This window comes from Arthrobacter sp. NPDC055585 (assembly GCF_053619115.1).
This window is the reverse complement of record NZ_JBSHIT010000010.1, coordinates 57672-113939: the sequence shown is the minus strand read 5'-3', so window position 1 is coordinate 113939 and position 56268 is coordinate 57672. Positions and strand designations below refer to the sequence as shown.

General features: G+C 65.8%; 54 protein-coding genes, 1 tRNA gene and 1 other RNA gene (1 of these 56 cut by a window edge). 18 read left to right on the top strand and 38 right to left on the bottom strand.

Features of this window, described 5'->3' with window-relative positions; all coding sequences use genetic code 11:
* Together ACWGQ2_RS16065 and ACWGQ2_RS16060 are read left to right on the top strand one after the other, a co-directional pair.
* Positions 1-1188, top strand: coding sequence for an acyl-CoA dehydrogenase family protein (locus ACWGQ2_RS16065; protein ID WP_452019034.1), 1188 nt, complete (start codon positions 1-3; stop codon positions 1186-1188).
* Positions 1185-1757, top strand: coding sequence for a peptide deformylase (locus ACWGQ2_RS16060; protein WP_452019032.1), 573 nt, complete (start codon positions 1185-1187; stop codon positions 1755-1757). Before ACWGQ2_RS16065 ends, ACWGQ2_RS16060 begins: the two co-directional genes overlap by 4 nt.
* 83 nt (positions 1758-1840) lie before the next feature.
* On the opposite strand, the gene ACWGQ2_RS16055 is transcribed toward ACWGQ2_RS16060, so the two are convergent.
* The 3 genes from ACWGQ2_RS16055 to rnpB form a co-directional block, all read right to left on the bottom strand.
* Positions 1841-3307: a glyceraldehyde-3-phosphate dehydrogenase gene (locus ACWGQ2_RS16055; RefSeq protein ID WP_452019030.1), complete on the bottom strand. Its 1467-nt coding sequence runs from the start codon at positions 3305-3307 to the stop codon at positions 1841-1843.
* 199 nt (positions 3308-3506) lie between these two features.
* The gene (locus ACWGQ2_RS16050; protein ID WP_452019028.1) at positions 3507-4868 is read right to left on the bottom strand and encodes an MFS transporter; all 1362 of its coding nucleotides are present in this window, start codon (positions 4866-4868) and stop codon (positions 3507-3509) included.
* A 149-nt stretch (positions 4869-5017) separates the two neighbouring features.
* Positions 5018-5402, bottom strand: an RNA gene (rnpB, locus tag ACWGQ2_RS16045) — RNase P RNA component class A.
* Between the two features lie 44 nt (positions 5403-5446).
* On the opposite strand from rnpB, the gene ACWGQ2_RS16040 reads away from it, so the two are divergent.
* Positions 5447-6217 carry a YaaA family protein gene (locus tag ACWGQ2_RS16040; protein ID WP_452019026.1) on the top strand — a complete coding sequence of 257 codons (771 nt, stop codon included), beginning with the start codon at positions 5447-5449 and terminating at the stop codon, positions 6215-6217.
* Between the two features lie 25 nt (positions 6218-6242).
* On the opposite strand, the gene ACWGQ2_RS16035 is transcribed toward ACWGQ2_RS16040, so the two are convergent.
* From ACWGQ2_RS16035 to ACWGQ2_RS16025, 3 genes are all read right to left on the bottom strand, one after another.
* Positions 6243-7175 (bottom strand): reverse transcriptase-like protein, encoded by a 933-nt coding sequence (locus ACWGQ2_RS16035; protein ID WP_452019024.1) that lies wholly within the window; start codon positions 7173-7175, stop codon positions 6243-6245.
* A 3-nt stretch (positions 7176-7178) separates the two neighbouring features.
* Positions 7179-7919 (bottom strand): zinc ribbon domain-containing protein, encoded by a 741-nt coding sequence (locus ACWGQ2_RS16030; RefSeq protein WP_452019022.1) that lies wholly within the window; start codon positions 7917-7919, stop codon positions 7179-7181.
* A 74-nt stretch (positions 7920-7993) separates the two neighbouring features.
* Positions 7994-8914, bottom strand: coding sequence for a Nif3-like dinuclear metal center hexameric protein (locus ACWGQ2_RS16025; RefSeq protein WP_452019020.1), 921 nt, complete (start codon positions 8912-8914; stop codon positions 7994-7996).
* A 126-nt stretch (positions 8915-9040) separates the two neighbouring features.
* On the opposite strand from ACWGQ2_RS16025, the gene msrA reads away from it, so the two are divergent.
* The 3 genes from msrA to epsC all read left to right on the top strand — a co-directional run bounded on the left by msrA (position 9041) and on the right by epsC (position 11216).
* Positions 9041-9565 carry a peptide-methionine (S)-S-oxide reductase MsrA gene (msrA, locus tag ACWGQ2_RS16020; RefSeq protein WP_452019018.1) on the top strand — a complete coding sequence of 175 codons (525 nt, stop codon included), beginning with the start codon at positions 9041-9043 and terminating at the stop codon, positions 9563-9565.
* Between the two features lie 84 nt (positions 9566-9649).
* Entirely contained in the window at positions 9650-10585 is a 936-nt protein-coding gene (gene cysK, locus ACWGQ2_RS16015) for a cysteine synthase A (protein ID WP_325790886.1), read from the top strand.
* Between the two features lie 46 nt (positions 10586-10631).
* On the top strand, positions 10632-11216 hold the full coding sequence (gene epsC / locus ACWGQ2_RS16010; RefSeq protein WP_452019016.1) for a serine O-acetyltransferase EpsC: 585 nt from the start codon (positions 10632-10634) through the stop codon (positions 11214-11216).
* 76 nt (positions 11217-11292) lie between these two features.
* On the opposite strand, the gene gndA is transcribed toward epsC, so the two are convergent.
* A complete protein-coding gene (gndA, locus tag ACWGQ2_RS16005) occupies positions 11293-12729 on the bottom strand; it encodes an NADP-dependent phosphogluconate dehydrogenase (protein ID WP_452019014.1) in 1437 nt (478 codons plus the stop codon).
* A 149-nt stretch (positions 12730-12878) separates the two neighbouring features.
* Positions 12879-14315 (bottom strand): DUF2252 domain-containing protein, encoded by a 1437-nt coding sequence (locus ACWGQ2_RS16000; RefSeq protein ID WP_452019012.1) that lies wholly within the window; start codon positions 14313-14315, stop codon positions 12879-12881.
* 197 nt (positions 14316-14512) lie between these two features.
* On the opposite strand from ACWGQ2_RS16000, the gene ACWGQ2_RS15995 reads away from it, so the two are divergent.
* Positions 14513-15718 carry a cation:proton antiporter domain-containing protein gene (locus tag ACWGQ2_RS15995; RefSeq protein ID WP_452019010.1) on the top strand — a complete coding sequence of 402 codons (1206 nt, stop codon included), beginning with the start codon at positions 14513-14515 and terminating at the stop codon, positions 15716-15718.
* A gap of 22 nt (positions 15719-15740) precedes the next feature.
* Here ACWGQ2_RS15995 and ACWGQ2_RS15990 read toward each other — a convergent pair whose 3' ends face one another.
* From ACWGQ2_RS15990 to ACWGQ2_RS15970, 5 genes are all read right to left on the bottom strand, one after another.
* Positions 15741-16607: a serine hydrolase gene (locus tag ACWGQ2_RS15990; protein ID WP_452019008.1), complete on the bottom strand. Its 867-nt coding sequence runs from the start codon at positions 16605-16607 to the stop codon at positions 15741-15743.
* Between the two features lie 217 nt (positions 16608-16824).
* Positions 16825-16897 (bottom strand) — tRNA-Val (locus ACWGQ2_RS15985).
* 85 nt (positions 16898-16982) lie between these two features.
* Positions 16983-17933: an NAD-dependent protein deacetylase gene (locus tag ACWGQ2_RS15980; protein WP_452019006.1), complete on the bottom strand. Its 951-nt coding sequence runs from the start codon at positions 17931-17933 to the stop codon at positions 16983-16985.
* A 12-nt stretch (positions 17934-17945) separates the two neighbouring features.
* Positions 17946-18416, bottom strand: coding sequence for a peroxiredoxin (locus ACWGQ2_RS15975; protein WP_452019004.1), 471 nt, complete (start codon positions 18414-18416; stop codon positions 17946-17948).
* Between the two features lie 9 nt (positions 18417-18425).
* The gene (locus ACWGQ2_RS15970) at positions 18426-18845 is read right to left on the bottom strand and encodes a DUF3052 domain-containing protein (RefSeq protein ID WP_452019002.1); all 420 of its coding nucleotides are present in this window, start codon (positions 18843-18845) and stop codon (positions 18426-18428) included.
* A 305-nt stretch (positions 18846-19150) separates the two neighbouring features.
* On the opposite strand from ACWGQ2_RS15970, the gene aceE reads away from it, so the two are divergent.
* The 6 genes from aceE to fabF all read left to right on the top strand — a co-directional run bounded on the left by aceE (position 19151) and on the right by fabF (position 27011).
* On the top strand, positions 19151-21889 hold the full coding sequence (aceE, locus tag ACWGQ2_RS15965; RefSeq protein ID WP_452019000.1) for a pyruvate dehydrogenase (acetyl-transferring), homodimeric type: 2739 nt from the start codon (positions 19151-19153) through the stop codon (positions 21887-21889).
* Between the two features lie 85 nt (positions 21890-21974).
* Positions 21975-23204 (top strand): PucR family transcriptional regulator, encoded by a 1230-nt coding sequence (locus ACWGQ2_RS15960; protein ID WP_452018998.1) that lies wholly within the window; start codon positions 21975-21977, stop codon positions 23202-23204.
* 131 nt (positions 23205-23335) lie between these two features.
* Positions 23336-24292 (top strand): ACP S-malonyltransferase, encoded by a 957-nt coding sequence (locus ACWGQ2_RS15955; protein WP_452018996.1) that lies wholly within the window; start codon positions 23336-23338, stop codon positions 24290-24292.
* Entirely contained in the window at positions 24289-25350 is a 1062-nt protein-coding gene (locus ACWGQ2_RS15950; protein WP_452018994.1) for a beta-ketoacyl-ACP synthase III, read from the top strand. The genes ACWGQ2_RS15955 and ACWGQ2_RS15950 overlap by 4 nt, the downstream gene beginning before the upstream one ends.
* Before the next feature lie 78 nt (positions 25351-25428).
* Positions 25429-25674: an acyl carrier protein gene (locus tag ACWGQ2_RS15945; RefSeq protein WP_055240832.1), complete on the top strand. Its 246-nt coding sequence runs from the start codon at positions 25429-25431 to the stop codon at positions 25672-25674.
* Between the two features lie 95 nt (positions 25675-25769).
* Positions 25770-27011, top strand: a complete 1242-nt coding sequence (gene fabF, locus ACWGQ2_RS15940; RefSeq protein ID WP_452018991.1) for a beta-ketoacyl-ACP synthase II — start codon at positions 25770-25772, stop codon at positions 27009-27011.
* A 104-nt stretch (positions 27012-27115) separates the two neighbouring features.
* Here fabF and ACWGQ2_RS15935 read toward each other — a convergent pair whose 3' ends face one another.
* The 7 genes from ACWGQ2_RS15935 to ACWGQ2_RS15905 form a co-directional block, all read right to left on the bottom strand.
* Positions 27116-27619, bottom strand: coding sequence for a DUF3145 domain-containing protein (locus ACWGQ2_RS15935; protein ID WP_152227461.1), 504 nt, complete (start codon positions 27617-27619; stop codon positions 27116-27118).
* Between the two features lie 211 nt (positions 27620-27830).
* Positions 27831-28736, bottom strand: a complete 906-nt coding sequence (locus ACWGQ2_RS15930) for a tyrosine recombinase XerC (RefSeq protein ID WP_452019114.1) — start codon at positions 28734-28736, stop codon at positions 27831-27833.
* 103 nt (positions 28737-28839) lie between these two features.
* Entirely contained in the window at positions 28840-29364 is a 525-nt protein-coding gene (locus ACWGQ2_RS15925) for a methylated-DNA--[protein]-cysteine S-methyltransferase (RefSeq protein ID WP_452018989.1), read from the bottom strand.
* Position 29365: 1 nt separating this feature from the next.
* Positions 29366-30667, bottom strand: coding sequence for a DNA-processing protein DprA (locus tag ACWGQ2_RS15920; RefSeq protein WP_452018987.1), 1302 nt, complete (start codon positions 30665-30667; stop codon positions 29366-29368).
* Positions 30664-32208, bottom strand: a complete 1545-nt coding sequence (locus ACWGQ2_RS15915) for a YifB family Mg chelatase-like AAA ATPase (protein ID WP_452018985.1) — start codon at positions 32206-32208, stop codon at positions 30664-30666. The genes ACWGQ2_RS15920 and ACWGQ2_RS15915 overlap by 4 nt, the downstream gene beginning before the upstream one ends.
* Positions 32208-32567, bottom strand: a complete 360-nt coding sequence (locus tag ACWGQ2_RS15910; protein WP_452018983.1) for a YraN family protein — start codon at positions 32565-32567, stop codon at positions 32208-32210. The genes ACWGQ2_RS15915 and ACWGQ2_RS15910 overlap by 1 nt, the downstream gene beginning before the upstream one ends.
* Positions 32568-32689: 122 nt before the next feature.
* Positions 32690-33331 (bottom strand): hypothetical protein, encoded by a 642-nt coding sequence (locus ACWGQ2_RS15905; protein WP_452018981.1) that lies wholly within the window; start codon positions 33329-33331, stop codon positions 32690-32692.
* 51 nt (positions 33332-33382) lie between these two features.
* Between ACWGQ2_RS15905 and ACWGQ2_RS15900 the strand changes: the two genes are divergently transcribed.
* The gene (locus ACWGQ2_RS15900) at positions 33383-34000 is read left to right on the top strand and encodes a GNAT family N-acetyltransferase (protein WP_452018979.1); all 618 of its coding nucleotides are present in this window, start codon (positions 33383-33385) and stop codon (positions 33998-34000) included.
* Here the strand turns inward: ACWGQ2_RS15900 and ACWGQ2_RS15895 are convergent.
* From ACWGQ2_RS15895 to ffh, 13 genes are all read right to left on the bottom strand, one after another.
* On the bottom strand, positions 33997-34320 hold the full coding sequence (locus ACWGQ2_RS15895; protein ID WP_091604041.1) for a DUF2469 domain-containing protein: 324 nt from the start codon (positions 34318-34320) through the stop codon (positions 33997-33999). The two genes, ACWGQ2_RS15900 and ACWGQ2_RS15895, sit on opposite strands and share 4 nt — an antisense overlap.
* Before the next feature lie 7 nt (positions 34321-34327).
* Positions 34328-35128, bottom strand: a complete 801-nt coding sequence (locus ACWGQ2_RS15890) for a ribonuclease HII (RefSeq protein WP_452018977.1) — start codon at positions 35126-35128, stop codon at positions 34328-34330.
* On the bottom strand, positions 35125-35907 hold the full coding sequence (gene lepB, locus ACWGQ2_RS15885) for a signal peptidase I (RefSeq protein WP_452018975.1): 783 nt from the start codon (positions 35905-35907) through the stop codon (positions 35125-35127). Before lepB (ACWGQ2_RS15885) ends, ACWGQ2_RS15890 begins: the two co-directional genes overlap by 4 nt.
* Before the next feature lie 11 nt (positions 35908-35918).
* Positions 35919-36623 (bottom strand): signal peptidase I, encoded by a 705-nt coding sequence (gene lepB, locus ACWGQ2_RS15880; protein ID WP_452018973.1) that lies wholly within the window; start codon positions 36621-36623, stop codon positions 35919-35921.
* A gap of 5 nt (positions 36624-36628) precedes the next feature.
* The gene (gene rplS / locus ACWGQ2_RS15875; protein WP_325790861.1) at positions 36629-36988 is read right to left on the bottom strand and encodes a 50S ribosomal protein L19; all 360 of its coding nucleotides are present in this window, start codon (positions 36986-36988) and stop codon (positions 36629-36631) included.
* A 229-nt stretch (positions 36989-37217) separates the two neighbouring features.
* The gene (trmD, locus tag ACWGQ2_RS15870; RefSeq protein ID WP_452018970.1) at positions 37218-38006 is read right to left on the bottom strand and encodes a tRNA (guanosine(37)-N1)-methyltransferase TrmD; all 789 of its coding nucleotides are present in this window, start codon (positions 38004-38006) and stop codon (positions 37218-37220) included.
* Entirely contained in the window at positions 38007-38543 is a 537-nt protein-coding gene (rimM, locus tag ACWGQ2_RS15865; RefSeq protein WP_452018968.1) for a ribosome maturation factor RimM, read from the bottom strand. It lies immediately after the preceding gene.
* A gap of 132 nt (positions 38544-38675) precedes the next feature.
* Complete coding sequence (locus tag ACWGQ2_RS15860) at positions 38676-38918, bottom strand: RNA-binding protein (protein ID WP_091604027.1); 243 nt, start codon at positions 38916-38918, stop codon at positions 38676-38678.
* A gap of 1 nt (position 38919) precedes the next feature.
* Positions 38920-39327, bottom strand: a complete 408-nt coding sequence (rpsP, locus tag ACWGQ2_RS15855) for a 30S ribosomal protein S16 (RefSeq protein ID WP_055240818.1) — start codon at positions 39325-39327, stop codon at positions 38920-38922.
* Between the two features lie 220 nt (positions 39328-39547).
* Entirely contained in the window at positions 39548-40435 is an 888-nt protein-coding gene (locus tag ACWGQ2_RS15850; RefSeq protein WP_452018965.1) for a VOC family protein, read from the bottom strand.
* 22 nt (positions 40436-40457) lie between these two features.
* Positions 40458-40985 carry a GNAT family N-acetyltransferase gene (locus tag ACWGQ2_RS15845; protein ID WP_452018963.1) on the bottom strand — a complete coding sequence of 176 codons (528 nt, stop codon included), beginning with the start codon at positions 40983-40985 and terminating at the stop codon, positions 40458-40460.
* The gene (locus tag ACWGQ2_RS15840; RefSeq protein WP_452018961.1) at positions 40985-41689 is read right to left on the bottom strand and encodes an alpha/beta fold hydrolase; all 705 of its coding nucleotides are present in this window, start codon (positions 41687-41689) and stop codon (positions 40985-40987) included. Before ACWGQ2_RS15840 ends, ACWGQ2_RS15845 begins: the two co-directional genes overlap by 1 nt.
* 109 nt (positions 41690-41798) lie before the next feature.
* Entirely contained in the window at positions 41799-43382 is a 1584-nt protein-coding gene (gene ffh / locus ACWGQ2_RS15835; protein WP_452018959.1) for a signal recognition particle protein, read from the bottom strand.
* Positions 43383-43511: 129 nt separating this feature from the next.
* On the opposite strand from ffh, the gene ACWGQ2_RS15830 reads away from it, so the two are divergent.
* Positions 43512-44930, top strand: a complete 1419-nt coding sequence (locus ACWGQ2_RS15830) for a glucose-6-phosphate dehydrogenase (RefSeq protein WP_452018957.1) — start codon at positions 43512-43514, stop codon at positions 44928-44930.
* Between the two features lie 80 nt (positions 44931-45010).
* Here ACWGQ2_RS15830 and ACWGQ2_RS15825 read toward each other — a convergent pair whose 3' ends face one another.
* From ACWGQ2_RS15825 to ACWGQ2_RS15815, 3 genes are all read right to left on the bottom strand, one after another.
* Complete coding sequence (locus tag ACWGQ2_RS15825) at positions 45011-46174, bottom strand: IS30 family transposase (RefSeq protein ID WP_452019112.1); 1164 nt, start codon at positions 46172-46174, stop codon at positions 45011-45013.
* A 407-nt stretch (positions 46175-46581) separates the two neighbouring features.
* Complete coding sequence (locus tag ACWGQ2_RS15820; protein ID WP_055240813.1) at positions 46582-46920, bottom strand: P-II family nitrogen regulator; 339 nt, start codon at positions 46918-46920, stop codon at positions 46582-46584.
* Positions 46917-48209: an ammonium transporter gene (locus ACWGQ2_RS15815; RefSeq protein WP_452018955.1), complete on the bottom strand. Its 1293-nt coding sequence runs from the start codon at positions 48207-48209 to the stop codon at positions 46917-46919. The genes ACWGQ2_RS15820 and ACWGQ2_RS15815 overlap by 4 nt, the downstream gene beginning before the upstream one ends.
* A 251-nt stretch (positions 48210-48460) precedes the next feature.
* Here ACWGQ2_RS15815 and ACWGQ2_RS15810 point away from each other — a divergent pair, with 251 nt between their 5' ends.
* Positions 48461-50167, top strand: coding sequence for a hypothetical protein (locus ACWGQ2_RS15810; protein ID WP_452018953.1), 1707 nt, complete (start codon positions 48461-48463; stop codon positions 50165-50167).
* A gap of 87 nt (positions 50168-50254) precedes the next feature.
* Here the strand turns inward: ACWGQ2_RS15810 and ftsY are convergent, their stop codons facing one another.
* Positions 50255-51457: a signal recognition particle-docking protein FtsY gene (gene ftsY, locus ACWGQ2_RS15805; protein ID WP_452018951.1), complete on the bottom strand. Its 1203-nt coding sequence runs from the start codon at positions 51455-51457 to the stop codon at positions 50255-50257.
* Between the two features lie 109 nt (positions 51458-51566).
* On the opposite strand from ftsY, the gene ACWGQ2_RS15800 reads away from it, so the two are divergent.
* Both ACWGQ2_RS15800 and ACWGQ2_RS15795 read left to right on the top strand, forming a co-directional pair.
* Entirely contained in the window at positions 51567-52805 is a 1239-nt protein-coding gene (locus ACWGQ2_RS15800) for an MFS transporter (protein ID WP_452018949.1), read from the top strand.
* Positions 52802-53533 carry a glutamine amidotransferase gene (locus tag ACWGQ2_RS15795; RefSeq protein ID WP_452018947.1) on the top strand — a complete coding sequence of 244 codons (732 nt, stop codon included), beginning with the start codon at positions 52802-52804 and terminating at the stop codon, positions 53531-53533. Before ACWGQ2_RS15800 ends, ACWGQ2_RS15795 begins: the two co-directional genes overlap by 4 nt.
* Here ACWGQ2_RS15795 and smc read toward each other — a convergent pair.
* Positions 53530-56268: the 3' portion of a chromosome segregation protein SMC gene (gene smc / locus ACWGQ2_RS15790; protein WP_452018945.1), read on the bottom strand. 870 nt of this gene lie beyond the right edge of the window; the window shows 2739 of its 3609 coding nt (coding positions 871-3609); its start codon lies beyond the right edge, outside the window; the stop codon is at positions 53530-53532. The genes ACWGQ2_RS15795 and smc overlap by 4 nt on opposite strands.

Here is a 56268-nt window from a genome sequence, read left to right as displayed (position 1 = left end):
TTGGAACGCACGCTTTTCGAGGAAGACCACGAGCTGTTCCGCGACTTGGCACGCGAGTTCAACACGCGGGAAGTTGCACCCGGGTATCCGGAGTGGGAAGCCGACCATATGATGCCGCGCCGCCTGTGGAAGGCTGCCGGCGAGCAAGGTCTGCTGGGCCTGGCCGTACCGGAGGAATTCGGCGGAGCAGGGATGCCCGACTACCGCTACCGCGTGGTCCTGGACGAGGAGTTCGCCCGGGCCAACCACCTCGCCGTGGGGCTGGCCTTCCACCTCCACGACGACATGGTCCTCCCCCACCTGCTCGCCTACGGCTCCGATGACCTGAAGGAACGCTGGCTGCCGCAGATGGTCAGCGGAGACAAGGTGACTTCCGTTGCCTGGACCGAACCGGGAGCAGGCAGTGACCTGCGCGGGATCCGCACCAAGGCAGTCCGCACCGCAGACGGCGACTGGCTGCTCAACGGCCAGAAGACCTTCATCGGCAACGGCATCAGCGGCGACGCGTCCCTGGTCCTTGCCCGGACCGACGGCGGCACCGGCCGCGGCGGCGCCCGCTCCTTCAGCATGTTCATGGTTGAGAAGACAGCTGGATACTCCACCGGCCGCCAGCTGGACAAAATGGGGCTCAAGGCCTCGGACACTGCCGAGCTGTTCTTCGATGACGTCCTCGTCCCGGCGGGGAACCTGGTGGGTGAAGAAGGCCGCGGCCTTGAGTACGCCGCCGGTCAGCTGCCGCAGGGCCGCCTGGGCATCGCCGTCGCGTCCTCGGCCGTGGCGCGGACCATCTACGAGGCCACTGCCGCCTACACCGCTGAGCGCGGCGCCTTCGGCGCCAGAATCAGCGACTTTCAGAACACCCGCTTTGAACTCGCGGACATCCTCACCGAAGTCGAAGTCACGGAGTCCTACGTGGATTCGGCAGTGCAGGCTTTCAACGCCGGATCCCTGGACGCGGTCTCGGCTGCGAAGGCCAAACTCTGGGCCAGTGAACGCGCGAAGTCCGTGACCGACCGGTGCCTGCAGCTGCACGGCGGCTACGGTTACATTCTTGAGTACCCGGTGGCCCAGGCCTTCCTGGCGGCGCGGCTGCTGACGATCTTCGGTGGAACCTCGGAGATCATGCGCGACCTCATTGGCCGCAGCATCACTTCACCCGCTCCCCAGCACGGAAAGCAGAACCCATGACCGTCCGCCCAATCGTCATCTACGGTGAACCGGTGCTGCACCGCCGGGCCGCTGAAGTTGCTGAATTCGACGACGATCTGCGCACCCTCGTCGCGGACATGTACGAAACCATGGACGTCGCGAACGGCGTGGGCCTTGCCGCGCCGCAGATTGGCGTAGGCCTGCGGATCTTCACCTTTGATTTTGCGAACGACGACGACGCACCGGACCGCGGCGTCGTCGTCAATCCGGTGCTGCTCACCTCAAAGGTGCCCGGCTCCGCGCCCGACCCGGATGAGGAAGTCGAAGGCTGCCTGTCCGTGCCCGGAGAGAACTTTCCACTCACCCGGGCGGAATGGGCAAGGATTACCGGTTTCGACGAGAACGGTGCCCCGGTCCAGTTTGAGGCGACGGGCTGGTTCGCCCGGGTGCTCCAGCACGAATACGACCACCTTGACGGCAAACTCTATGTGGACCGGCTCAATGAGCGCTGGGGACGCAAGGCGCGGAAGGTCCTCAAGGCCAACGGCTGGAACGTTCCGGGGCTGTCCTGGATGCCGGGAGTGGATCCGGATCCGTTCGGCCACTAGGGGCATACAGCTGCAGACATAACCAAAAACAAAGCGCCCCGCGCGGATTTCCGGGCGGGGCGCTTTGCTGTGCAAAGGCTGGCTTACGCGCTGGCGACCAGTTCCTCGGCCCGCGGGAAGGCAGGCGGGTTCACGTGGGCCATTTCTTCCAGCACACGGATGACCTGGCAGCTGTAGCCGTACTCGTTGTCATACCAGACGTAGAGGATGGCATTCTTGCCGTTGGAAATCGTTGCGAGGCCGTCAACAATGCCGGCGCGCTTGGAGCCGACGAAGTCCGTGGACACAACTTCCGGGGAATCGATGTAGTCGATCTGCTTGTGCAGCTCGGAGTTCAGGGAAGTCTCCCGGAGGAAGGTGTTCAGTTCTTCCTTGGTGGTCTCGGTCTCAAGGTTCACGTTCAGGATCGCCATTGAAACATCCGGGGTGGGAACGCGGATCGCGTTGCCGCTGAGCTTGCCCGCCAGCTCCGGCAGTGCCTTGGCAACAGCCTTGGCAGCACCGGTCTCGGTGATGACCATGTTCAGCGCAGCCGAGCGCCCGCGGCGGTCACCCTTGTGGAAGTTGTCGATCAGGTTCTGGTCATTGGTGAAGGAGTGGACCGTCTCCACGTGTCCGTTCACGATCCCGAACTTGTCATTGAGGACCTTCAGCACCGGCGTGATGGCGTTCGTGGTGCAGGACGCGGCAGAGAGGATCTTGTCCTCATCGGTGATCGCCTGGTGGTTGATGCCGTGCACGATGTTCTTCAGGTCACCCTTGCCCGGAGCCGTGAGCAGAACCCGGGAAACGCCCTTGGCGCTCAGGTGCTGGGACAGTCCGTCTTCATCGCGCCAGCGGCCGGTGTTGTCCACCACAACAGCGTTCTTGATGCCGTAGGCGGTGTAGTCCACGGTGGCCGGATCATTGGAGTAGATGACCTGGATCAGCGTGCCGTTGGCCAGGATGGTGTTGTTCTCTTCATCAACGGTGATGGTGCCGGGGAACGCTCCGTGGACCGAGTCGCGGCGCAGCAGGCTGGCGCGCTTCACCAGATCATTCTCGGCGCCCTTGCGCACGACGATGGCGCGCAGGCGCAGACCCTGTCCGCCGCCTTCGTGGTCGATGAGGATGCGTGCCAGCAGGCGGCCGATCCGGCCGAAGCCGTACAGCACCACATCGGTGCTGGTGCGCTCGTCAGCGCCGTGCTTGCCGGCGACGTCGGCAAGTTCAGATCGCAGGAACTCCACCAGGGGTGCCCCGTTGCCTTCGCGCTGGTACTTGGCGTTCATCCGGGCAAGGTCCACGGAAGCGGCGCCGAGCTCGAGTTCGGTGAGGGCCTTCAGGATCGGCAGGGTCTCGGACACCGGCAGCTCGACGTCGTCAATCTGGCGGGCGAAGCGGTGCGCCTTCAGAATGTCGATCACGGAGCGGTTAACCAGCGGGCGGCCGTGAACCGAGGTGACAACGCTGTTCTCCCGGTAGAGGCGGCCAATGAGCGGGATCATGGCTTCTGCCATCGCCTCCCGGTCCATCCACGCATCCAGGCAGGTTTCGGACTTCTGGCTCAAAGATCTTCACATCCTTTATCTCAGCCGGCACTGCTTTGTGACCGGTTGGTAAGTCCTCCGGCGCAGGGCCGGAGCAAGCCCGCATGGGCCGGGTCTTTGTACTCCGCGGCGAATGGCGCGGCCGCGGACCACTTCTAAGTGTATTAGGCCACAGTCAAAGCTCCGGACGGGGATACGAGATGTTCGTCACAGCCCGGCTTTAGCGGGCGGACTGCTCTTCCTGGGCCGCGGACTCCGGGTTGCCGCCGGCCTCCGGCGCGGGCGCGGCAGTGGCCGGGCCGGAGGCAGCCGGCACGGAAGCGGCAGGGGCCTGCTCCAGGTCCTCGAGATGCTGCACCCCGCGCAGCGGTCCGCGGGATGCAACAATCGGTGCCAGGACAGCGATGATGATGCCCACCACGATTCCGCCGCGGACTCCGATGGTGGTGGCAAGGACCCCTGCAACCAGGGAAGCAACCGCCAGCATGCCCCAGCTGACCATTCTGGTAGCTGAGCCCAGCCTGCCCATCATGTCCGGCGGGCAGACCCGCTGGCGGAAACTCGTGGAAACTACGATGTTCATGGAAATGGCGAGGCCGGTCAGGAACATCCCGAAGAACCCGGGCAGCATCCCCCAGCCCGGAGTCATCAGCAGCAGTGCCGCGTAGCCCGCCACTGCCGGAAACATTGAGAACCGCCACACCACACCGGAACCAAACCGGTCCGCCAGCCGCTTTACGCTGAGGCCGCCAAGGGTTCCGCCGACGGCCGTGGCAGCCATCAGGAATCCCAGCCAGGTGCCGTTCTCCCCCAGCGTCCGCACCACCAGCAGGACGATAAGTGACACTACGATGTTCCCGCCGAGGTTCCAGAGCGCACCGACCAGCAGCAGCACCCGCAGCGGCGTGGTGCTGAGCGAGTAGCGCAGCCCCGACTTCATCTCGCGCCAGATATGCCGTTTCTCAGAGCTGACCGGGACGGTTTCCTTCACCTTGAGTCCCAGGATGGCAATGAAGGAGGCTACCGAGGCGGCCAGCTGGACCAGCAGTGAGTTCGAGGCTCCCACAGCCTGGGTCATCCAGCCGCCCAGCCCCCTGCCAACGGCATCGGCGGAGGCACCGGAACCGGTCATGAGCCCATTGCCCTCAACCAGTTCGTCCTTGGTTACCGCGCGCGGAATCAGCGCAGCTTCCGCAAGCGTGAAATAGACCGCGGCCAGTCCGGCCAGGAAAGAGACGATGAACAGCTGGGCCGTGGTGAGCACACCGAGCCAGTACGCAACCGGGAGGGTGGCAAGCAGCAGGATCCGGGCCACCAGGGATACCAGGATCACCGGACGACGCCGGCGGCGGTCCACCATCACCCCCACAGGAAGTCCGAAGAGCAGCCAGGGCAGGAAAACCATCCCGGAGAGCGCTGCGACGGCAAAGTCGCTGGCCCCCAGCTCCACGGCCGCGATGACCGGCAGGACCACTGCAGTGACGGATCCGCCAAGGATACCCATGGTCGAGGAAACCCACAGTGCCCGGAAGTTGGCGTTGCGCACCACAAGGTGTCTCCCGGGCGCGGATTGCGTGATCATCGACACAGAATAGCCGAGCTGCATGCAGATGCATGGCGGGCCGTACCGGTGAAAATAAGTCAGCCAAAATTCCCGCTGATCACCGTTGTGTCCTTGTACGCAGGCCCTCGGGTATACATAATGCCCAGAGCTGGCCACGGTGCTTTAGCGGGACGGGCTGGCCGATAAGCCGGGTTTTGTACCTGCCGGCCGTTGCCGGCACTGCAGGCGGCAATCATCCATCTCCGGAAACCGTTGCCGGTTCCCTCCAGCGGCCTACCCGGATGCTCGGGCGGGCAGCCCTCAATCGCACCCTGTATGGCCTTGCTCCGAGTGGGGTTTACCTAGCTGCCCCGGTCACCCGGGGCACTGGTGGTCTCTTACACCACCGTTTCACCCTTACCCGCGAATAAACGCGGGCGGTCTCTTCTCTGTGGCACTGGCCTGCGGGTTTCCCCGAGTGGGCGTTACCCACCACCCTGCCCTGCGGAGCCCGGACTTTCCTCGGCAGGTCCGGTCCGAAAACCGTCCTGACGCGATTGCCTGGCCAACCCGTCCCGCGGTCAATGCTACCTTCCGCAGGACCTTACGATTAATTGGTGCTGATCCTCCTGCCGCCCTCCGAGGGCAAGACCCGCCCGGAAACGGGCCCCACGCTGAACCCCGATGCGCTGCATTTCCCCGAACTTGCCAGTGCGCGCAAGGAAGTGCTCGCCGCACTGATGGAAGTCAGCGCGGCTGACGATGCGCACGATGTACTGGGAGTCGGGGCGTCCCTGGCCGCCGAGGTACAGCGGAACACGGTTCTCGAAAACGAGCCCTGCGCCCCCGCCCACCGGATCTACTCCGGCGTGCTTTACGATGCCCTGGGCTACGCAGCGCTCACCCCAGCCCAGCAGGCTGCTGCGGATGAAGCTGTCATCGTGGTTTCCGCGCTCTGGGGTGCTATCGGCTTTGGAGACGTTATCCCGGCCTACCGGCTGTCAATGGGGACCAAGCTCCCGGGCTGCGGGCGGCTGGCAGCGTTCTGGAAGGCCGCCCTCAGCGAACCGCTGGGAAGGCACGCCGAAGGCCGCCTGGTAGTCGACTGCCGGTCCAGTACCTACGCCGCCGCCTGGCAGCCCGCACCGCAGGCCACGGCCGCTGTGAACGTGTTCCAGCTGCGGGGCGGAGAACGCAAGGTGGTCTCCCACTTCGCCAAGCACACCCGCGGCGAGCTGGCACGGCACCTGCTCACCCGAGAGGGTCCGGCCCCGGCCACAGTGGAGGACCTGCGCAGCGCCGCTGCTGAAAAGTGGGAGGCGGAGCTGGTGCCCCCGGCCGGGCGCAAGCCATACCAGCTCAACCTGATCCTGCCCGAGGACCAGTAGGAAGAACCGGCAGGCTAAGCGCGGCCTAGCTGCGGTCCGCTACCAGTTCCACTTCGAATCCGTCTTCATTTTCAAGGTACGCGGCGTAGTGTTCCGCTCCCCCGGCGTGCGGATGCCTGTCCGGGAACATCAGCTTCCAGCCGTGGCTGGAAGCACGCCGTACCAGCAGGTCCACCTCAGCAGGCGTCCCGGCACCGAAGGCCAGGTGGTTGAGCCCCGGGCGCAGCCGTTCGTGGTCTGTGGAAACAACGTCGGATCCGGCCTCAATCACAATGTAACCGGCCGTGCCCATCCAGCTGCCGCCGGTGGGCCAGGTGTCCCTGCGGACAAAACCGAGGCGCTCCAGCAGCCAGCCAAGGCTGGCTTCGGCACGCGGGAAGTCCCGCACCCAGAGTTCAAGGTGGTGCAGCCGTCCCGTGGGCGCGGCTTCCGCGGGAGCGGGTTCCGGTACCGCTTCTGCCGCGGCAGCCAGCTTCCGTCCCTTCCACGGCACTCCGGCGATGCCGGCGTCCATGGCTTCGTTGGAGAGCCGGTCTGCGTCCTTATTAATCTCCCGCGGGATCCACTGGTACTTCACCCGGTGCGGGTCAACGACGGAGCGGGCTTTGCGCGCCAGGCGCTGCATGTCCTCGTGCTTGATCTTCCAGCGGCCGCTCATCTGCTCAACGACCAGCTTTGAGTCCATCTTCGCCAGGATCCAGGCGTCGGGGTCGATCTCGTTGGCCAGCTCCAGGGCTGCGATGAGTCCGGAATACTCCGCGACGTTGTTGGACACGATGCCCAGGTACTCGGCCTTTTCAACCAGGATGGTGTTGGTCTCGGGGTCCCGCACCAGTGCGCCATAGCCGGCGTGGCCGGGGTTGCCGCGGGAGCCGCCGTCGGCTTCGACAATCAGGGTCCGCCGGGCACGGGACGGCGAGGCGGACACTTCAGTATCCGTTGGGTCGAACAGGGTCACCGCTTAGCTGCCCCATTCCGAGGAACGGACCAGGATGCAGCCGGAATCCGGGCAGAAAACAATGTCATCTGGGGCTGCCTTGCGGATGTCCGCAAGGTCGCCGGGGCTCAGCTGCATACCCGAGCCTTCAGAGGTGCCGTGGAAGAGCCGGGCCGCGCCGATTCCGTGGCGGGCCAGGGTGCGTTCGTAAACAGCGAGCAGATCGGGGGCAAAACGTCCGGCGAGCTCTGTGCGCTGACGCTGGGTTTCGGCGCGCTCGGCTTCAATGTCAGCCAGCTCGGCGTCGCGCTTGGACTCCAGGTCTGCCAGTTCAGCCTCGGCTGACGCGGCTTCTGCGCGGCGCTCGGCCTCAATTCCGCGGACAGATTCCAGGCGCTCCATCACTTCAAGCTCGGTGTCCTCCAGATCGGACCGGCGGCGGCTGAGTGATTCGATCTCACTCTGCAGGGCGGTCAGTTCCTTGGAACCGCCGGTTCCGCTGTCCAGGTGCTTCTGGTCCCGCTCCAGGCGGGCGGTAACCGAGGCGACGTCTGCTTCGGCGCGGGCAAGCTCACGCTCAATGTCGGCGCTCTGGGTGGCTGCGGCACCCAGTGCCGAGCGTGCAGCTGCAGCCTTGGCGGCGAGGGCCTGAAGGTCGGGGTTTTCCCGGACGCTGCGGGCCCGCGAATCCAGCTGCCTCATCTTCGAATCCAACGCCTGCAGGTCGAGCAGCCGGAGCTGCTCTGCCGATGATGCTTTTGCCACCAAATACCTCCACATAATCCGCTTGCCTGACTGGTGCGGCTCTCCTAGCCTATGCCACCGGCGGGCACCGGCCGCTAGCCCGGAGTGAGGACAAAGTCCCAGGGATCGGTGTTGCGGGTACTGACCCGGATCTCAACGCTGAATCCCTGGTCTGCAAGCACGTTCTCCAGCGCACCCGCGGCCGGGGTCAGCCATAGCCATTCGCTGCCGAAGTGGGACACATCTATCAGGTAGGGCCGGCCGTTCACAGCTGCCTCGCGTGCCTCCGACGCCGGGTGGTGGCGCAGGTCTGCGGTCACATAGACATCCGCGTGCTGCTCCCGCACGGCACCGAAGAGGCTGTCCCCCGCACCCCCGCACACGGCAACGCGCCGGACAAGTCCCTGCGGTTCCCCTGCCACCCGGACTCCGCCGGCCACAGCGGGCATGATGCTGAAGACCAGCTCCGCGAACTCAGCCAGCGTGGTGACCTCGGGAAGGTCCCCCACCCGGCCGATGCCTTCCTCGGGAAGCCCGTTGGCGGCAGGTGCCAGCGGAACCGTGTCCACCAGACCAAAGGCATCAGCCAGTACGTCGGATACTCCGCCCACGGCGCTGTCCCCGTTGGTGTGGGCAGTCAGCAGCGCGCAGCCGCCTTCGATCAGCCGGTGCACGGCGTCGCCCTTGAATCCGGTGCCGGCCACGGAGTGCACCGGCTTCAGCAGCAGGGGGTGGTGGGTGATGAGCAGATCCGCTCCCCATTCCAGTGCTTCGTCAATGACTTCGCGGGTGGGATCGACGGCGAAGAGAATCCGCTGCACGCTTCGCTCAGGCCGCCCGGCAACCAGGCCGACGGCGTCCCAGTCCTCTGCCAGGGACTCGGGCCAGAGCTCCTCAACAGCCAGAAGGACGTCTCCGAGCCGGGGCTGCGCTGCCTCCTGGCCGGTTTCAGTCCGGGCCTCCTCGGCCCGTTCCTCGCCGCTTCCCTCGGTGTCACCGTTGCGTGGGGTTTCCATAGCTAATAGTTCTACCCCACGCGCACGACTGCCGGGTAAGGGAACACGGCGCCGCTCCCCGGCAGGATTCGCAGATCAGAAGCCGGACGGGGAATCTTTGCGGCCGGCGCAGGCTTATACATTGGCATGAAGACCTATGTTCTTGGCGGAGGCTGCTTTTGGTGCCTTGACGCCATCTACCAGAAGACCCGCGGCGTGAAGAGCGTCGTGTCCGGCTATACAGGCGGATTCACCGCCCATCCGGATTATGAGAGCGTGTGTTCCGGCGTGACCGGACATGCCGAGGTCGTTGAAGTGACCTTTGACGAGGACGTTATCCCCGCAGAGGTCATCCTGGACATGTTCTTTATCTCCCACGATCCGACCACCCTGAACCGCCAGGGCTACGACGTCGGCACCCAGTACCGCTCTTCGATGTTCTACCGGACCGAGGAGGAGCGCGAGGAGATGGAGAAGGCCCGCGAACGTGCCCAGGCACTGTGGAGCGATCCCATTGTGACGGAAATTACCCGGCTGCCCGTTTTTCACCGGGCAGAGGAGTACCACCAGGATTTCTACGCCAAGCATCCCGAACAGGGCTACTGCCAGGTGATCATCAATCCGAAGCTGGCCAAGGCCCGGAAATATTACGCCGAATGGCTTGACAACTGATCCTATGAATGCCTGCAGATACGCTTGAAGCAACAAGCGTTCCGCATCCGGTTCACAGGCTTCGACGAACAGAGGACAAACAACATGGCACGAATTTACGACGACGTCACCCAGCTGGTCGGCGGTACACCGCTGGTTCGCCTGAACCGCCTCACCGAGGGCCTGCCCGGCGACGTGGCAGTCAAGCTTGAGTTCTACAACCCCGCCAACTCGGTCAAGGACCGCATTGGTGTGGCAATCGTCGACGCCGCAGAAAAGGCAGGCGCCCTGCGCCCCGGCGGCACGATCGTGGAAGGCACGTCCGGAAACACCGGAATCGCCCTGGCCATGGTGGGCGCAGCACGCGGCTACAAGGTGATCCTCACCATGCCCGAAACCATGTCCACTGAGCGCCGGGTCATGCTCCGCGCCTTTGGCGCCGAGATCGTGCTGACTCCCGGAGCCGACGGCATGCGCGGCGCCGTGGAGAAGGCCAAGGAAATCGTGGCTACCACGGACAACGCCATCTGGGCACAGCAGTTCGCAAACGCTGCCAACGCGCAGATCCACCGCACGACCACGGCTGAGGAAATCTGGGCCGACACCGACGGCCAGGTGGACATCTTCGTAGCAGGCGTGGGCACCGGCGGCACCGTGACCGGCGTCGGCCAGGTCCTGAAGGAACGCAAGCCCGGTGTACAGATTGTTGCCGTGGAGCCCAAGGATTCGGCCATCCTCAATGGCGGATCCCCGGGCCCGCACAAGATCCAGGGCATCGGCGCCAACTTCATCCCCGAAATCCTGGACACGGAGATTTACGACGAGGTCTTCGACGCCTCGATTGAGGACTCCGTTGCTACCGCCCGTGCACTGGGTACCCAGGAAGGCATTCTGGGCGGCATTTCCTCCGGTGCGATCGTCTGGGCGGCACTGGAACTCGCCAAGCGGCCGGAAAACGCCGGTAAGCTGATCGTGGCCGTTGTCTGTGACTTCGGAGAACGCTACATCTCCACCGTTCTCTACGACGACATCCGCGGCTAGCCAGCCCCGCCTGCGACGGCGGGTACCCCAAAGCAGAAAGTCACCCGTGAGTTTCCTGTCCCGCCTGCGCGAAGACCTCGCCGCCGCCGCGTCCCATGACCCGGCGGCGCGCGGCTCCTTCGAGAACCTCATTGTCTACTCCGGTCTGCATGCCATCTGGGTGCACCGCCTGACCCACAAGATGTGGGCCAACCCGGCACTGCGTTTCCCGGCACGGGTGCTCTCGCAGTTCGCGCGCTTCGCTACCGGCATCGAGATCCATCCCGGCGCCACCATTGGCCGCAGATTCTTCATCGACCACGGCATGGGTGTGGTCATCGGGGAAACAGCGGAAATCGGCGACGACGTCATGCTCTACCACGGTGTGACCCTGGGCGGACGGTCCCTGGCCAGGGTCAAGCGGCACCCCACCCTGTGCAACGGCGTCACGGTAGGTGCGGGTGCGAAGGTTCTGGGCCCGGTTACCATCGGCGCCAACAGCGCCGTGGGAGCCAACGCCGTCGTGGTTAAGGATGCACCTGCCGACTCGATCATTACCGGCATTCCGGCGACCTGGCGCCACCGTGATGCCAAGATGAACCAGCCTGCCGTTGACCCGGCGGAGTACGTGGATCCCGCGATCTACATCTAAGTCCACACAGAGACAAAAGGCCGGCTGCTCCCGGGAATGAACCGAAGGGAGCAGCCGGCCTTTTCTGTGCCGGTGGCTAGTGTGTGTCCACGGCCTCGACTTCAGTGTGGTCGCCGCTCCACAGCGTGTGGAACGTGCCCTCGGCATCGACCCGGCTGTAGGTGTGCGCACCAAAGAGGTCGCGCAGGCCCTGGGTGAGGGCGGCAGGAAGGCGCTTTCGGCGCAGCCCGTCATAGTAGGCCAGCGAGGAGGAGAAGACGGGAACCGGAATCCCCAGCTGCACGGCAACGGAAACAACGCGGCGCCAGGCCGGCAGTGCCTGGGCAATGGACTCGGCGAAGGCCGGGGCCAGCAGCAGGTTGGCCGGAGCCTTCCCGTCCGCGTACGCCTTCATGATGTCATCGAGCAGTTCGGCGCGGATGATGCAGCCGGCACGCCACAGTGAGGCAATCTCATCCAGCTTCAGGTCCCAGCCGTAGGTCTTTGCTGCGCCGGTGAGCATGTCCATGCCCTGGGCGTAGCTGACCAGCTTGGAGGCGTACAGGGCCTGCCGGACATCCTCGACGAAGGTGTCGGGGAGCTCGACGGCGATTTCCTCGCCGGCCAGGATGCCCTGGGCTTCCTCACGCTGGCCGCGCTGGGAAGAGAGTGCGCGGGCAAAGACGGATTCAGCGATCGCCGAGACCGGGGAGCCCAGATCCAGGCCGGAGACAACGGTCCAGCGTCCGGTCCCCTTCTGCCCGGCAGAATCCACAACGACGTCGACGAACGGCTTGCCGGTCTTCGCATCGGTGTGGGCCAGGACCTCTGCAGTGATTTCGATCAGGAAGGAGCTCAGCTGGCCCTTGTTCCACTCGGTGAAGATTTCTGCCTGATCGGCCGGTTCGATTCCCGCTGCGGAGCGCAGCAGGTCGTAGGCCTCGCCGATGACCTGCATGTCAGCGTATTCAATGCCGTTGTGGACCATCTTCACGAAGTGCCCGGCGCCGTCGGTGCCGACCCAGGTGCAGCACGGCTCACCGTTGTACTTGGCGGAGATCTTCTCGAGCATCGGGCCGAGCGAGTCGTAGGACTCCCGGGAGCCGCCGGGCATGATGGACGGACCCAGGAGTGCGCCTTCTTCACCGCCGGAAACCCCGACGCCAACAAAGTGAAGGTCCTTTTCTGCCAGCGCAGCTTCGCGTCGGCGGGTGTCCTCGTAGTGCGAGTTGCCGGCGTCGATCACGATGTCCCCGGGTTCCAGCAGCGGCACCAGCTGGTCGATGACGGAGTCCACCGGACCGCCGGCCTTGACCATGATCAGCACGCGGCGCGGCTTCTCCAGCGAATCCACCAGTTCCTGCAGCGACTCCGTCCGGATGAAGTTACCTTCGTCCCCGTGCGCGGAGAGGAGCGCGTCCGTCTTCTCCACTGACCGGTTGTGCAGGGCCACCGTGTAACCGTTCCGGGCCAGGTTCCGGGCCAGGTTCGCTCCCATGACAGCCAGTCCGGTCACGCCTATCTGTGCACTCAAGTTCACTCCAAGGATTCTTCGGGTGCCGCATTCCGCAGCACGGTCTCGGCGCACCAATGGCGCCGTCTTCAGCCTCCAGCCTATTCTCCGAACCGGGCTGCCGCCACACACGCCTCTGCGACGGCGGACACGTCCGGCTCCCGGCCGGCCTAAATGCCTTCCACGGCTTCAAGGCGCCCGGTACGCACCGCCTTCACGAAAGCCTCATAGTCTTTTTCGTTCTGGTCCGCGTACCTGGCACTGAAGTCGGCGACCGACGAGTCGAATTTCCCGCTTTTCCCCAAATAGGCGGCAATGGCCACCGGATCCCCCGAACGGGCGTGCGCCCGGGCCAGCGCCCAGCCGCACACACGCGCGTAGAGCTCCATACCGAAAGGAGTCATGCTTTCCACCACCGCTGAGCCCTTCATGTCCCTCAGCTGCCGCCAGTAGAGATAACGGTTCTCCTGCATTCCGGGGGTCCAGCCCAGGAAGATGTCGCTCGCCGCCTGCATCATCCGCTGGCCCTGGACCACGCGTTTGCCTGGCTGGCGGTACGCGCTCCTGGGCAAGTGGCCTTCCAGCACCGACCGGCGGGCTTCCTTGAGCTGGAGGAAAAGGGGATCTGACGCATCACGGCCCTGCAGCAGCGCAATAAAGGCACGCGTTCCCACACTGCCCACACCCACGACTTTCCGGGCAACGTCCACGATTTCGTAGCGCTCCAGCAGCTGCCGCCTGTCCTCCTGCAGGGTCTGCCGGTACGAACGGAACTGTTCGTGGACGGTTTCCTGCAGCTGGTCTGACGAGATGCCAAAGACACCGCCGAATTCCCGGGCCGGAATCAGTGCCGGCGGAGAGCTGATGATCCGGTACCGGCCCTCAACGTGCTCCGCCAGTTTAGACAAGGCCTGCAGGCTGTCCCGGGAGCGGGCTTTGCGGGCAGCTTTCTCCGCGGTCCGCCGGGCACGTTTCGCAGCCTTCTTCTGTTCCCTGCCCCTGCTGGTGTCCACGGCAACAGACAGCGCGGACATAATGTCCTGTTCGTCGAGGCCTGCGTACCAGACTTCCAGTGTGCCCATTTCGGCAAATCCGCGCATTGCCTCACGGTAGGAACGCACCGATGCCAGGGTAGCTGCCTGGACATCCGCTGGGGTGAAGGCGTTGTTCCTCGCGGCGACGGTGAAGCTCGCGGCCAGGCGCAGCACGTCATATTCGAAGGGCCCGGGGAGGGTTTCGTCAAAGTCGTTGATGCCGAACAGCAGTGTCCGTTCCGGAGAGGCGAACACACCAAAATTGGACAGGTGCGCGTCGCCGCAGAGCTGGGTGCTCAATCCGGACCGGGGAGTGTCGCGAAGGTCTGCTGCCATGATTGCTGCCGTGCCGCGGTAGAACGTGAACGGCGAAGCCAGCATCCTGCCGTGGCGTACGGGCACCAGATCTGCATCCCGGGTGAGGTTCTGCTCCTGGATCAGCGCAACGGGGTTCGGCCGTCCGGGGGCAGGACGCCATCCGGTGTGTTCTGTCAGCGGTGTCCGGGCCCGTCGGTCCCTGCCAGCAGCTGACCGTTCCTCCACAGGCAGGTGCCTGACTTTTCTGCTGTCCACGGCAGTCAACCTCCCGGAGCGGAATGCGGTGACAAGCGGCCGGGTTCTGTGTCAGTCTCGGTGACACAGGACACATCCCAACACTAACGGACTGCAGGCTCCCGGAACCCGGCTCCCGGTTCTTTTGACAGTGCCGGAGGCTTCGGTGCGCCGCCGTGTCGGCAGCCCGGCGTCACGGCCCGTACGGGAGGAACCGGATGATCGCGCTTCTGCTCGGAGCCGTGGTGCTGATAGCCGTCAGTGTCCTGTCCGTTCCGCTGAACCGCAGCGGAGTCACCTCCGCCATGGCGTTCGTCTTCGCCGGAGTCCTCATCGGGTCGCTGCTGGGCGAATCTCTGGGCTTGTCCCTGGAAACCTCAGCCGTCCACCGGGTAGCCGAGCTGGCATTGGTTTTCCTTCTGTTCACCGATGCCGCCCACCTTGACCTGGCTGTCCTGCGCCGGAGCTTTGGGTGGCCTGGCAGGCTGCTGGTCTTCGGCCTGCCCCTGAGCCTCCTTCTGGGTTTCGGTGCGGCACTGCTGCTGTTTCCGCAGCTTTCCCTGGCCTCCGCTTTCCTGTTGTCCCCCATGCTCTGTGCGACCGACGCCGCACTGGGCCACCGGGTGGTGGAGGACCCCGCGGTGCCGGGATCCGTGCGGCAGGCCCTCAACGTTGAAAGCGGCCTGAACGACGGGATTGCCGTGCCGTTTTTCCTGGTGTCCCTGGACCTTTCGATGTCCGTACTGGAAGGCAGCGTTCCGTCGGCAGTCGCTGCTGCAATCACCCAGCAAATCGGGTTCGGACTGGTGGCCGGGGTGGTCACGGGAGCAGCCGGCGGATACCTGCTGCGGGCTGCGTCCCGCCGCGGATGGGTCGGTACCGAGTGGCGGCAGCCCTGTACGCTTGCGGTGGCGCTGGGGGCGTATGCGGCGGCAGTTTCACTTGGGGGCAGCGCGTTCCTCGCGGCTTTTGTGGCCGGGATGGCATTCCGCAGGACCGGCGGTGCCGCAAATGAAGACACCATGGGCTTCACCGCCGAGACCGGGAATATCCTCGCCGCTGCAACCTGGCTGCTTTTCGGAGCGGTTGCCGTTCTGGCGGCCCTCCCCCACATCACCTGGCAGGTGCTCATCTACGCGGTGCTGAGCCTCACCGTCGTGCGGATGCTCCCGGTCGCCGCTGCGTTGGCGGGAAGCGGCGCACGCTGGCAGACCCGGGCCTTTATGGGATGGTTTGGTCCCCGCGGACTCGCATCGGTGGTGTTCGCACTGATCGCGTATGAACAGGGAACCCCTGCCGCCGTGACGCTGCTTACTACTGTGGTCGTCACCGTAGGTCTGAGCGTCTTCGCGCACGGACTCACGGCCAGGCCGCTGGTGGCTGCCTACTCCCGCTGGTCACAGACCGCTCCCGGAAGGCCGTAGCCCCCGCTGTACCGGCCGTGGGCTATTCCTGTCCCCCGAGTTCCCAGCGGTTTACGATCGCCGCAGCGCCTTCAAGCACTGAGATCCCTTCATCCAGCGATTCGGTGCCCGCTGTCAGCACAACAATGCTGTACTCGGCTCCTGCACCGACCACAAATCCCGAACTGCCCACGTTCCAGGCCAGAAAGTCATCCTGCAGCCACCCGTTCTTCAGGCCCACCTCGGCCAGCGGGTTCAGGATCCCCGCACTAATTCCCCAGGCCTGTTCCGGGACAACGTTCTCCAGCAGGCCGGCAGCATAGTCCCGTAGGCCGTCCCGTATCCAGTCCACGCCGCGGGCCACCGCCGTCGCGATCCGCAGCTGATCTTCGGCGTTTGTCTCGTTGGCTCCCCAGATTTCAGTGGCTTCCGTGCCGGAGACACCCAGCAGGCCGTACGTGCGCTGCAGCTCTTCCGCGCCGCCGGTCAGTGCATACAGCTCGTCGGTGGCTGCGTTGTCGCTCTGGCAGATCATCAGTTCGGCCAGCTGCTCCTCTTCGGGGGTCAGTTCCCGGCCCTCCTCGGTGGCCTGGCGCAGCAGGGTCAGGAGGATCGGCACCTTCACCAGGCTCGCTTCCAAGTACTGCTGTTGCGGATGGTAGGACCAGGCGGTGTTGGAATCGTATTCGTACAGAGCCACCGAGAAGTCGACGCCGGTCTCCGCCGCATAGCGGTCAAGCTCAGCCTGCAGGGCCAGCTCCGGTTCCGAACTGGCCGACGGCGTTGCCGGGCTGCCGGGCATCGTGACCGTCTCCGGGGCAGGTTCTCCCGTGCACCCGGTGACCGCCGTCGCCAGCAGTCCCGCACTGAGCAGGACTGCGGCCGCAGGTTTTAGGAGGTTGGTGCGCAAGTGCTCTTATCTTTCAGCTGCTGGGGGTCAGCGGTGTGTACGCCACACCGTTTCCTTGGTACCACCGGAGTCTTTGAGTTCGGTGGGTGGCCCCTGTCGGCCAGCTTCGCATCCGCGTCCCGGGCCTCAGCGGGCCCGCCGCTGAGGCGAATTCGTCCACCGGAACAAGGCACGAAAAAACCCGCCTGCGGATGGTTCCGCGGGCGGGTTTTGCCGGTGGGTCCTACCGGGATCGAACCGATGACATCCACGGTGTAAACGTGGCGCTCTACCAGCTGAGCTAAAGACCCAAAGTGACCCGTTATGCCAGCTGGGTTATCCCCGGCCAGCGCCGCATCACGAGGAATTACATTACCGGAACATCTGCCGGATCACCTAATCCGAATGCTTTCCGGGATGCTGCCCGTACTGAGGGGCCGGATCCGGCAGTGTCCGTGCCAGGTACTGCAGGGCGGTCCCAACGCCCATGTCGATTTTCAGGTCGGCCAGCCAATCGCCGCGGGTCTGGCCGCGGTTAATGATCACTACGGGTTTGCCTTCCTTGGCGGCATGGCGGACAAAGCGCAGACCGCTCATCACAGTCAGGGAAGAACCGGCAACCAGCAGCGCACCGGCGTCGTCCACTGCCGCATAGGACAGCCGGACCCGTTCCTTGGGGACGTTCTCCCCGAAGTACACGAAATCGGGCTTGAGCATCCCCTCGCAGACCGGGCAGTCCGCGACAGTGAAGCCCTCGGTGTCGGTGATCTCGGCGTCGGCGTCCGGAGCGATGTCACCGTCCGCAGCGACACGCTCCAGGTAGCCGGGATTGAGCTTCTCGAGCAGCCTCGCAATGCCCTCCCGGGTGTAGACCGCCCCGCAGGAGAGGCAGAGCACCCGGTCAAACCGCCCGTGCAGGTCAATGACCCGGATGCTGCCGGCATCACTGTGTAAGCGGTCCACATTTTGGGTAATGACTCCGGTGAGCAGGCCGCGCTCCTCCAGATGCACAACGGCCTCATGGCCTGCGTTGGGCACGGCATGGCGGAGATGGTGCCAGCCCACGTGGTTGCGGGCCCAGTAGCGCTGGCGCAGGACCGGGTCCCCGACAAACTCCTGGTATGTCATGGGGTTCCGCGGCGGAGCATCCGGGCCGCGGTAATCCGGAATCCCCGAGTCCGTGCTCAGTCCGGCGCCGGTCAGCAGCGCCAGCTTCCGCCCTGCCAGCAGCTCCGCGGCCCTATCCAGCTGGCGGCGTTCGGCTTCGGTGGGATCCGCGGACGCGTCCGCGGCTTCCCTGGTAACAAATCCGGTAAGTCCCGTTCCCGGGGGTACAGGCTGGGTCATGGCAGTTCCGTTCTAAGACAGCGCCGAGAGTGCCGCAAGGTAATCAGCGGTGCTGCGGGGTTCATCCGGCTCGGACCGCAGGATCTGCCGGATCTTCCCGCCCGCGTCAAGGATGAAGCTCCCCCGGACAGCCATTCCGCGGTCCTCGTTAAAGACTCCGTAGCTCCGCGCTGCCGCACCGTGCGGCCAGAAGTCGGAGAGCAGGTCAAAATTCCAGGCCTGCTCCGAGGCCCAGGCCCGCAGCGAATACTTCGCATCGCAGGACACGGCCAGCAGGCGCGCACCGGCAGCCTTGAACTGCGGCTGCAGCCCGGCGAGTTCCTGAAGTTCGCCCGAGCAGACCCGGGAAAACGCGAAAGGATAGAAGACCAGCACGGCGGGCGCGCCGGTGAGATCCGCTGACCGCACGGTCTCGCCGTACTGGTTGGGCAGCTCAAAGGCCGGAGCCGGATCCCCGATGCCGGGGATCCCGGCTGCAGGCATCAAGAGCAGCTACTTCTTTCGGCGGCTGACCAGGCGCGTAGCGGCCCAGTCCCGGCTGACGCCCGGTGACGTGGTTACGTGCAGTCCCGCGGTGGGTGCTGCCTCTTCGATGTCGGCGGGCGGGACGTAGCCCTCGCGTCCGGACTTTGGTGTCAGGACCCAGACCACACCGCCGTCGTCGAGCGTTGTCAGGGAATCAACCAGCGCGTCGACCAGATCGCCGTCGTCCGCGCGCCACCACAGGATGACCCCGTCGACGACCTCGTGGTCATCCTCGGTGAGGAGCTCGCCGCCGGAGAGGTCTTCGAGATCCTCACGGAGATCGAAGTCCACGTCTTCGTCGTAGCCGAATTCCTGAATCAGGTCGCCGTCTTTGAAACCCATTCTTTCCGCCACGTTCTTCTCTGTGACGGCATCGGCCTCGCTCACTTCACTCCTCCTGGTTGACTGCATAAATACAAGGGAATCACATATCGGCCAGAACTGCCCTTTTCCTGACTCAAGGGAACACCTTTAACCGGCAAGCTTCAAGGGTTCGCGGTGCCCCGGGCAGCCTTCCCCGGTGAAGGCTACGCAAGGCGCTGCTGCCGGTCTACAGTGGCTAAAAGGACACGCACGGCGGTACGCGCGGCGCGTAAGTCCCCGGCATCCGGCCGACCGCGGAGACGTCCGGCAGGCTCAAGAGGCCCCCGCAGCGGCAGGTTCCAGGCACCATCTGTGCATAGGAGAGTTTCGTGGCCGCAGAAGACAGAACGGACATCCTCAGCGGGCTCACAGGCCAGCTGCCCGACTCCGATCCGGAAGAAACCGCCGAGTGGATCCAGTCCCTCGATGATCTGGTCAAGACCGAAGGCACCGAGCGGGCGCAGTTCATCATGCGCTCCCTGCTGCAGCGCGCAGGGGCACATTCGGTCGGCGTGCCCATGGTCACCACGACGGACTACGTGAACACGATTCCGGTGGACCAGGAGCCCGAGTTCCCGGGGGACGAGGAGATTGAGCGCCGCTTCCGCGCCTGGATGAGATGGAACGCGGCGATCATGGTGCACCGCGCCCAGCGCCCGGGCATCGGCGTCGGCGGTCATATTTCGACGTTTGCCGGCGCGGCCACCCTGTATGAGGTGGGCATGAACCACTTCTTCCGCGGCAAGGACTACCCCGGCCGCGGCGACCAGGTCTATTTCCAGGGGCACGCGGCGCCGGGTATGTACGCGCGAGCCTTCCTGGAGGGGCGGCTCACGGAGGAAGACCTCGACGGCTTCCGGCAGGAGAAGTCCCGCGCAGGGCATGGTCTCTCTTCCTACCCGCATCCGCGGAACATGCCGGACTTCTGGGAGTTCCCCACGGTGTCCATGGGCATTGGGCCGATGAACGCTATTTACCAGGCGCAGCTGAACCGGTACCTGGACAACCGCGGATTCAAGGACACCTCCGAGCAGCATGTCTGGGCGTTCCTGGGCGACGGCGAGATGGACGAGCCGGAATCGCGCGGCCTGCTGCACGTGGCAGCCAATGACAAGCTGGACAACCTCACCTTTGTGGTGAACGCGAACCTGCAGCGCCTGGACGGTCCGGTGCGCGGCAACGGCAAGATTGTCCAGGAACTGGAGGCGTTCTTCCGCGGCGCCGGCTGGAACGTCATCAAGGTGCTGTGGGGCAGGGAATGGGATCCGCTGCTGGCTGCCGACGACGACGGCGCGCTGGTGGAGATCATGAACTCCACGCTCGACGGCGACTACCAGACCTACAAGGCCGAGTCCGGCGGATTCGTCCGTGAGCATTTCTTCGGCAAGAGCCCGCAGACCAAGGCCATGGTGTCCGGGCTTTCCGATGACGACATCTGGAACCTCAAGCGCGGCGGGCACGACTACCGCAAGGTCTACGCGGCGTACAAGGCAGCCCTCGAGTTCAAGGGCAAGCCAACGGTCATCCTGGCGCACACCGTCAAGGGCTACGGCCTTGGGCCGCATTTCGAGGCCCGGAACGCCACGCACCAGATGAAGAAGCTCACCCTCGATGACCTCAAGCTTTTCCGCGACCACCTGCGCATCCCCATCACGGATGAGCAGCTCGAGGCGGATCCGTACCAGCCTCCGTATTACAACCCGGGACCGCAGGCACCGGAGATCCGGTACATGCTGGACCGGCGGAAGGAACTCGGCGGTTTCCTCCCTGAGCGGCGCTCGGACTTCAAGCCGATCCACCTGCCCGGGGAGAAATCCTATGAGGTGGCCAACCGCGGTTCGGGCAAGCAGCTGGCGGCCACCACCATGGCGTTCGTCCGCCTGCTCAAGGACCTGATGCGGGACAAGGAATTCGGTATGCGGATTGTGCCGATCATCCCGGATGAGGCACGGACGTTCGGGATGGACTCGTTCTTCCCGACGGCCAAGATCTACAACCCGCAGGGCCAGAATTATCTTTCTGTGGACCGGGATCTAGTCCTGGCCTACAAGGAGTCCCCGCAGGGCCAGATTGTGCACGTGGGCATCAACGAAGCCGGATCCATCGCCGCATTCACGGCGGCCGGCACTGCCTATGCCACGCAGGGCGTGCCGCTGATTCCGGTGTACGTCTTCTACTCGATGTTCGGTTTCCAGCGCACGGGAGATTTCATCTGGGCAGCTGCCGACCAGCTGGCGCGCGGCTTTATGGTTTCAGCCACTGCCGGCCGCACCACGCTGACCGGTGAGGGCCTGCAGCACGCGGACGGGCACTCCCCGATCCTGGCCTCCACCAACCCCGCGGTGAAGACCTACGATCCGGCCTACGGCTACGAGATCGGACACATTGTGCGGCACGGCCTGGAGGAAATGTACGGGCCGGATTCCAGGGACCCCAACCTGATCTACAACATCATGGCCTACAACGAGCCGATCCTGCAGCCCAAGGCGCCGGAGGACCTCGATGTGGAAGGCGTCATCAAGGGCATCTATCTGCTTTCCCCGGCCTCCATTGACGGTCCGCGGGCACAGCTGCTGGCATCCGGCGTCGCTGTTCCCTGGGCGATGGAAGCCCAGCGCCTTCTGGCCGATGACTGGAACGTTTCCGCTGACGTCTGGTCAGTGACCAGCTGGAATGAACTGCGCCGTGACGGCCTGGCCGCTGAGGAGGAAGCTTTCCTGCACCCGGACGCCGAGCCCAGGGTGCCGTTCGTAACCCAGCAGATGGCCGGAGCCACCGGACCGGTGGTGGCGTCCACCGACTATATGAAGGCCGTCCCGGACCAGATCCGCCAGTTCCTGCCCAACGAGTTCGCAACCCTGGGTGCGGACGGCTTTGGCTTCGCGGACACGCGGGCAGCGGCCCGGAGGTTCTTCAAGATCGACAGCCATTCGATGGTGGTGCGGACCCTGGAGATGCTGGCCCGGCGCGGCGAAGTGGATTCTTCGGCACCCGGTGAGGCGATCAGCCGCTACCACCTGCTGGACGTCACCAAGGGCACCAGCGGCAACGCCGGCGGAGATGCCTAGCATTACCGGATCCGCAGGGGAGCTCGCATAGTTGTAGCCTTCACACAAAATGGAGGTTGTGTATCGAAGGCCGTAAGCTTCGAGGATGCCAGTGACCCGCACGACCCCCCAAGCAGCTGCGTCACCGGAAAACGGTGCCGACCCGCTCATTCTGGAACGGCTTAAGGCCAATATCGGCAAGCTCTCCACGGCCACGCTGAAACAGCTTGACGTGTCCCTGCCGTGGTACCGGGGGCTGCGTCCGGATGAACGTTCAGCCCTGGGAATGGTGGCCCAGAAGGGCATCGCATCCTTCGTGAACTGGTATGAGCGGCCGGCTTCCCCGGCCTGGGTGCTCAGCGACGTCTTTGGAACCGCTCCAACCGAGCTGACACGGGCCATCAGCCTGCAGAAGGCTCTTGCCCTGATCCGGGTGGTCGTCCAGGTTGTCGAAGACCGGGTACCAGAGCTGGCCGCCGGATCGGTCCAGGGCCCGCTCCGGGAGGCCGTGCTGCGCTACTCCCGCGAGGTGGCTTTCGCCGCTGCCGATGTCTACGCGCGGGCCGCCGAAACCCGCGGTGCGTGGGACACCCGGCTCGAGGCGCTGGTGGTTGACGCCATCCTGCGCGGGGAAAGCTCCGATGCCCTGCGTTCACGCATCGCCGCCGTCGGATGGACCTCCACGGCGGGCGTGACGGTGATCGTGGGCAGTTCCCCCGCAGATCCCAGCCCGTCCTTCGTCAACGAACTGCGCCGGGTAGCCGGGCGGCTTGCCGAAGACACACTCGTGGGCATCCAGGGCGACCGGCTGATCCTGGTCCTGGGCGGCATGAGCGAGAAGTCCGGTGCCCTGGGCCGGCTGGCAGACCTTTTCGGCCCCGGTCCCGTCGTCTACGGCCCGCCGGCCGAGTCCCTGGTAGACGCCGGCCCATCCGCCCAAGCCGCGTTCGCCGGCCTCACCGCAGCGCGGGCCTGGCCCGCAGCACCGCGCCCGGTGGCCGCTGACGATCTCTGGCCGGAACGGGTGATGTCCGGTGATGATTCTGCCCGCAAGGCCCTGGTGCGCAGCATCTACCGGCCGCTGCTGGCAGCCTCCAACGGCCTGGCAGAGACACTCTCCGCCTACCTTTCCCTGGGCCATTCACTGGAAGCCACCGCACGGGAACTCTTCGTGCATGCCAACACCGTCCGCTACCGGCTCCGGCGGGTCTGTGACATCACCGGCTGGGATCCGATGCTCCCCCGCGAAGCGTTCGTCCTGCAGACGGCGCTCGTCGTGGGGCGGCTGTCACCGGCTGGAAAAGCAGTTCCGGAACGGCCCGCAACACGCTCCTGAGACCTCCTGCTGTGCCTTTGCCGCCCTCTTGCACCAGCGGGCTGCACTTGTAGACTTCCTACAACGCCCCCGGGTGAGCTTGGTTCACCCAAACACCCGGTAATCCCCTCCCTCTTTGGAAAGCTTGTTACGTGCTTGCAATCGTCTGCCCCGGCCAGGGGTCACAAACGCCAGGCTTCCTCGCTCCGTGGCTGGAACTGCCCGGAGTGCGGGAGCACCTTGAAGCCCTCTCCGACACTGCGGGGCTGGACCTCGTAGCGCACGGCACTGTCTCGGATGAGGAAACCATCAAGGACACCGCCGTCGCGCAGCCGCTGATCGTGGCCGCCGGCCTCGTGGCTGCCCGGCAGCTGCTGGACACCAGCGCCCTTACCGCAGCAACCGTCGTCGCGGGCCACTCCGTCGGCGAGATCACCGCTTCCGCCGTAGCCGGGGCCCTGAACGAGGACGATGCACTCGCCTTTGTCCGGGAACGCGCCAATGCCATGGCCCGGGCGGCCGCGCAGGTACCCACCGGCATGAGCGCCGTGCTCGGCGGCGACCCGGACGACGTCGCGCGGGTCCTGGAGAGCTTCGGCCTCACCGCAGCCAACGCCAACGGCGGGGGTCAGGTTGTGGCTGCGGGAACGCTTGAGCAGCTTCAGGAACTCTCTGCCAATCCCCCGGCCAAAGCCCGGGTCATCCCGCTGAAGGTGGCAGGCGCTTTCCACACCACGTACATGGAGCCTGCACTCAGCGTGCTGGAGGCGCTGCGGCCTTCCCTCTCCCCCGCCGAGCCCCTGCCCACCCTGCTCTCGAACTACGACGGCGCTGCCGTGGTGAGCGGGGAAGCCAACCTTGACAGCCTGATCGCCCAGGTCTCCCGGCCCGTTCGCTGGGACGCATGCATGGAAACCATGACAACCATGGGCGTCACCGGCATACTGGAGCTCCCTCCGGCAGGCACCCTGACCGGACTGGCCAAGCGGGGAATGCGCGGAGTTCCCTCGCTGGCCCTGAAGTCCCCCGAAGACCTCGCCGCTGCCCGGGCCTTTGTGGCCGAGCACTCCGGCGCGGCAGCAGTTACAACCCAAGAAGGTAATGCGTGAGCACGCCCACCCTGAAGCAAGCACCCGTCCACGAGTTCAGCCGGATCCACGGCCTGGGCGCCTTCCGTCCCGACGTGATCGTCAGCAACGACGACGTGTGCCAGTGGATCGATTCCTCTGACGAATGGATCCGGCAGCGCACGGGCATCGTCACCCGGCACCGGGCCGACAAGGGCACCTCCGTGGTAGACATGGCCGAGCTGGCCGGGCGGGATGCGCTGGCCCAGGCAGGAGTTGAAGGCTCCGAGCTGGACGCCGTCATCGTCTCCACCGTGACCCACCCGTTCGCCACGCCGTCGGCCGCCGCGCAGGTTGCCGACCGCCTGGGCGCCACGCCCGCCCCCGCTTACGACGTGTCTGCCGCCTGCGCAGGCTACTGCTACGGCATCGCCCAGGCAGACGCCCTGGTCCGCTCGGGCGCAGCCAAGTACGTGCTCGTCGTCGGCGTTGAGAAGCTCTCCGACTTCATCGACAACACCGAACGCACCATTTCCTTCCTCCTCGGTGACGGTGCCGGAGCCGTCGTCATCGGTCCTTCCGATACCCCCGGCATTGGTCCTTCCGTCTGGGGTTCGGACGGCAGCAAGTCCGGTGCGATCGGCATGACGCACTCCATGCTCGAAATCCGTGAACTGTCCCTCGCAGCCGAGGCCGACGGCGAACTGCCGGCCAACGTCCTGGCAGAGCGTGAAACCAAGCTGTGGCCTACCCTGCGCCAGGACGGCCAGACGGTCTTCCGCTGGGCTGTCTGGGAGATGGCCAAGGCCGCCCAGCAGGCCCTTGATGCTGCCGGCATTACCGCCGAGGACCTCTCCGCCTTCGTGCCGCACCAGGCCAACATGCGGATCATCGATGAGCTGGCCAAGCAGCTGAAACTGCCTGAGTCCGTGGTCATCGCCCGGGACATTGCCGACGCCGGCAACACCTCAGCTGCCTCCATTCCGCTGGCTACGCACCGCCTGCTCAGCGAACATCCCGAACTCAGCGGAAAGCTCTCCCTCCAGATCGGCTTCGGCGCCGGCCTGGTCTACGGCGCACAGGTTGTAGTCCTCCCCTAGTTTGCAAGACCACACCGCTTCGGCGGTTGGAAAACCCATACCGGTCCAGCACCGGTACCAACGAAAAAAGGAGCCCCCATGGCTAGCAACGAAGAAATCCTGGCCGGTCTCGCAGAGATCGTGAACGAGGAAACCGGCCTGGCCCCCGAGGCCGTTGAGCTGGACAAGTCCTTCACGGATGACCTGGACATCGACTCCATCTCGATGATGACCATCGTGGTCAACGCCGAGGAAAAGTTCGGCGTTCGCATCCCCGACGAAGAGGTCAAGAACCTCAAGACCGTTGGCGACGCCGTCGACTTCATCTCCAACGCCCAGGCGTAGTTCGTGAAGGGCGGCCGCTGCGGCGGCCGCCCTTTTCAGCACCACCCGCTGCACCAGCATCACGGTGCGCCCCCAATTTTCCGAGAGAGTGAATCATGGCCCGCAAAGTAGTCATTACCGGCCTCGGCGCAACCACGCCGATCGGCGGAGATGTCCCGACCATGTGGAAGAACGCCCTGGTAGGCGTCTCCGGCGCCCGCACGCTGGAAGACGAATGGGTTGAGAAGTACGCCCTGCCGGTAACCTTCGCCGCACGTGTCTCCACCCCGGCCACTGAGATCCTCTCCCGCGTGGAAGCCAAGCGGATGGATCCCTCCACCCAGTTCGCCGTCGTCGCGTCCCGCGAAGCCTGGGCCGACTCCGGCCTGGAAGAAGCGGACATCGACCACGACCGGCTGGCTGTTTCCTTCGCCACCGGCATCGGCGGGGTATGGACCCTGCTCGATGCGTGGGACACACTGCGGGAGAAGGGACCGCGCCGGGTCCTGCCCATGACCGTTCCCATGCTGATGCCGAACGGCCCGGCCGCTGCCGTGAGCCTTGACCTTGGCGCCCGCGCCGGAGCCCACACCCCGGTGTCGGCCTGTGCCTCAGGTACTGAGTCGCTGCACCAGGGACTGGAGCTGATCCGGTCCGGCAAGGCGGACGTTGTGGTGTGCGGCGGCGCTGAGGCAGCTATCCACCCCATGCCGCTGGCTTCCTTCGCCTCCATGCAGGCGCTCTCCCGCCGCAACGATGATCCTGAACGGGCCTCCCGTCCCTACGACAAGGACCGCGACGGCTTCGTCATGGGTGAAGGCGCCGGCGCTCTGGTCCTTGAAGCTGAAGAACACGCCCTGGCCCGCGGCGCGCGCATCTACGCTGAACTTGCCGGCACAGCAGTTACCGCCGACGCGTACCACATCACCGCACCGGATCCCGAGGGCCTGGGTGCTACCCGTGCACTCAAGGCCGCCATGTACGATGCCCGTGCCCACGCCGAGGATGTTGTCCACGTCAATGCCCACGCCACGTCGACGCCGGTGGGAGACAAGCCGGAATACACCGCGCTGAAGTCCGCCCTTGGTGCGCACGTGGACAACGTTGCGGTATCTGCGACCAAGTCCCAGACCGGCCACCTGCTCGGTGCGTCCGGCGCCGTCGAGGCTGTACTGACCGCCATGGCCGTCTACACCCGCCAGGCTCCTGCAACAATCAACCTGGACAACCAGGATCCGGAGATCCCTCTGGACGTGGTGACCACGGCCCGTGATCTGCCTGCCGGTGACATCGTTGCCCTGAACAACTCGTTCGGATTCGGCGGACACAACGCAGTCGTGGCCCTGAGAAGCCACTAGTCTTCGCATTTCCCGCGTCCAACAGCAGAAAGGCCGGGTTCCCTGTTCAGGGGACCCGGCCTTTTGCTGCGGAGGAAGAGTTGGAAAGCGGTTTCTGCCCTGGATCAGCCGACCTGGTGGAGCCAGCGCACCGGCGCACCGTCTGCTGCGTGCCGGAAGGGTTCAAGTTCGTCGTCCCAGGCTTCACCGAGTGCGAGTGAGAGTTCGTGGTAAACGGCGGCTGGATCGCCGGCACCGTTCTCATAGGCGTACCGGATGCGGTCCTCGGAGACCATGATGTTGCCGTGGACGTCGGTCGTGGCGTGGAAGATGCCAAGCTCGGGGGTGTGCGACCAGCGGCTGCCGTCAGCACCAGCACTGGGTTCCTCAGTGACTTCATAGCGCAAATGGGCCCAACCGCGCAGGGCTGAGGCCAGCAGCGACCCGGTCCCCTGCGGTCCGGCCCATGCCAGCTCAGCCCGGACCATGCCCGGGGCTGCGGGCTGAGGGGTCCACTCGAAATCCGTCCGCTTCTCAACGACGGATTCGATGGCCCACTCAATATGCGGGCACAACGCAGAAGGGGCTGAGTGCACGAACAATACGCCGTGCGCCATCACAACAGTCATTCCATCCTCCGTAGCTGTAGGTGCGTCTTCCCCAACGACCTGCGCTGCACGGGATGGTTCCTGAAGTTCCAAGCCCTAAAACTCTCGACACCCCTGCATTTAAGCTGACGGCGTGAGACCTAGCATCATTGTGCCGCATGTTACGCAATTACGCCAATGAAACTACTTGGTTGTAAGTGATTTTTTCGCTGCCCTAATAGGCGCAATCCGTTCAGGCCCGGGGGTGGGCCTGCTGGTAGCTCCTGCGCAGCCGGTCCACGGAGACGTGGGTGTACAGCTGGGTGGTAGCAAGGCTGCTGTGGCCGAGGATTTCCTGCACGCTGCGCAGATCTGCTCCCCCGTCCAGCAGATGGGTGGCTGCACTGTGCCGCAGCGCGTGCGGACCGCTGGCCGAGGTGTCTCCGAGTGCTTCGAAAAGAGCAGCCGTGACTGCCCGGACCTGCCGCTGGTCGATACGCCGCCCGCGCTGTCCGAGGAAGAGGGCGGGCCCGCTGTCCTCCCGGACCACCGCGGGCCTGCCGCGACGCAGCCAGTCGTCCACAGCGAGGGCCGCCGGCAGCCCGTAGGGCACTGTCCTTTCCTTGTTGCCCTTGCCGATCACGCGCAGGGTCCGGCGGTCCTGGTCCAGGTCATCCACGTCCAGCCCTGCCAGCTCCCCCACCCGGATGCCGGTGGCGTACAGCAGTTCCACCAGGGCACGATCCCGCACGGCCAGGGCATCTCCCTCGGCTGCTGCCTGGGCCAGGGACTCGAACAGGGTTTCGATCTGTGCCGGACGCAGCACGCCGGGGAGGGTCTTGGTGCGTTTGGGTGCTTTGAGGCGCAGCGCAGGATCAGTGGGGATCAGTTCTTCGCGCAGCGCCCAGCCGGTGAAGGAACGCGCGGTGGCGGCCCGCCGGGCTATCGTGGCCCGCGCCAGCCCGCTGTCGCTGAGCTTTCCGAGCCAGCCGCGCAGGACGGAGAGGTCGATTTCGGCCAGTGAGGTGAGTCCCAGGCCAGCGGCGTAATCCAGCAGTCCGGCGACGTCCCCTTCATAGGCCCGCACCGTGTGGTCCGAGCGACCACGTTCAGAGGCGAGATAGCTGCAGAACCCTTCCAGCGCACGGACGAACTCCAAGGGCTTGGAGTTCCGCGGACCAGCCGCGTCTTCCGGTGTACCGGGGTTGGTTGAACTGCTGGAATTGCCCACCGATCCACCTTCGCCGCTTTCCTGCCCCGCTTCAAGCAGGCACACCGACGCCAGCGCACTGTTGGCGCAGCATCTCGTTCCCCGGAGCGGATTCGAGCTCCAGCAGCGCCCGCTTGGCATCGATCCCCGCGGAGTAGCCGGTAAGCGCGCCTTTGGTTCCCACTACCCGGTGCGTTGGCACCACGATTCCCAGTGCGTTGCGGGCAAGGGCAGCGCCTACACCGCGTGCTTTGGACGCATCTCCGAGCGCAACGGCGAGCTGTTTGTAGGTCCTCGTCTGGCCGTAGGGAATGGCTTTTACGGCCTGCCAGACCTGTTCCTGAAAGGGTGTGCCCTTTTGGGACACCGGCAGGTCGAAGCAGCACCGGCGTCCCGAGAAGTACTCCTCGAACTGCCGTTCCGCGGCCTCGAACCCGTCCTCGGCGGCCAGCCCCTGCCGGGCGGCGTCCCGGGGAAGGAAGTCTGCGGCGGCGGCCTCGACTGCTATCAGCATGCCGTCTTCGGCGACGAGGGTCAGGATGCCCAGGGGCGAGTAGATCACTTTGTGGGTGCGCATGTCAGTCTCCTTTGGATTTGGTAGTGCCTGGGTTTAGCCGGGGCCGCTCCGCTCGTTGCCAGAGACCCTCCCCTGTTCTCCGGGCAAGCCCGGAAAGCTCAAGCCGTGCCAGACCTGCACGGACAGCCGCAGGGCTGAGCCCAGCGACAACCGAGAGTTTCTGCGGCGGTACGGCTTTGCGCAGCGGCAGCGCGTCCAGCAGCAGGATGTCTTCCACACTCAGGCCGTCGTGGTCAGCCTGTGTGCCAGTGCGGCCTGCGCCGTCAGCTCCGTCAGGAGCGAGGACAAACGGGTCGGAAAGCTCCAGGACCTCCGCAGCGTCACTGACGCACACAGAGCTGCCCTCGCGCAGCAGACGGTGGCAGCCGGCTGAATTGGCCGAATAGACAGACCCGGGCACCGCCCCGACTCCCCTGCCCAGTTCGGCTGCGTGGTGTGCGGTATTCAGTGCGCCGGAACGCCATCGTGCCTCCACGACTACCGTGGCTGCGGCCAGCGCTGCAATGAGGCGGTTCCGCTGCAGGAACCGCCAGCGGGTTGGAGCTGAGCCCGGCGGAACTTCGCTGATTATCAGTCCGGCATCAGCCACGGCGCGCAGCAGCTCTTCATTCCCGGCGGGATAAAACCGGTCCACCCCACCGGCCAGCACCGCAATGGTGGGCGGTTCGGTGCTGCCCGCTGCGGAGGGACGGTTGCCGCCGCGGGCAGCACGTGGGTCGGGACTTCGTTGGTTTCCTCCCACGGCGAGCGCCGAACGATGTGCCTGCGCATCGATGCCGTAGGCGCCGCCGGAGATGACGGTACGGCCGCGCTGGACAAGGCCCGCAGCGAGGTCTCCGGTGACTGCCAGACCGTACGAGGTCGCATCGCGGGACCCGACCAGCGCCAGGCACTGGCCCAGCTCAGGGACGATGCCGTTGCCGCGGGTCCAGAGACAGAACGGCATCGCCTGACCCAGGTCGGCCAGGGCAGCGGGCCAGCCTGCGTCTTCCGGGACGAGCATTCGGCCGCCGAAGCGGTGCACGGTCTGCAGATCCCGTTCCGGTGCCAGATCTGCTGCACGGGGCTGCCAACGCTCCAGCGCCTCCGCAAAGACACTGTCCGTGCCGCGTATGCCCCGCTCTTCCAGCAACGCATCGACGTCCCGTCGCAGTGTTGTCCCGGCACGCTGGCGGCCGGCTGCCACCAGAGCTGCTGTTTCGGGTCCGGCCGCAGCTACCAGGGCCTGCCCCACGGTGTCCGAGGGCTCAATCAGCCGTGACAGGGCCGCCCGTGCCAGCAGGACGGGTTCCAGCTGGCTCATGCCGCCACCGCCTGCTGACGGAACCCGAGTGCCTGGCCAATGTCGTCAGCGTCGGGACAGCTGTGTCCGGCCAGATCCGCTACAGACCAGGCCACCCGCAGCACCCGGTCGTATCCGCGGGCGGTCAGTGTCTGCCGGTCCAGCGCACGGTCCAGCGCCGCTGTGCTGGACCGTGACGGACGGAGCGCACCGCGCAGCACAGCTCCGGGCACTTCGGCATTGGTTCCACAGCCCAGCGCGCCGAGCCTTTCCTGCTGCCGGGCCCGCGCCTGCGCTACCCGCTGGGCGACGGGAGCACTCGGTTCCGCTGTCCCGGCGCCGGTGAAGTCCTGAAGGGAGACACGCCGGATTTCCAGCTGCAGGTCCACCCGGTCCAGCAGTGGACCCGACAGCCTGCTGAAGTATCGCCGCCGCTGCTGCGGCGTACAGGCGCATTCGGTTCCTTTTCCGGTGGCTAAACCGCACGGACAGGGGTTGGCAGCCAGCACCAGCTGAAACCGGGCAGGGTAGACGGCGGTGCCGGCGGCACGGTGCAGCACCAACCGGCCGCTCTCCAGCGGCTGGCGGAGGGCGTCCAGCACCCGTGCGTCGTACTCGGGTGCCTCATCCAGGAACAGCACTCCCCGGTGAGCCCGCGATGCCGCCCCCGGCCGGGGTATTCCGCTTCCCCCTCCGATGACCGCAGCAGCGGTGGCCGTATGGTGGGGACTCTCAAAGGGCGGGCGGCGGATCAGGCTGGTGCACTGTGATGCCTGGCCGCTGAGTGAGTGGATGGCGGTGACTTCCATGGCCGGGGTGTCGGACAGATCCGGAAGCAGTCCGGGCAGCCGTTCGGCCAGCATGGTTTTGCCCGCGCCGGGCGGGCCGGTCATCAGGAGGTGGTGGGCGCCGGCCGCCGCCACTTCCAGGGCAAACCGTGCCTCGTCCTGACCGGCAATGTCGGCCAGGTCAGGGTCAACCGGTGGCGCGGCACCGCCGTCGGTGCTTTCTGATGCAGGCCTGGGCTCTTCGGCAGGAAAGACCAAGGTGTCCGGACGGGCTCCGAAGGCCTCCGCCACAGCGGCCAGTGAGGCGAATCCCCGCACCCGGGATCCGGGGACAAGAGCAGCTTCCGCAGCGTTGTCTGCCGCCACGGCAATGTCCGGGTAACCGGCGTCAACGGCCGCCATGACCGAGGGCAGGACTCCCCGCAGCGGCCGCAGCCGTCCGTCCAGTCCCAGCTCGGCCAGGAAGACTGTTCTTCCGGTGCGCCCAACATCACCTGCTGCGGCAAGGGCCGCCATGACTATGGCCAGGTCGAATCCGGAACCGCGTTTGTGGACATCCGCGGGCATGAGGTTCACCGTGATCTTCCGTCGACTCAGCGGCAGCCCGGCGTTCTTGGCGGCGGACTTCACCCGGTCCCGTGACTCGTTCAGTGAGGCGTCCGGCAGCCCCAGCAGGATAAACGCAGGCAGGGACTGGCCGATGTCCGCCTCGACTTCAACAATGCGTCCTTCCAGCCCGATCAGTCCCACCCCGTACGTCCGCCCAAGGCCCATCAGCCGATCCCCTTCAGATGCTCAATCACCGGCTGCTGGTCTCCTCCGGGCAGCAGCACGGACACCGCGTCCACCCGCCAGCCGCCCCGTGCGGCGGAATGCTCCCGTGTCCAGGCCGCGGCCAGCAGGTAGAGACGGGCTAGCTTGGCCGCGCTCACGGCTTCGAAGGGGTGTCCGTAGTCCAGCGAAGAACGGGTCTTCACCTCGGCGATGACCAGGGTGTTCCCGTCCCTGGCCACCAGATCGATCTCCCCCTGGCGGCACCGCCAGTTGCGTTCCAGCACGTCATACCCGGCGGCGGCAAGATACTGCGCGGCAAGCTCCTCGCCGCTTCGGCCCAGCAGGTCTTTGGCTTTCATGCTCCGAGTCTCCCCGCAAGCCCAGGCGGTTCTGGGCGCGTGAGCCGGTTATGTGGATGGCTGTAGACAGGCACTCATCGGTCCCGGGGCTGTGCAGGACAGGAAGCAGCCCGCCCGGGGATTCAGGCCCGGTACAGCACCGGCAGCGGCGTCAGCCGCAGCGGCTCCGGAGACACGACGGGCATTTGTGCGGCATCTTCAGTAGGCAGGCGGAAACCATGCAGGATGCTGATATGCGGCCGCAGCACCGCCGAAAACGCCAGTGCCGGGTCCTTCGCTGCATAGCCGGCCGGATCCGATACCCCGCAGGCAGCAAGGAACTCCAGCACCAGCGCATACAGGACGGCATGCACCTCCCCGAGCTCAGGAGTGGGGCTGCACTCAAGGGCAAGGGTAGTCCCGTTGATCCCAAACCCGGCCAGCCCAACCGGAGTCAGCAGAAAGTCACGGACCGGCAAGGACGCTTCCGTGGCGGCAAGATACCTGCCAAGCGCCCGTCCGAAAGTTTCCGGCCCTACCCCGGTGGCCGCCGCCAGCCGCTCATACGCTTCGTCGGCCTTGCCGAAGTGGATCAGCGTCAAATGCAGCCGCCCGGAACTCACGGTGCGGGCACGGGGCACCAGTGCGCGCGCTTCGGACTGCAGCCGAACCAGCTCAGCCAGCCCGGCGGCGTCGGGCTTCAGCTGCGCGTAGATCCGCACCCCTACCAGGGTATCCAGAATCTCCGCGGTGTTCCGGGAAGGATCGGACGGGGAGGCTGCCATCTAGGCAGTCTAAGATGCCGCCGCGGAAGGACGGCGCGGTACCTTGGAAAAATGGTCTTTCAGATCCCGCTGCTGCAGGATGACACGCTGCTGCTCCGGCCGCATCTTGTCTCGGATGCAGACGCCGTCACGGCCCGCTCGCGTGACCCGCTGACCATCCAGTGGACCACCGTTCCCCTGGACTACACCCGTGAGATGGCACTGACCTACATCTCGGCCGTGGGCGTACCGCAGCAGGACACTATCTCCTGGGCGCTGGAGGCCAACGGACAGTATGCCGGCAGCATCGACCTTCGATGGCAGGGAGCCGGAACCGGCGGGCTGGGCTTCGTTACCTCACCGGAATTCCGCGGGCAGGGCCTGATGAGCCGTGCTGTCCGGCTGGCCGTGGCATATGCCTTCGACACTCTGGGCTGGGAATCCCTGAACTGGACCGCGAATGTGGGGAATCTGGGCAGCTACAAGGCAGTGTGGCGGAACGGCTTCCCGTTGCCGGTCACGGTGCCGCGGCTGCTGGCACACCGCGGTCAGATGGTGGACGGCTGGTTCTCCGAACTCGTTGCTGACGCGCCGCGGATTCCGCGGATTCTGTGGAGCGACTGCATGGCACTGCTGCCCCATGTTCCCCAGGCGCCGGCAGGAACCCGCCGGCCGCTGAAGGACGACTAACCCAGCTCGTCCGCCTTGGGCAGGGTGAGGTCGTCATTGCGGGCCAGTTCTTCCACGTTGACGTCCTTGAACGTGATCACGCGGACGCTTTTCACGAACCTGGCCGAACGGTAGACGTCCCAGACCCACGCATCCTGCAGGGTCAGGTCGAAGTAGATTTCGCCGTCGGCGCTGCGTGCCTGCAGGTCCACGTGGTTGGCCAGGTAGAAGCGCCGCTCGGTTTCCACAACGTAGCTGAACAGCCCCACAACATCGCGGTATTCGCGGTAGAGCTGCAGCTCCATGTCTGTCTCGTAGTTCTCAAGATCCTCTGCGCTCATGGCACCATCATCCCCCAACCGGACCCGGTGCGGGTCCATCCTCAACAGTACGTGCCGTGCCCAGCCGCCAGGACAGCCGGTGCAGCGGTGACGGACCCAGCGTGTCGATCGCGGCGCGGTGCGCCTCGGTGGCGTATCCCTTGTTGATTTCCCAGCCGTACTCCGGGTGCAGGGACGCGTACTCAACCATCATCGCGTCACGTTCAACTTTGGCCAGGACCGAGGCGGCTGCAACGCTCAGGCAGGTCATGTCCGCCTTGATCCGGGTGTGGACCGGAGCGGTACAGGCGGCGTCGTCCTCTTCGGACGGCTCATCGAACAGGCTCCCCTGCATCTCCGGTGAGAGCCAGTTGTGGTTTCCGTCCAGGAGCACGACGTCCGGTGTCAGGGTTTCGCAGACCTGTGTCCAGGCGCGGGTGCCGGCCAGGCGCAGGGCGCCCATGAGGCCCAGCAGGTCGATTTCGGCAGCGCTGGCGTGGCCAACGCCCCAGGCGGGGCACCATTTCTTGATCTGCGGAACCAGTGCCTGCCGGTCGGCCGGCGTCAGCAGCTTGCTGTCCCGTACACCCTTGAGCGCGCGGACGGACTCCAGCTGGACAGCCACCAGGCCAACACTGACCGGGCCGGCGAGGGCGCCGCGGCCCACCTCATCGCAGCCGGCCAGCACCTTGTGGCCCAGGGCCGCAAAGGTGCGCTCGTAGCGCAGGGTCGGACCCTTGGCTGCGGTGCGGGTGCGCGGCGCCCTCGCGGCAGGCGCCGCGGTGGCACCCGCAGGCACCCGCAGCGCGCGGCCTGGCTGAGTGGTCACTTCGATGCCGTTTCCGCCCCGGACGGTTCGGGAACGTCCTCAAACACTTCGGGGTAGCTGCCAATGAAACCGGCGCGGCTCAACGGCCAGGCAATCACGGCAGCCTTGCCTTCAATGTCTTCGATGTTGATGAAGCCCCCGTTGGGCCCGTCCTGGTGCTCGCGCGAATCGGCGGAGGCGTTGCGGTGATCGCCCATCACCCAGACCTTGCCTTCGGGAACCACTACGTCGAATGCCGTTTCGGACGGCAGGGCTCCGGGATACAGGTACGGTTCGTCCAGCGGTTCGCCGTTGACCGTGACCTTTCCGTCGGCACTGCAGCACGTCACATGGTCACCGGGCATGCCGATAATGCGCTTGACCAGATGCTGTTCGGACTCATCCGGCAGCAGTCCCACGAAGGTGAGTGCGTCAGCGATGAAGTTGCCGTCGTCGTTCTGGTCTGTGGCCGGCAGCCAGGCCTGCGTGTCCTTGAAGACGACGACGTCGCCGCGGGAAAGGTCGAACGGTTCCGGCACCAGCAGGTTCACGAAAATCCGGTCGTTGATTTCCAGGGTTTCCTCCATGGAACCGGAGGGAATGTAGAAGGCCCGGAAGAGGAAGGTCTTGATCAGGAAGGACAGCAGCAGGGCGATCACCACAATGATCACCACTTCGCGCAGCCATGCCCCAAACCCGCGCTTCTTGCCGTCCTTGCCTTTGGCATGGGAGGCGTGGCCGTGGCCTTCGCCGGAATCGGCGCCCCCGTTTGCGGGGTCGTCCGGGAAGTCCTGCGCCATGTGCTGTCCTCTTATTCCACGAATTGCCATACGGTGTCCAACTCTAGTCGTTCAATCTCGGTACTTCTTTCGAACGGCCAAAGGATTCGCTGTGCGCGGCCGATCACCCGCTCTTCGGGAATCAGTCCGCCGCCGGGAGCGCCAAGCAGCGTCCGGGAGTCGGCGGAGTCGGAGCGGTGGTCGCCCAGCAGCCACAGCCGGCCTTCGGGTACAACGACGTCGAACGCTGTTTCGCTCCCGGTATCGCCGGGGAAGAGATAAGGCTCACGGATGGGCTGCCCGTTCACGGTGAGCCCGCCCGCGTCGGTGCAGCAGGCCACCCGGTCCCCGGGCACGCCGATGACACGCTTGATGTACACGGTGTCGCTGCCGGCCAGGCCCAGCCATTGGGCAGTGGCATCCCAGGCCTGCTTCAGGACGGGATCGGAGCTGTGCAGCGGAGCCAGGGAACCGCGTCCGTCAAATACCACGACGTCGCCGCGCTGGATCTCCGAGCCCCGGTATTCGGTACGGGAAACCAGCACCCGGTCCCCCGGTTCCAGCAGCGGCTGCATGGAAGCGGAGGGAATGTAATAGACGTCAAAAACGAAGGCCCGGACGAGGCCGGCGAGCACCACTGCCCCGGCAAGTGCCCACAGCACAAAACGCCAGCCCGCAATGGACCGGCGTTTTGTGTGTTTCCGGGGCTGGGCCCCGTCCGCGGATGTCTGCGGCAAGAAAATTACTTGGCGGGACGGAAGTCGCGCTTTTCCTTGATCTTGGCAGCCTTGCCGCGCAGGTCGCGCATGTAGTACAGCTTGGCGCGGCGGACGTCGCCGCGGCTGACAACCTCGATCTTGTCGAGAACCGGGGAGTGTACCGGGAAGGTACGCTCCACGCCGACGCCGAAGCTGACCTTGCGGACCGTGAAGGTCTCGCGCAGGCCGTCACCCTGGCGCTTCATGACGAAGCCCTGGAAGACCTGAACACGGGTGTTCTTGCCTTCAACGATGTTGACGTGAACCTTGACCGTGTCACCGGCGCGGAACTCGGGGATGTCCGAACGCAGCGAGGCTGCATCGAGGGAATCTAGGATGTGCATTGTTACTCACTCCTGGTGAACGCCACAGGTCATCCACTTTGGTCACGGCGGCAAGGATGTACCTAACGGTGCACAGATGCTGCCGAAGCTATAAAACCGGCCTTCCGGGAATCGGTTGCCGGTGTGTCTTGCCTGTTGGCCTCGCTCCCCCTGTGGCAGGTGCGGACCCAGATGACACAACTACCCATTGTGCCACAGTGCTGCCGGGGCCCACCAATCCGGGACCGCTTCAGGCCTGCGGGAGGACGGCTTCTGCTGACACGCTCCAGCCCAGGGCCGCCAGGGTGGCTTTGTCTGCCTTGTCCAGGCTGGCCGGGTCCAGTTTTGCGATGAGGTCCGGGCGGCGCTCCGAGGTGCGGCGCAGCTGCTCATCGCGCCGGAAGCGTGCAACTTTGGCGTGGTTGCCGCTGAGCAGCACCTCCGGGATGGGCCGTTCACGCCATAGTGAGGGCTTGGTGTACACGGGGTATTCCAGCAGCCCGTCAGAGTGGGACTCCTCCACCAGGGACTCGGGATTCCCGACGACGCCCGGCACCAGGCGGCCGATGGCCTCGACCATGGCCAGCACTGCCACTTCACCGCCGTTCAGGACGTAGTCCCCCAGGCTCATCGGTCGCACGTCAAAGTGCTCCCCGGCCCATTCCAGCACCCGCTCATCAATGCCTTCGTAGCGGCCGCAGGCGAAGACCAGATGGTCGGTGGCAGCAAGTTCGTAGGCGGTCTTCTGGGTGAAGACTTCACCGGCGGGGGACGGAACAATCAGGGTGGGCCGCGCAGCTGCCCCCGGGGCGCCGTCGAGCGCTGTGGACAGTGCCTGCGCCCACGGCTCGGGCTTCATGACCATCCCGGCCCCGCCGCCGTAGGGAGTGTCATCCACGGTGCGGTGCCGGTCCGTGGTGAACTCCCGCAGGTCCTGCACGCGCAGATCCAGGAGCCCGTCCTGCCGGGCCTTGCCGATCAGGGACAGGTCGAGCGCGGCAAGGTACTCCGGAAAAATAGAGAAAACGTCAATGCGCACTTAGCGCCCGTCCTTGCCTGCGTCCGGCAGGTTCAGTTCAAACAGTCCGGCCGGCGGGGTCAGCAGGACGTAACCCTCCTCGGTATTGACCTCGGGGACGATCGCCTCCACGAACGGCACCAGGATTTCCTGGCCCTTGGTGTCCTCGACGATCAGCAGGTCCTGGACCGTGAGGGTGCGCAGCGCCGTGACGGTGCCGACGACGTCGCCGCCCACCTTGGCCTTCAGACCCACCAGCTCGTGCTCGTACCAGCCTTCGCCGCTGTCTTCGTCATCGGCTTCGTCGGTGTCGATGAACAGCTTGGCACCGCGAAGCTCCTCGGCTCCGTTGCGGTCCGCCACTTCCTCGAAGCCAAGGAGCAGGATGTCCTTGTTCCAGCGGGCACTGATAACCGTCAGCGGTCCCTTGGCGGCCGGCTCCACGGTGAGGACTGCACCCGGGGCGAACCGGTCCCCGGGGGCGTCGGTCAGCACCTGGACGGTTACCTCACCGCGGATACCGTGAGGCTTGCCGATGCGTGCCACCTGTAACTGCATGGATTCTCCTTGGTCGTTGTGGGCGCGGCGGAAATGGCCGGAGCCTAAAAAAACATCCGGCCCCTTCACCATTATCTGGTGCCGGGGCCGGATGTTAGGAACTGCTGTTTACTGCTTGGAATTGCTGGTGCGTCAGCGGCGGCGGTCGGTGTCGACGACGTCGACCCGGACAGCCTCGCTGCCGGCCAGGGCGGAAATCACCGTGCGCAGTGCGCGGGCGGTGCGTCCCTGGCGGCCGATAACCCGGCCAAGATCATCCTGGTGAACACGAACCTCGAGGGTTTCCCCGCGGCGGTTGTTCTTGGCGGAAACCTTGACGTCCTCCGGGGAGTCAACGATTCCGCGCACGAGGTGCTCCAGCGCTTCGGCCAGCAATCTACTCAGCCTCAGCCTCGGTGGAAGCGGCTTCTGCCTCTTCCTTCTTGGCCTTCGGGGTGATTGCCTCGGGGACGATCACGGACTTCTTCTCGGGAGCCACGAAGGGCTCCTTCGGAGCCTTGGTACGCAGGGTACCTTCCTGGCCGTCGATGTTCTTGAACTTCTGCCAGTCACCGGTGATCTTCAGCAGTGCTGCGACCTGCTCGGTCGGCTGGGCGCCGACGCCGAGCCAGTACTGCGCACGGTCGGACTTGATGTCGATGTACGACGGCTCCTCGGTCGGACGGTACAGTCCGATTTCTTCGATGGCACGGCCATCGCGCTTGGCACGGGAATCCATGACAACAACGCGGTAGTGTGCTGAGAACTTCTTGCCGAGGCGCTTAAGGCGAATCTTTACGGCCACTTTTGTGGTCACTCCTGATCTGAAATGGGGCGAACCCGAACTTCTGCTCCCGTGGGGCGGGCCATAACGTTTGGGGTTCAAAAGGACAAGATGCTGCACGGAGAGAGGGGCCACGCAGATCGAGTACCTGTCCATTGTGCCAGATGACTCTGCGTTTTGCGACTCGCCGCACCGCCGCGGAAAGCACTGCAACGTGCAGCAGGCGCGCGCGCCCGGCCGCCTAGGCTGCAGCGACGCGGAGGCGGTTGCGCCAGGGATCCTCAAAACGCAGTTCGGCACCGGTGTGGTGGCTGGCAATGCCGGCGGACTTCAGCCGGTCCGCGAGGGCTCCGACGTCATCCGTGCCGGGGACGGTGATCAGTACTTCCCCCAGGCCCAGGGTGTCGCGGCGGGGTCCGGCCCCGCGGCTGTTCCAGACGTTCATGGCCATGTGGTGGTGGTAGCCGCCGGCCGAAACGAAAAGGGCCTGGCCATGGAAGTCGGCGGTGCGCTCGAACCCGAGGGTCTCCACATAAAACGCGGCAGCAGTGGCGGTGTCCCCAACCTGCAGATGCACGTGCCCGACGCCGGCGCCGGCAGTTTCGGTGCGGGCCATCGCCTCTTCACTGAGGTGGGTCCGGAAGTACTGCTGGGGCGGAAGGGCGAGTGAGGCCATGCGCACGGTGCGGCCGCCGGCTGTTTCATCCCAGGCCCAGTCTTCGCGCGGCCGGTCCCAGTACAGCTCAATGCCGTTCCCTTCGGGATCCGTGAAGTAGAAGGCTTCGCTGACCAGATGGTCAGCACTGCCGACGTAGGCGGAGGGGTCAAACTGCGCGGCCAGCGCCACGGTGGCGGCGAGGTCGGCCTGGGTGTCGAAAAGGATGGCCGTATGGAACAGCCCTGCCTCACCGCGGGAAGGAACCTGCAGCCCCGCGGCGGGCGCCAGGTGAACCAGCGGCACCGTGCCGCGGCCCAGGTACATGCCGCCGTCGGCCTCCGCAACCACCTGCAGGCCCAGCGCCTGGCGGTAGTAGGTGGAGACTATTTCAATGTCGCCCACCTTGAGCATCACGGTTCCCATCGAGAGGTTCGCGGGAAGCAGGTCCTGGGCATTTACTTGAATGTTCATGCATTTAACATTACTTGAAGCTTCACCTAATTTCCAGTGCGTGCCTTCCCGGGCGAAGCTCAAGACGCATGGCGACACGTTCCCCGATGCGGTCCAGCCCAAGTTTCTCCTCGTGGCGCCGGATCCGGGCCAGCTCACCGTCCGGTTCGACGGCGGTGAACCCGCAGCTGGCGTAGAAGGGTGCGTTGAACGGAACGCGGGCGAAGGTGCAGAGGGTCAGCGCAGGAAATCCCTCTTCCTCTGCCCACCGGGCCGCGGCAGCCACCAGTGCGCGCCCCAGGCCTGCTCCGGCGGCGGATGGATGGACCGAGAGCTGTTCCAGATGGGCGCAGCCGCCCACTTCTTCCAGCCGGGCGAATCCGGCAGGCGGTTCCCCAGCCACCAGCAGGTGCCGGGCAGCCGCCAGCTCGGCGGGCGAAGCCGCCGGTGGAAGCGTGCCGAGCAGCTCGCCCCGGATTTCCGGGCGTCCGGCCAGCAGAGTGTCCGACGCCGCTTCCAGGTCCGGCAGCAGCGGCAGGTCCCCAGGCCCGGCAGTCCGGATCATGGTCATCAGGCCGCCGCTGCTGCGCCGGTCCGGGCGAGGAAAGAGGCTACCGCTTCCTGTCCCGCCGGGGTGTCCTGCGGCCGGTGATTGCCGCCCACCGGACGGTGTTCGGCGCCGGTGGAAGCGAGGAACCCGGCGACTTCTTCGTAAAGCGGCTCCCACTCCCCCGTCAGCACCAGGGTGGGAACACCCGGAACAATGTCCAGCGGCGCATCCCACGGCGGGGACTGCAGCCGCTGACGTGCAGCAGCGTGCGGGTCGTTGCCCGCCTCCGGTGCGGATTCGGCGGAAAAGACCAGCCGGGCATATTCGCGGCCGTACGCTTCGTCAGTGAGCTCGGCGGCAGCCTGGTAGAGCGGATCCAGCAGCGCGCGTCGTGCCACAGTTGCCGGCAGGTCCCGGGTGAGTGAAAAAACAGCCGGTTCGCACAGGACCAGCGAATGCACCCGGGCAGGGTCCCGAACTGCCGCCATCATCGCTGACACCGCACCTTCGGCGTGGGCCACCACGTGCCCGCCGCTGCCCAGTGCTGCCAGGACCGCTTCGGTGTCCGCTGCGTAGTCGGTCGGGGACGGCGGCACCTGCAGTCCGTAACCGGCACGGCGCAGGAACAGGCAGTCGTAGCTGCGGGCCAGGGCATGCTGGCCCGGCCAGGCGGCGGCACCGAACCGTCCGGCACCGTGCACAAATACAATCCGTTGCTGAGCCATTCAACCAGCCTATCTCCAGGGTCCCCCACGAAAACGTACGGCCGGCCCGGGGAAGACCCGGACCGGCCGTACGTGTATTGCTAAAGCGTGTTGTGGTTGCTTGCCTGTGTTACTTCCCGAGGAACTTCTCGAAGCCCTTGGGCAGGTTCAGCGAGGAGGGATCGAAGTCCCCGCCCTGCTGGCCGAAGGCGGAACCGGTGGGCAGCGCCTTGGCTGCGCCCGCGCGCCGTGCCTCGGCTTCGGCGCGCTCCTGCGCGGCCTTGGCCGGGTTGCCGGAGCGGGCCTTCTTCTTGCCCTTGGCTGCCTGCTGCTTCTTGCGTGAACCGCCGAAGCCGCCGGGGCCTGCCACCCCGGGCATGCCCGGGATGCCGCCGCCGGATGCCATCTTCTTCATCATCTTCTGGGCCTGGGTGAAACGCTCCAGCAGGGCGTTCACCTCGGAGACGTGAACGCCGGAACCGCGGGCGATACGGGCACGGCGGGAACCGTTGATGATCTTCGGGGCAACCCGCTCGTGCGGGGTCATGGAGCGGACCATCGCCTCAACGCGGTCGATTTCGCGCTCATCGAAGTTTTCCAGCTGCTCGCGCATGCCGGCGGCGCCGGGCATCATCATGAGCATCTTCTTCATGGAGCCCATGTTGCGCAGCTGCTGCATCTGGGCCAGGAAGTCCTCGAAGGTGAAGTCTTCCTGGTCCACGAACTTCTTGGCCATCCGGGCCGCTTCGTCCTTGTCCCAGGACTTCTCCGCCTGCTCAATGAGCGTGAGGATGTCGCCCATGTCCAGGATGCGGCTGGCCATGCGGTCCGGGTGGAAGACTTCAAAGTCCTTCAGACCCTCACCGGTGGAGGCGAACATCACCGGCTTGCCGGTCACCGAGGCGACCGAGAGCGCGGCACCGCCGCGGGCATCGCCGTCGAGCTTGGTCAGCACCACGCCGGTGAAGTTCACGCCTTCGTTGAAGGCCTGTGCCGTGGCAACGGCGTCCTGGCCGATCATGGCGTCAATGACAAAGAGGACTTCGTCCGGGGTGATGGCTGCGCGGATGTCCGCTGCCTGCTGCATCAGTTCGGCGTCCACACCCAGGCGGCCGGCGGTGTCCACAATGACGACGTCGTGCAGCTTGGTGCGTGCTTCTTCAACACCCTGGCGGGCAACGGCTACCGGGTCACCGGTGGCGGCCTCGAACTCGGAGCTGACGCCGGGGTGCGGAGCGTAGACCGGCACGCCGGCACGTTCGCCGTTGACCTGGAGCTGCTTGACGGCGTTGGGGCGCTGGAGGTCAGCGGCGACCAGCAGCGGGCTGTGGCCCTGGTCCTTGAGATAACGGGAGAGTTTCCCGGCAAGGGTGGTCTTACCGGCACCCTGCAGGCCCGCGAGCATGATGACCGTGGGCGGGTTCTTGGCCAGGTTCAGCCGGCGCGTCTGGCCGCCCAGGATCCCAACGAGTTCCTCGTTGACGATCTTGACGACCTGCTGGCCCGGGTTCAGGGCCTGCGAGACCTCGGAGCCAAGGGCGCGTTCCTTGACGGACGCGGTGAAGGCACGGACCACGGGAACAGCGACGTCGGCATCAAGGAGTGCGCGCCGGATTTCCCGCACTGTGGCATCGACGTCGGCTTCGCTTAGACGCCCCTTGCCACGCAGGTTCTTGAACGTGGAAGTCAACCGGTCAGACAGTGAATTGAACACGCGCTGCGCACTTCTTTCATCGGGTAGTTCGCCATGTTGCCAGGCCCAGCTGTTAAGGGTACCAAGCGCGGGTGGGTATTGGCCGCACGAACCCTATGCCGGCACGCACCGCAGTGGGACGCTGGAACCATGGCTGCCAACCGAACGCGGGAGTCCCGTGTGAAGACGCTGCTGATCCTGGGTGGTACCGGAGACCTCTCCCACCGGCTCCTCCTGCCAGGCCTCGCCCGGCTGATTGTCCGTGGCAGGGCGCCGGGGCTGGTGGTAGTTGGCTCGGGGTCGCGGGACTGGAGCCAGGAGGACTGGAAGCTTCGGGTGGCCGACTCCTTTTCCACAGAGTACGACGGCGCCGGCAGGCAGGCGCGCCGGGAACTGGACGCTGCGGTGGAGCGAAGCTCCTACCGGCGGCTGGACCTGGACACACCGGGAAGCCTGGCTGCCGGACTGGAAGGACTGGAGCCGCCGCTGGCCGTGTATTTCGCGCTCCCGCCGAAGCTCACGCTCAGCACGGTAGGCGCCCTGCAGGCCGGCGATCTGCCCGCGAATACCCAGCTGGTCCTGGAGAAACCGTTCGGAACCGACCAGGCCTCTGCCCGGGAGCTGAATTCGGCGCTGGCGTCCCTGGTCCCCGAGGAGGACATTTTCCGGGTGGACCATTTCCTGGGCATGACCACGGTCATGAACATTGTGGGGATGCGGTTCTCGAACCGTTTGCTGGAACCGATCTGGAACTCGCTGCACATCGAGAAGATGGAAATCGTCTTCGACGAACAACTCGCTCTGGAGGGGCGGGCGAAGTACTACGACGCTTCCGGCGCGCTGGAGGACATGATTCAGAGCCACCTGCTGCACACCATGGCCTTTATGGCGATCGGCCCTCCGGCGTCGCTCGGCGAGCGCGACCTGCGTGACCTGGTGGCAGCCACGCTCCGGGCATCCTCGGTGTCTGCGGACTACGGCCGGAGTACCCGCCGGGCGCGCTACGCCGCAGGAGTCATCGACGGGAAGGAAGTCGAGTCCTACATCTCTTCCCCCGGTGTGGACCCTGGACGGAACACTGAAACCCTGGCGGAACTCGAGATCACCATCGACAACGACCGCTGGTCCGGCGTGCCTTTTATCCTGCGCTCGGGAAAAGCCCAGGCCCGGACCCGGAAGGAAGCCGTGGTGACGTTCCGGAAGGTGAACCACCTGCCGGACGGGTTCACCGGCTCAACCGAGGCGCCGTCGCGCCTGCGTATCTCCTTCAACCCGGCGTTCCTGGAACTTGAACTGAACGTCAACGGTCCGGCGGACATCTTCCGCCTGGACCGCAGCACGCTCACTGCCCAGCTGCATACCTCCCAGCTCACTGCCTACGGCGAGGTTCTGGAGGCGGTGATCGAAGGCAACCGGCTGCTCTCCGTCCGCGGGGACATCGCGGAGGAATGCTGGCGGATCGTGGACCCGGTGCTCGCCGCCTGGCGCGCGGACGAGGTTCCCATGGATTCCTACGCCGCCGGAACACAGGGGCCGTCTGCCTGGGGAACCAGCCGCAGCACCCTGTGACTTCCTCTTCCCCACCGAGATGGCAGAAACTGCCCGTTTGAGCGGGCGGTTTCTAGGGGTCGTTGCAACACGAGGTGTTGTTAGGTCTTTAGCAGTAGATCACGTAAGCGCTCGGCTGGGCTGTCCCAGTCGAGCGTTTTGCGTGGGCGTCCGTTGAGTTTCTGGGCAATGAATTCCAGGTCTTCGGGTGAGTGGACGGAGAGATCGGTTCCTTTGGGGAAGTACTGCCTGAGCAGCCCGTTGGTGTTTTCGTTCGATCCGCGCTGCCAGGGGCTGGCCGGGTCGCAGAAATAGACCGGCATTCCGGTGGCCATGGTGAAAGACCGGTGCCGGGCCATTTCCACGCCCTGGTCCCAGGTCAGTGACCCGCGCAGGTGAGCCGGGAGGGTGCTCACGGCCTTGACCAGCCCGTCTCTGACCGTTTCGGCACTGTGGTCTCCGGGCAGGTGGATCAGCATCACGTACCGGGTGCTGCGTTCGACCAGAGTGCCGATCGCGGAACGGTTGTGCGCACCGGTAATCAGGTCCCCTTCCCAGTGACCGGGCACGGCCCGGTCTTCGACCTCTGCCGGACGTTCGGAAATCATCAGGGCCCCGTCGCTGAACCGGGGCCGGCGCTTGTCCTGTTCACGGTGGTTGACCCTGCGGGCCCGCCCGGTGCGCAGCGCGGTCTGGACCTCACGTTTGAGTCCGCCGCGGGCCTGGAAATAAAGACTTTGGTAGATCGTTTCGGCGCTCACACGCATCTCCTGGTCATCGGGAAAGTCTGTGACCAGCTTCTTCGATATCTGCTCCGGAGACCATTCCACTGCCAGGCCGGCCTGAACATACTCGCGCAGCCGGCCCGGGCCGGCGAGTTTCGCCTGTTTCGGACGAAGCCTGCGCACGGCAGCGAGCCGGTGCGCCGTAAAGGGCAGGTATCCCAGGTCCCCGGCGGTGTTCCGGGCCAGTTCCCGGCTGATCGTCGAAGCGGGTCTGCCCAGTGCCCTGCCGATACTGCGCACGGATTCACCGGCACGGCGCAGGTCCTGGATTTGTTCCCGCTCGGTCAGGGACAGGCACCGGCCGTTGCCGGGATGTGAGGGCAGTTCGGATCGAAGGTCCACCGCATCGTTGTATCCGGCTCCCGCCTGGCCGGCACGGAAGCGGGCCCCTGCCCGGGACCGTGTCAGCCAGCGCCGCGCCCGCTCAGGCTCAACGCCTATCTTCCGGGCAGCCTCGCTGAGCGATGTTCCCTGCTGCAGGAGGGAGAAAAACTCTTGCTGCCTCGGATGCGGTTTCCGCCCCGGTTTGCCCTGGCCGCGGATTCCGGCCTGCCGGACCCAGCCGGCGCAGGTGCTCCGGCCGAGTCCAAGTTCCCGGGCCGCAGCGCTCACATCACCGCCCAAACGATCAAAGACCTCGAAGAACGCGGCTCTCCGCGCCGCACTATTCCGCGGTCGGGACTGGTTTCCTGGTGAAACAGACACGGTCGTTGCAACTCCCAAAATGGGTGGGTGTTGCAACGACCGCTAAAACCCGCCGCGCTCAAAAGGGCAGTTTCTGCCATCTCGACGCACAAAGCCGCCCGGCCGGGATCCCTTATCAGGTGATGTCCGGCCGGGCGGCTTGTCAGGAGATGCCCTTGGGTTCTGTCGTTTTTCCTTGCCGGCTAGAGCGCCGAGTCGCCCCGCTCGCCCGTCCGGACGCGCAGTGCCTCCTCCACGTTCGTCACCCAGACCTTGCCGTCTCCGGCGCGGCCGGTGTTGGCGGTGGAGACCAGCACATCGACGATGTCGCTGACCCACTCGTTGGCGGCGAGGACCTCTACCCGCAGCTTGGGCAGCAGGTCCACGGTGTACTCAGCGCCGCGGTAGACCTCGGTGTGGCCGCGCTGGCGGCCGTAGCCGCTGGCCTGGCTGACCGTGAGTCCCTGGACTCCGTAGCTTTCCAGGGCGCCGCGGATGGCGTCGAACTTTTCCGGCCGGACAATTGCGGTTACGAGTTTCATGAGTTGACGCTCTCCTTGACGGGGGTGGTGTGCTCAGCGGCCGGGCGGAAGGAACCGCCGACGCCGATGCCGCCCAGTTCGTACGCGGTCTCAGCGTGCTCGCTGAGGTCCACGCCGTTGATTTCCTGTTCCTCGGTGACCCGGAAGCCCATGGTCTTGTGGATGGCCAGGCCGATGATGAGAGTCATGACTGCGGAGAAGACAATCGCTACGACAGTTGCCACGATCTGCGCGCCCAGCTGGGCAAAACCGCCGCCGTAGAAGAGGCCGCCGCCTTCGCCGTCGACCGGCAGAGCGATGAAGCCGATTGCCACGGTGCCGACCAGGCCGGCCACCAGGTGGACGCCGACGACGTCGAGTGAATCGTCATAGCCGAGCTTGTACTTCAGGCCCACGGCCAGGGCTGCCAGGATGCCGGAGATCAGGCCCAGGCCGAGGGCAGCCACCGGGGAGACGCTGGCGCAGGCCGGGGTGATGGCCACCAGGCCGGCGACGATGCCCGAGGCTGCGCCCAGGGAGGTGGGGCGGCCGTCGCGAATGCGTTCGGTGATCAGCCAGCCGACCATGGCGGCTGCGGGAGCGGCGAGGGTGTTGACCCAGATCAGGCCTGCTTCTTCGGCAGTACCTGCAGCGCCGCCGTTGAAGCCGAACCAGCCGAACCAGAGCATTGCTGCGCCGAGCATAACGAAGGGGATGTTGTGCGGGCGGTGGCTCGGGTCGGAACCGAAACCGCGGCGCTTGCCGATGATCAGGGCCAGCACCAGGGCTGCCACACCTGCGTTGATGTGGACCACGGTGCCGCCGGCGAAGTCAATGGCTTCTCCGACAACGGAGCCGATCGCGCCTTCCTCGCCGAGCAGGCCGCCGCCCCAGACCATAAAGGCCAGCGGGCAGTAGACCAGGGTGACCCAGACGGGAACGAACACGGCCCAGGCGCCGAACTTGGCGCGGTCTGCGATGGCGCCGCTGATCAGCGCTACTGTAATGATCGCGAAGGTGGCTCCGAAGCCGGCGCTGATCATGTCTTCGGTGCCGATCAGGCCTTCGAGGCCGAAGGCTGCGAAGGGGCTGGCGAAGAGTCCGGCAATGCCGTCCCCGCCCGTCATGGAGTAGCCCCAGAGGACCCAGACCACACCGACGAGCCCGATTGATACGAAGCTCATCATCATCATGTTCAGGGCTGCCTTTGCCCTGGTCATGCCGCCGTAAAAGAATGCCAGGCCGGGGGTCATAAGCAGCACCAGTGCCGCCGATACCATCACCCAGACGTGACCTGCTGACAGATCCATCTTTATGTCCTTCCACGCTTAGCGGGCATCTCCCGCGCTACGAAGAACATTGCCGGGGGGAAGTTTCGGTATTCGGCCGGGGGTATTGCCGGGATATTACAAACTTCCGTGCTGGGTAAAAGTGCAGTGTCGGATGCGTTTCCGGCACGTTACCGGCGGCCGGGAACCCGCCGTGAGTGTTGCCAGAAGGGTTGCCGCGGCCCGGCTAGGATGTTCGGGAGTCTCGTATATCTCTGAAGGAATAATCCCTTATGCCTGAAAACATGCCCGGACCGGACCCGCACGCCGCGTCGCAGGAACCGGACAGCCGCCGCAAGGCCCGTACTGAGTCCCCCAAAAAACGCAACCGGTGGATCGCCGGAGGTGCCGCTGCTGCCCTGGTTCTCGCGGCCGGTGCCGCGCTTCCGCTTGTCCTGAACAACGACGGCGACGGGGAACCTGCCGGTGCCGCCGTCGAAACCGTGGAGGCAACACAGCAGCCGCTTCCTCCGGCCCCGGAATTCACCTACTACAACCAGGCAGGTCCTCCCGAAGGGTCCCCGCTCAACGCAGTTGAACCGCTGGCACTGGCTGTGGAGGGAACCGGCCTGGGTACCCGGCTCACGGAAGGCGTTGTTGGTCTTTCGCTTGAGGCCACCGATCTCGCGGACCCTGCTCTGTCCGGGGACAACCCTGAGATGGTCCAGACTCTTTCCGGGCTGGGCAAGCCGATGCTGCGCTTCGGCGGCAACGCCGTGGACCGCCGTTTCTTCTGGACTTCTTCCGGTGAACCGCTCCCCGGAAACCTCAAGGGAGACAAAGCCCACCCCGTGCGGGCGGTTACCCCTGCGGACCTGGAACGGGTCGCTACCCTGCTCGACGCCGTCGACGCGACCATCAACCTCACGGTTGACCTGGGCCACTATGACCCGGAGCGCGCTGCCGACATGGCAGGGCATGCCTCCCGCATTTTCGGGGACCGGCTGGTAGGCATCACGGTAGGCAACGAGCCCAACGGCTACCCCAACAACGGGGTACGGGATCCGGACTGGACCGCGGACGACTACCTGGTAGAGCTCAAGGCTTATGCCGATGCCATCTACGCAGCGGCCCCAGAGGTGAAGATCATCGGCCCCGGCGTTTACACCCAGTCCTGGTGGAAGCCGTTCACCGAAGTGGATCTTCCGCAGGAGCGGATCTTCTCCTTCCACCACTACCCGCTCTCCGTCTGTGACGGTGCAGCCGATCCATTCGGTGAGCCCACGCTGGCCAACCTGATGGCCCAGCGCATCCATGATCACGGCAACGGTTACCGTGAAGCCGCGCTTGAACCCGCGAATGCGGCGGGACTTGAAACCTGGATCACCGAGGCGGGCATTTCAGCGTGCCCCGGTTCAAACGAAACCACCAAAACCCATGCCTCGGCGCTGTGGGCCGCGGACTACGCACTGGGCGGCGCGGAACTGGGCGTCACACGCATGAGCTTCCATTCCTCCCTCATCACCTGCACGGGCGGTCCGCCCATGTCCGCGATCTGCACGGGCGGCGAATACCTGCAGCCCAACGGTGAAGTGGACGAACGGGCGAACTTCTTTGGTCTGTCGATGGTCGCCGAGATGGAACCCGGGGAATTCCTGGAATCAACCGAAGAAGGCGGCGGCCTGAGCCATTCCTATGCTGTGCGGCATGAGGATGGAAGTGTCAGCGTCATCATTATTAATGCCAACGACCCGGAGACGGACGCCCAGATGGAGGTGACGCTCCAGCTGCCCGGCCGTCCCCTTACGGCCGCGATGTCCCAGATGACCGGGCCTTCGTATGCGTCCGAGGACGGAACCCTGATTGACGGCCAGCGTGCCGAGCCGGGTCCCGTAGCCGAGCGGCTGACCCTGCCCGGCTTCGAGTACGGTTCGCCCACGCAGACCTTCTCGCTGACAGCCGGAACCATCACTGTCCTGAACTTCCAGCTTCAGCCGTAGCACCCGGCACGCCAGCCGGGAAAGCGTTCATGGAAAAGGGCTCCCGCACCTTCCGGTGCGGGAGCCCTTTTGGGTTCAGCAGGTTGTTCAGGACAGGAGCGCGTCCACGAATCCTTCGGCGTCGAACGGCGCCAGGTCATCCGGTCCTTCACCAAGTCCCACCAGCTTCACCGGCACACCGAGGGTGCGCTGGATGGCGACGACGATCCCGCCCTTGGCGGTTCCGTCCAGCTTGGTGAGAACAATGCCGGTGATGTTCACAACCTCGGCGAAGACCTTCGCCTGAGTGAGGCCGTTCTGCCCGGTAGTGGCGTCCAGGACCAGCAGCACCTCGTCAACCTCGGCCTGCTTTTCAATAACGCGCTTGACCTTGCCCAGCTCGTCCATCAGACCGACCTTGTTCTGCAGGCGGCCGGCGGTGTCGATGAGCACGGTGTCCACTTCGCCGTCGATGCCGGCTTTCACGGCTTCGAAGGCAACTGACGCCGGGTCTGCGCCGTCAACCTCGGAGCGCACGGTGGGCACGCCCACACGCTGGCCCCAGGTGGCGAGCTGCTCGGCAGCGGCGGCACGGAACGTATCCGCTGCTCCGAGGAGAACGTCCTTGTCCTCGGCCACCAGCACACGGGCCAGCTTGCCGACGGTAGTGGTTTTGCCCACGCCGTTCACGCCGACGACCATCACGACGGCGGGCGCCTCAGCGTGCCGGTCCACGGCCAGCGAGCGGTCCATGGTGGGATCCACCAGCTTGATCAGTTCCTCGCGCAGCATGGCGTGGACTTCCTGCGGGTCGCGGCTGCCGGAGATACGGACCCGCTCGCGCAGCGCGTCGACCAGTTCGGTGGTCGGTTCGGTACCGAGGTCTGCCAGCAGCAGGGTTTCCTCGATCTCGTCCCAGACGTCCTCGTCGATCTTGTCGCTGGAGAGCAGCGTCAGCAGCGCCTTGCCCAGTGCGTTGTTGGACTTGGCCAGCCGGGCCCGCAGCCGCGCCAGACGGCCCTGGACCGGTTCCGGTGTCTCCAGCGCCGGAGCTTCGGGCTCAGCGGGAGCTTCTTCCAGGCCCCGCAGGTCGTCCGGGACGGTGAGCGTGGAATCGGCCTCCGGCTCAGCAGTACCGGGACGGTCCAGGACGGAGGTGGCTCCGCTGCCGCCGGGCTGGTCGTCTGCGTCGCGCTTCGTGGGGTACATCCCCTTGGGGGTGCGGCGCGTGCGGACCAGCAGGGCTGCCAGCGAACCGACAACAGCCAGCCCAATGACCACATAGATCACAATTGAAAGAGTCTCATTCACGCTTTCCAGCATGTCATACGGGCCGCCCGCAGGCACCCATGGACGGCTGCGTGCGGCTCCTGCCGCGCCGGGACGCAAACCCTCCGCAATCTGCAAGAATCAAAACATCATGGCGAGTTCACCCCGGATTCCGATCCCCCGCGAAATCAAAGTCCTTATTGCCGCAGCGTTCCTGATTGCCCTTGGCTTTGGCCTGGTGGCGCCGGTGCTGCCGCAGTTCGCCCAGAGTTTCAACGTTGGCGTAGCTGCCTCCTCCGTTGTGGTCAGCGCGTTCGCCTTCACCCGGCTGATCTTCGCTCCTGCCGGCGGCGCACTGCTGGAGAAACTCGGCGAGCGCCCGGTCTACGTGATGGGGCTGCTGATCGTGGCGCTCTCCACCGCGGCGTGTGCGTTCGCCGGCAGCTACTGGCAGCTGCTGGTCTTCCGCGGGCTGGGCGGCATTGGATCGACCATGTTCACCATTTCCGCCATGGCCCTGATCATCCGGCTGGCTCCGCCTGCCATCCGGGGCCGCATCTCCGGCGCCTATGCCTCGTCCTTCCTGCTGGGCAACATCGGCGGACCTCTGCTCGGCGGGCTGCTGGCCGGGTTTGGCCTGCGGGTTCCCTTCCTGGTCTACGCCGCAGCCCTGCTGGTGGCCGCCGTCGTCGTCGCGTACCTGCTGCGCGAGGCCCGCGGCAACACAGCCGCGAAGGAAAAACCGGCAGAGCGGGTGCACCTCACTGTCCGGGAGGCACTCTCCGACTCTGCCTACCGCGCGGCCATGGTCTCCTCCTTCGCCAACGGCTGGTCCTCCTTCGGTGTCCGCAACTCCCTGCTGCCGCTCTTCGCCGCGGCGGTCCTCTCCGCGGGGCCGGAGATCGCCGGCATCTCGCTGACCGCGTTCGCGGCCGGCACGGCGCTGGCGCTGACCTTCTCCGGGCGGCTGGCAGATTCGTGGGGGCGCAAACCGCTGGTCATCACCGGCCTGGCGATAAACGGTGCAGCCACCGCGGCCATCGGCTTCTCCGGGTCGGTCGCCATGTTCCTGGTGGTCTCCGCCATTGCCGGCATGGGTACGGGCCTGCTCAATCCTGCGCAGCAGGCTGCGGTGGCCGACGTCGTTGGTTCCGAACGCAGCGGCGGGAAGGTCCTTGCCGCATTCCAGATGTCCGCTGACACCGGGGCGATCATCGGTCCCATCCTGGCCGGTGTGCTGGCTGACACGCTTGGCTACACCTGGGCCTTCGCCGTCACCGGAGCGACCGCCCTGCTGGCCCTGCTGATTTGGCTCGCCGCCCGGGAAACACTGGCACCGGAGCAGCGGGTGGCCAGGATGCGCTCCAGCCGCACTACCATCGAGGAATGAAGCCCTTCCTGCTCCTGGCCACCCGCGCCGAAGACGGCGCCGCCGAGGAGGAGTACGAGTCCTACCTGCACTTCGGGGACCTGGCACCGAACCAGCTCCACCGGGTGCGCATGGAGGCGGCTCCCCTGCCGGCCATAGAACTCGCCGACTACAGCGGGATTATCGTCGGTGGCAGTCCGTTCAACTCCTCCGACCCGGAAGACAGTAAATCCGCGCTGCAGCTGCGGGTTGAAAAGGAACTTGGCTCCCTGCTGGACACCGTTGTGGCGGAGGACTTTCCGTTCCTGGGTGCCTGCTACGGAGTGGGAACGCTGGGCCGTCACCAGGGCGCCGTCGTCGACCGCACCTACGGGGAGGCAATTGGCGCCGTACCGGTCACCCTCACCGCCGAGGGGCGCCGGGATCCCCTGCTGGAGGGACTGCCTGATACCTTCGATGCGTTCGTGGGCCATAAGGAAGCCGTCTTCACGCTGCCGCCCCATGCCGTGAATCTGGCAGGCTCCCCCACCTGCCCGGTGCAGATGTTCCGGGTGCGGCAGAACCTCTATGCCACCCAGTTCCATCCCGAGCTCGACGTCGCCGGGCTGCTGACCCGAATCTCGGTCTACCGCAACGCCGGCTATTTCCCTCCGGAAGAGGCTGAGGCGGTCATGGACTCCGTGCGGCCTGCGAGAGTCACTGCCCCACCGCTGATCCTGCGGAACTTCACCGCCCGCTACGCCCGCTAGCTGCCAGCAGCCCGCGCGCCGGCCAGCCGCTGGCTGATCACTGCCGAGACGCCGTCGCCGCGCATTGACACCCCGTACAGGGCGTCGGCCACTTCCATGGTTCGCTTCTGGTGGGTAATCACAATGAGCTGGCTGGATTCGCGCAGCTCCTCGAAGATGGTGATCAGCCTGCCCAGGTTGGTGTCATCCAGGGCTGCTTCGACTTCGTCCATGACGTAAAAGGGCGAGGGGCGGGCCTTGAAGATGGCCACCAGCAGCGCGACGGCGGTCAGGGAACGTTCTCCGCCGGAGAGCAGGGAGAGCCGCTTGATCTTCTTGCCTGCGGGACGGGCTTCCACCTCGATGCCCGTGGTCAGCATGTCCTGCGGGTCGGTGAGGACCAGCCGCCCCTCCCCGCCCGGGAAGAGCCGGCCAAAAACCCTCTCGAACTGCGCCGCGGTGTCATGGAAGGCTGCTGTGAAGACCTCCTCAACCCGCTGGTCCACTTCCCGGATGATGTCCAGCAGGTCCTTGCGGGTGGCTTTAAGGTCCTCCAGCTGGGTGCTGAGGAAGGAGTGCCGTTCTTCCAGGGCAGCGAACTCCTCCAGTGCCAGCGGATTCACTTTGCCCAGGGCGGAGAGGTCGCGCTGGGCCCGCTTGAGGCGCTTTTCCTGCTCGGCGCGGTTGTAGGGAATGCCCTCGGTGACCGGGTTGCCGTCCTCATCCACCGGAACGTGGAGGGCAGCCCATTTGCCGGCACCTTCACCGGTCTCGGCAGGGACGGGCACCAGCTGGTCCGGCCCGTACTCGGCCACAAGGTTGTCTGCCGTGATGCCAAGTTCCTCCACCGCACGCGTTTCAAGCGCCTCAATGCGCAGCCGCTTCTCGGCCCGCAGGAGCTCGTCACGGTGCACGGAGTCGGTGAGTTTGGCCAGCTCTGCCACAGCCTCGGCGTTCGCCGCCCGCACGGTGGTGAGCTCGGCCTCGAACTCCGCACGGACGGCTTCTGCCTGGTCCCGCTCGGTGGCCGCAGCCTCCAGCGAGACTTCCGCCCAGCGTCCGGCCTGCATGGCGGCTTTGGCCACGGACTGCGCACGGGCAGCCTGGGCGGCACGCACCCGGGCGCGTTCGGCGGCTGCGGCCCGCGCCCGCCGCTCGGCTGCCGCCGCCCGTTCCAGGGATTCCGCCCGTCCGGACACGGCGGCCAGCTGTTCCTGGGCAGAGCGCAGCGAGAGCCGGGCGTCCATTTCCGCCTGCCGGGCCTGGGCTGCAGCGATGGCCAGGGCATCGCGCCGGTCGGTGGCGGGTTCAGCCGTTTCCCCGGGGTGTTCCTGGGCGGCGGTGAGCCGCTGCACGGCCTCAGCCAGCTTCTGCTGTTCCGCGGCCAGGTTGGCTTCCGCGGTGTCAGCAAGCCGGGTTAGGCGCTCAGCCTCTCCAGCTGCGGAACGCAGGGCAGAGTTCAGTGCTCCCAGCCGTTCCCCAACGGCAGCCAGCCGGGCGTCGGATTCGTGCAGCACGGCGAGTGCAGCCTCAGCCCGCTGGCGGGCGGCGTCGCGCTCCGTCTTCGCCGCGGCGATCGCAAACCTCGCCCGTTCGGCACGGGCAGCAGCTTCGTCCAACCGGTTCTGGGTTTCCTCGACGGCGGCCTGGACTTCGATCAGCCCGGGAGCGGAACTGGAACCGCCGGCGGCAGTAAAGGCAGTGAGCACATCGCCGTCGGCGGTGACGGCTGTCAGCCCGGGGTTCTCGGCCAGCAAAACCGCGGCCTGTTTCAGGGATTCCACAACGACGGCGGCACGCAGCAGGGCGCGCACGGCAGGCGCGGCGTCCGGGGCAGCCTCCACCAGGTCAGCCGCATAGACGCAGCCCCCAGGGAGTGCGGCCCGGTTCGCGGACGTTTCTGCGGTCCCGGGCGCCGCAGCCAGCACAAGACTCACCTGGCCCATGCCGGAGTCCTTGAGGACCGTGAGGGCCTGTACTGCGCTGGAAGTGTCCCGGACAGCCAGAGCCTCCGCAGCAGGGCCCAGGACTGCGCTGACCGCGCGTTCATACCCCGGAGCCACAGTGAGCAGGTCAGCAAGGGGCGAGAGCACACCGTCCAGGCCGGCATCGAGCAGCGCCCTGGATCCGTCCCGCCGGTCCAGGCCCACGGCAAGCGCGTCCCGCCGTGCCGTCAGCGTCTCACGGTCCCGGACGGCCTGGCGTTCCTCTTCCACGAGATCCGCCAGCCGGGCCTCGGCGGCGTCCAGCGCCTCAGTCGCTTCCTCATACTCGGCGTCCAGGCCTTCTTCCCCGGATTCCGCGCCGGCCGCTTCCTGTTCCAGGGCCGCAAAGTCTGTTTCCGCGGTGCGGCGGCGTTCCTCAGCCTGGGCGATAGAGGCGCGCAGCCTGCCCAGTTCGGCCTCGGCGGCTTCCACCCGGGATCGTGCAGCGGAAACGGAACCGGAGAGCCGGGCCATGCCCTCCCTGCGGTCGGCTGCAGCGCGCAGCAGCGCCGCCAGGCGCCGCTCTTCGGCGGCGGCTTCCTCTTCCGCGGCAGACCGGATCTCCACGGCGTCTTCGAGCATGCCCTCCCGTTCAGCGGCGTCTGCGGCCAGCTGTTCGGCTTCGGCGCGCACCCGCTCTGCCTGGGCCTGGAGTTTCTCCGGGTCCCGCCCGGGGTCAGCCGCAGGCTCCGCTGAGCCCAGCAGCCGACGCCGTTCCTCGGCGAGCGCTGCCAGGGACCGCAGGCGCTCCCGGGCGGAGGACAGCGCATA

Excerpts from the sequence above, each read along its gene's own strand:
- ACWGQ2_RS15895 (WP_091604041.1), bottom strand. The coding sequence starts at position 34,320 with ATGAGCGCAGAGGATCTTGAGAACTACGAGACAGACATGGAGCTGCAG.
- ACWGQ2_RS15810 (WP_452018953.1), top strand. The coding sequence starts at position 48,461 with ATGCCTGAAAACATGCCCGGACCGGACCCGCACGCCGCGTCGCAGGAA.
- ACWGQ2_RS16025 (WP_452019020.1), bottom strand. The coding sequence starts at position 8,914 with ATGGAAACCCCACGCAACGGTGACACCGAGGGAAGCGGCGAGGAACGG.
- ACWGQ2_RS16050 (WP_452019028.1), bottom strand. The coding sequence starts at position 4,868 with ATGATCACGCAATCCGCGCCCGGGAGACACCTTGTGGTGCGCAACGCC.
- ACWGQ2_RS15800 (WP_452018949.1), top strand. The coding sequence starts at position 51,567 with ATGGCGAGTTCACCCCGGATTCCGATCCCCCGCGAAATCAAAGTCCTT.
- ACWGQ2_RS15820 (WP_055240813.1), bottom strand. The coding sequence starts at position 46,920 with ATGAAACTCGTAACCGCAATTGTCCGGCCGGAAAAGTTCGACGCCATC.
- ACWGQ2_RS16060 (WP_452019032.1), top strand. The coding sequence starts at position 1,185 with ATGACCGTCCGCCCAATCGTCATCTACGGTGAACCGGTGCTGCACCGC.
- ACWGQ2_RS15840 (WP_452018961.1), bottom strand. The coding sequence starts at position 41,689 with ATGGCTCAGCAACGGATTGTATTTGTGCACGGTGCCGGACGGTTCGGT.
- fabF (WP_452018991.1), top strand. The coding sequence starts at position 25,770 with ATGGCCCGCAAAGTAGTCATTACCGGCCTCGGCGCAACCACGCCGATC.
- ACWGQ2_RS15830 (WP_452018957.1), top strand. The coding sequence starts at position 43,512 with ATGGCTGCCAACCGAACGCGGGAGTCCCGTGTGAAGACGCTGCTGATC.
- ACWGQ2_RS15795 (WP_452018947.1), top strand. The coding sequence starts at position 52,802 with ATGAAGCCCTTCCTGCTCCTGGCCACCCGCGCCGAAGACGGCGCCGCC.
- msrA (WP_452019018.1), top strand. The coding sequence starts at position 9,041 with ATGAAGACCTATGTTCTTGGCGGAGGCTGCTTTTGGTGCCTTGACGCC.
- ACWGQ2_RS15915 (WP_452018985.1), bottom strand. The coding sequence starts at position 32,208 with ATGGGCCTTGGGCGGACGTACGGGGTGGGACTGATCGGGCTGGAAGGA.
- ACWGQ2_RS15850 (WP_452018965.1), bottom strand. The coding sequence starts at position 40,435 with ATGAACATTCAAGTAAATGCCCAGGACCTGCTTCCCGCGAACCTCTCG.
- cysK (WP_325790886.1), top strand. The coding sequence starts at position 9,650 with ATGGCACGAATTTACGACGACGTCACCCAGCTGGTCGGCGGTACACCG.
- ACWGQ2_RS15935 (WP_152227461.1), bottom strand. The coding sequence starts at position 27,619 with ATGACTGTTGTGATGGCGCACGGCGTATTGTTCGTGCACTCAGCCCCT.
- ACWGQ2_RS15815 (WP_452018955.1), bottom strand. The coding sequence starts at position 48,209 with ATGGATCTGTCAGCAGGTCACGTCTGGGTGATGGTATCGGCGGCACTG.
- ACWGQ2_RS15945 (WP_055240832.1), top strand. The coding sequence starts at position 25,429 with ATGGCTAGCAACGAAGAAATCCTGGCCGGTCTCGCAGAGATCGTGAAC.
- ACWGQ2_RS15975 (WP_452019004.1), bottom strand. The coding sequence starts at position 18,416 with ATGCCTGCAGCCGGGATCCCCGGCATCGGGGATCCGGCTCCGGCCTTT.
- rimM (WP_452018968.1), bottom strand. The coding sequence starts at position 38,543 with ATGCAGTTACAGGTGGCACGCATCGGCAAGCCTCACGGTATCCGCGGT.
- ACWGQ2_RS15845 (WP_452018963.1), bottom strand. The coding sequence starts at position 40,985 with ATGACCATGATCCGGACTGCCGGGCCTGGGGACCTGCCGCTGCTGCCG.
- ACWGQ2_RS15995 (WP_452019010.1), top strand. The coding sequence starts at position 14,513 with ATGATCGCGCTTCTGCTCGGAGCCGTGGTGCTGATAGCCGTCAGTGTC.
- ACWGQ2_RS15910 (WP_452018983.1), bottom strand. The coding sequence starts at position 32,567 with ATGAAAGCCAAAGACCTGCTGGGCCGAAGCGGCGAGGAGCTTGCCGCG.
- ACWGQ2_RS15980 (WP_452019006.1), bottom strand. The coding sequence starts at position 17,933 with ATGACCCAGCCTGTACCCCCGGGAACGGGACTTACCGGATTTGTTACC.
- rplS (WP_325790861.1), bottom strand. The coding sequence starts at position 36,988 with ATGCACATCCTAGATTCCCTCGATGCAGCCTCGCTGCGTTCGGACATC.
- ACWGQ2_RS15960 (WP_452018998.1), top strand. The coding sequence starts at position 21,975 with ATGCCAGTGACCCGCACGACCCCCCAAGCAGCTGCGTCACCGGAAAAC.
- ACWGQ2_RS15925 (WP_452018989.1), bottom strand. The coding sequence starts at position 29,364 with ATGCGCACCCACAAAGTGATCTACTCGCCCCTGGGCATCCTGACCCTC.
- ACWGQ2_RS15900 (WP_452018979.1), top strand. The coding sequence starts at position 33,383 with ATGGTCTTTCAGATCCCGCTGCTGCAGGATGACACGCTGCTGCTCCGG.
- ACWGQ2_RS15920 (WP_452018987.1), bottom strand. The coding sequence starts at position 30,667 with ATGAGCCAGCTGGAACCCGTCCTGCTGGCACGGGCGGCCCTGTCACGG.
- lepB (WP_452018975.1), bottom strand. The coding sequence starts at position 35,907 with ATGGCGCAGGACTTCCCGGACGACCCCGCAAACGGGGGCGCCGATTCC.
- ACWGQ2_RS15905 (WP_452018981.1), bottom strand. The coding sequence starts at position 33,331 with ATGGCAGCCTCCCCGTCCGATCCTTCCCGGAACACCGCGGAGATTCTG.